This is a genomic window from Pedobacter sp. Leaf176 (assembly GCF_001424305.1).
In the GTDB taxonomy this organism is placed as follows: domain Bacteria; phylum Bacteroidota; class Bacteroidia; order Sphingobacteriales; family Sphingobacteriaceae; genus Pedobacter.
Window position 1 is genome coordinate 173,015 of record NZ_LMPD01000007.1, and the last position, 42,815, is coordinate 215,829.

General features: G+C 42.5%; 42 protein-coding genes and 1 pseudogene (1 of these 43 cut by a window edge). 26 read left to right on the forward strand and 17 right to left on the reverse strand.

Going from position 1 to position 42,815, the window contains the following annotated elements; translation table 11 throughout:
• On the forward strand, nucleotides 1-212 hold the 3' portion of the coding sequence (locus tag ASF92_RS19590; protein ID WP_056097476.1) for a glycerophosphodiester phosphodiesterase family protein. The gene continues 769 nt to the left of window position 1, outside the view; only the last 212 of its 981 coding nucleotides appear in the window; the start codon falls outside the window, past its left edge; the stop codon is at nucleotides 210-212.
• Nucleotides 213-347: 135 nt separating this feature from the next.
• Here ASF92_RS19590 and ASF92_RS19595 read toward each other — a convergent pair whose 3' ends face one another.
• The 10 genes from ASF92_RS19595 to ASF92_RS21470 all read right to left on the reverse strand — a co-directional run bounded on the left by ASF92_RS19595 (nucleotide 348) and on the right by ASF92_RS21470 (nucleotide 13,267).
• A complete protein-coding gene (locus tag ASF92_RS19595) occupies nucleotides 348-1,472 on the reverse strand; it encodes a TlpA disulfide reductase family protein (RefSeq protein ID WP_056097414.1) in 1,125 nt (374 codons plus the stop codon).
• Nucleotides 1,473-1,524: 52 nt separating this feature from the next.
• Nucleotides 1,525-2,655 (reverse strand): TlpA disulfide reductase family protein, encoded by a 1,131-nt coding sequence (locus tag ASF92_RS19600; RefSeq protein ID WP_056097416.1) that lies wholly within the window; start codon nucleotides 2,653-2,655, stop codon nucleotides 1,525-1,527.
• A gap of 32 nt (nucleotides 2,656-2,687) precedes the next feature.
• Entirely contained in the window at nucleotides 2,688-3,659 is a 972-nt protein-coding gene (locus tag ASF92_RS19605; RefSeq protein WP_056097420.1) for a discoidin domain-containing protein, read from the reverse strand.
• An 11-nt stretch (nucleotides 3,660-3,670) separates the two neighbouring features.
• Nucleotides 3,671-5,044 carry a RagB/SusD family nutrient uptake outer membrane protein gene (locus ASF92_RS19610; protein ID WP_056097422.1) on the reverse strand — a complete coding sequence of 458 codons (1,374 nt, stop codon included), beginning with the start codon at nucleotides 5,042-5,044 and terminating at the stop codon, nucleotides 3,671-3,673.
• A gap of 78 nt (nucleotides 5,045-5,122) precedes the next feature.
• Complete coding sequence (locus tag ASF92_RS19615; protein ID WP_056097426.1) at nucleotides 5,123-8,695, reverse strand: SusC/RagA family TonB-linked outer membrane protein; 3,573 nt, start codon at nucleotides 8,693-8,695, stop codon at nucleotides 5,123-5,125.
• Between the two features lie 325 nt (nucleotides 8,696-9,020).
• Nucleotides 9,021-9,614: a FecR family protein gene (locus tag ASF92_RS19625; protein ID WP_056097430.1), complete on the reverse strand. Its 594-nt coding sequence runs from the start codon at nucleotides 9,612-9,614 to the stop codon at nucleotides 9,021-9,023.
• Between the two features lie 176 nt (nucleotides 9,615-9,790).
• On the reverse strand, nucleotides 9,791-10,204 hold the full coding sequence (locus tag ASF92_RS19630) for a hypothetical protein (RefSeq protein ID WP_056097433.1): 414 nt from the start codon (nucleotides 10,202-10,204) through the stop codon (nucleotides 9,791-9,793).
• Between the two features lie 82 nt (nucleotides 10,205-10,286).
• Nucleotides 10,287-10,895, reverse strand: a complete 609-nt coding sequence (locus ASF92_RS19635) for an RNA polymerase sigma factor (protein WP_056097435.1) — start codon at nucleotides 10,893-10,895, stop codon at nucleotides 10,287-10,289.
• A 454-nt stretch (nucleotides 10,896-11,349) separates the two neighbouring features.
• Complete coding sequence (locus tag ASF92_RS19640) at nucleotides 11,350-12,087, reverse strand: LytTR family DNA-binding domain-containing protein (protein WP_231729872.1); 738 nt, start codon at nucleotides 12,085-12,087, stop codon at nucleotides 11,350-11,352.
• On the reverse strand, nucleotides 12,047-13,267 hold the full coding sequence (locus ASF92_RS21470) for a sensor histidine kinase (protein ID WP_231729873.1): 1,221 nt from the start codon (nucleotides 13,265-13,267) through the stop codon (nucleotides 12,047-12,049). The genes ASF92_RS19640 and ASF92_RS21470 overlap by 41 nt, the downstream gene beginning before the upstream one ends.
• 181 nt (nucleotides 13,268-13,448) lie before the next feature.
• Between ASF92_RS21470 and ASF92_RS19650 the strand changes: the two genes are divergently transcribed.
• The 5 genes from ASF92_RS19650 to ASF92_RS19670 all read left to right on the forward strand — a co-directional run bounded on the left by ASF92_RS19650 (nucleotide 13,449) and on the right by ASF92_RS19670 (nucleotide 17,290).
• A complete protein-coding gene (locus tag ASF92_RS19650; protein WP_056097439.1) occupies nucleotides 13,449-13,916 on the forward strand; it encodes a nuclear transport factor 2 family protein in 468 nt (155 codons plus the stop codon).
• Nucleotides 13,917-14,364: 448 nt separating this feature from the next.
• The gene (locus tag ASF92_RS19655) at nucleotides 14,365-15,252 is read left to right on the forward strand and encodes a hypothetical protein (RefSeq protein ID WP_157263996.1); all 888 of its coding nucleotides are present in this window, start codon (nucleotides 14,365-14,367) and stop codon (nucleotides 15,250-15,252) included.
• A 25-nt stretch (nucleotides 15,253-15,277) separates the two neighbouring features.
• Entirely contained in the window at nucleotides 15,278-15,694 is a 417-nt protein-coding gene (locus ASF92_RS19660) for a hypothetical protein (protein ID WP_056097444.1), read from the forward strand.
• Nucleotides 15,695-15,720: 26 nt separating this feature from the next.
• Nucleotides 15,721-17,013, forward strand: a complete 1,293-nt coding sequence (locus ASF92_RS19665) for a S8 family serine peptidase (protein ID WP_056097446.1) — start codon at nucleotides 15,721-15,723, stop codon at nucleotides 17,011-17,013.
• Nucleotides 17,014-17,059: 46 nt separating this feature from the next.
• Nucleotides 17,060-17,290 (forward strand): hypothetical protein, encoded by a 231-nt coding sequence (locus tag ASF92_RS19670; RefSeq protein ID WP_056097448.1) that lies wholly within the window; start codon nucleotides 17,060-17,062, stop codon nucleotides 17,288-17,290.
• Between the two features lie 895 nt (nucleotides 17,291-18,185).
• On the opposite strand, the gene ASF92_RS19675 is transcribed toward ASF92_RS19670, so the two are convergent.
• On the reverse strand, nucleotides 18,186-19,124 hold the full coding sequence (locus tag ASF92_RS19675) for a helix-turn-helix domain-containing protein (protein ID WP_369817124.1): 939 nt from the start codon (nucleotides 19,122-19,124) through the stop codon (nucleotides 18,186-18,188).
• Between the two features lie 90 nt (nucleotides 19,125-19,214).
• Between ASF92_RS19675 and ASF92_RS19680 the strand changes: the two genes are divergently transcribed.
• From ASF92_RS19680 to ASF92_RS19695, 4 genes are all read left to right on the forward strand, one after another.
• Complete coding sequence (locus ASF92_RS19680; protein ID WP_197413341.1) at nucleotides 19,215-20,105, forward strand: MBL fold metallo-hydrolase; 891 nt, start codon at nucleotides 19,215-19,217, stop codon at nucleotides 20,103-20,105.
• A gap of 131 nt (nucleotides 20,106-20,236) precedes the next feature.
• Nucleotides 20,237-20,965, forward strand: a complete 729-nt coding sequence (locus ASF92_RS19685; protein WP_056097451.1) for a carboxymuconolactone decarboxylase family protein — start codon at nucleotides 20,237-20,239, stop codon at nucleotides 20,963-20,965.
• A gap of 22 nt (nucleotides 20,966-20,987) precedes the next feature.
• On the forward strand, nucleotides 20,988-21,467 hold the full coding sequence (locus ASF92_RS19690; RefSeq protein WP_082489643.1) for a cupin domain-containing protein: 480 nt from the start codon (nucleotides 20,988-20,990) through the stop codon (nucleotides 21,465-21,467).
• A gap of 5 nt (nucleotides 21,468-21,472) precedes the next feature.
• Complete coding sequence (locus tag ASF92_RS19695; protein WP_197413342.1) at nucleotides 21,473-21,877, forward strand: putative quinol monooxygenase; 405 nt, start codon at nucleotides 21,473-21,475, stop codon at nucleotides 21,875-21,877.
• 100 nt (nucleotides 21,878-21,977) lie between these two features.
• Here ASF92_RS19695 and ASF92_RS19700 read toward each other — a convergent pair whose 3' ends face one another.
• On the reverse strand, nucleotides 21,978-22,796 hold the full coding sequence (locus tag ASF92_RS19700) for an AraC family transcriptional regulator (protein WP_056097457.1): 819 nt from the start codon (nucleotides 22,794-22,796) through the stop codon (nucleotides 21,978-21,980).
• Nucleotides 22,797-22,916: 120 nt separating this feature from the next.
• On the opposite strand from ASF92_RS19700, the gene ASF92_RS19705 reads away from it, so the two are divergent.
• The 9 genes from ASF92_RS19705 to ASF92_RS19745 all read left to right on the forward strand — a co-directional run bounded on the left by ASF92_RS19705 (nucleotide 22,917) and on the right by ASF92_RS19745 (nucleotide 32,580).
• A complete protein-coding gene (locus ASF92_RS19705; RefSeq protein ID WP_056097458.1) occupies nucleotides 22,917-23,477 on the forward strand; it encodes a DapH/DapD/GlmU-related protein in 561 nt (186 codons plus the stop codon).
• Nucleotide 23,478: 1 nt separating this feature from the next.
• Nucleotides 23,479-24,540: an alpha/beta hydrolase gene (locus ASF92_RS19710; RefSeq protein WP_056097459.1), complete on the forward strand. Its 1,062-nt coding sequence runs from the start codon at nucleotides 23,479-23,481 to the stop codon at nucleotides 24,538-24,540.
• 7 nt (nucleotides 24,541-24,547) lie between these two features.
• Entirely contained in the window at nucleotides 24,548-25,030 is a 483-nt protein-coding gene (locus ASF92_RS19715; RefSeq protein WP_056097460.1) for a cyclophilin-like fold protein, read from the forward strand.
• 13 nt (nucleotides 25,031-25,043) lie between these two features.
• A complete protein-coding gene (locus ASF92_RS19720) occupies nucleotides 25,044-25,541 on the forward strand; it encodes a cupin domain-containing protein (protein WP_056097461.1) in 498 nt (165 codons plus the stop codon).
• A gap of 23 nt (nucleotides 25,542-25,564) precedes the next feature.
• Nucleotides 25,565-26,278, forward strand: a complete 714-nt coding sequence (locus ASF92_RS19725; RefSeq protein WP_056097462.1) for an SDR family oxidoreductase — start codon at nucleotides 25,565-25,567, stop codon at nucleotides 26,276-26,278.
• Nucleotides 26,279-26,723: 445 nt separating this feature from the next.
• Complete coding sequence (paoA, locus tag ASF92_RS19730) at nucleotides 26,724-27,371, forward strand: aldehyde dehydrogenase iron-sulfur subunit PaoA (RefSeq protein ID WP_056097463.1); 648 nt, start codon at nucleotides 26,724-26,726, stop codon at nucleotides 27,369-27,371.
• 22 nt (nucleotides 27,372-27,393) lie between these two features.
• Nucleotides 27,394-28,344, forward strand: coding sequence for a xanthine dehydrogenase family protein subunit M (locus tag ASF92_RS19735; RefSeq protein ID WP_056097464.1), 951 nt, complete (start codon nucleotides 27,394-27,396; stop codon nucleotides 28,342-28,344).
• Nucleotide 28,345: 1 nt separating this feature from the next.
• Complete coding sequence (paoC, locus tag ASF92_RS19740) at nucleotides 28,346-30,565, forward strand: aldehyde oxidoreductase molybdenum-binding subunit PaoC (protein ID WP_056097465.1); 2,220 nt, start codon at nucleotides 28,346-28,348, stop codon at nucleotides 30,563-30,565.
• Nucleotides 30,566-31,632: 1,067 nt separating this feature from the next.
• Entirely contained in the window at nucleotides 31,633-32,580 is a 948-nt protein-coding gene (locus ASF92_RS19745) for an IS110 family transposase (RefSeq protein WP_056097466.1), read from the forward strand.
• Between the two features lie 505 nt (nucleotides 32,581-33,085).
• On the opposite strand, the gene ASF92_RS19750 is transcribed toward ASF92_RS19745, so the two are convergent.
• The 5 genes from ASF92_RS19750 to ASF92_RS19770 all read right to left on the reverse strand — a co-directional run bounded on the left by ASF92_RS19750 (nucleotide 33,086) and on the right by ASF92_RS19770 (nucleotide 37,627).
• Nucleotides 33,086-33,982 (reverse strand): AraC family transcriptional regulator, encoded by an 897-nt coding sequence (locus ASF92_RS19750; protein WP_055909734.1) that lies wholly within the window; start codon nucleotides 33,980-33,982, stop codon nucleotides 33,086-33,088.
• Nucleotides 33,983-34,041: 59 nt separating this feature from the next.
• Complete coding sequence (locus ASF92_RS19755) at nucleotides 34,042-34,860, reverse strand: SDR family NAD(P)-dependent oxidoreductase (RefSeq protein ID WP_055909737.1); 819 nt, start codon at nucleotides 34,858-34,860, stop codon at nucleotides 34,042-34,044.
• 185 nt (nucleotides 34,861-35,045) lie between these two features.
• Nucleotides 35,046-36,365 (reverse strand): NtaA/DmoA family FMN-dependent monooxygenase, encoded by a 1,320-nt coding sequence (locus ASF92_RS19760; protein WP_056097467.1) that lies wholly within the window; start codon nucleotides 36,363-36,365, stop codon nucleotides 35,046-35,048.
• Nucleotides 36,366-36,417: 52 nt separating this feature from the next.
• Complete coding sequence (locus ASF92_RS19765) at nucleotides 36,418-37,167, reverse strand: NADPH-dependent F420 reductase (RefSeq protein WP_056097468.1); 750 nt, start codon at nucleotides 37,165-37,167, stop codon at nucleotides 36,418-36,420.
• A 97-nt stretch (nucleotides 37,168-37,264) separates the two neighbouring features.
• Nucleotides 37,265-37,627 carry a helix-turn-helix domain-containing protein gene (locus tag ASF92_RS19770; protein WP_055909743.1) on the reverse strand — a complete coding sequence of 121 codons (363 nt, stop codon included), beginning with the start codon at nucleotides 37,625-37,627 and terminating at the stop codon, nucleotides 37,265-37,267.
• A 141-nt stretch (nucleotides 37,628-37,768) separates the two neighbouring features.
• Here ASF92_RS19770 and ASF92_RS19775 point away from each other — a divergent pair, with 141 nt between their 5' ends.
• From ASF92_RS19775 to ASF92_RS21650, 7 genes and pseudogenes are all read left to right on the forward strand, one after another.
• Nucleotides 37,769-38,515 (forward strand): glucose 1-dehydrogenase, encoded by a 747-nt coding sequence (locus tag ASF92_RS19775; protein WP_055909744.1) that lies wholly within the window; start codon nucleotides 37,769-37,771, stop codon nucleotides 38,513-38,515.
• A gap of 31 nt (nucleotides 38,516-38,546) precedes the next feature.
• Nucleotides 38,547-39,392: an NADPH-dependent F420 reductase gene (locus ASF92_RS19780; protein WP_056097469.1), complete on the forward strand. Its 846-nt coding sequence runs from the start codon at nucleotides 38,547-38,549 to the stop codon at nucleotides 39,390-39,392.
• Nucleotides 39,389-40,144, forward strand: a complete 756-nt coding sequence (locus ASF92_RS19785; RefSeq protein ID WP_055909757.1) for an NADPH-dependent F420 reductase — start codon at nucleotides 39,389-39,391, stop codon at nucleotides 40,142-40,144. Before ASF92_RS19780 ends, ASF92_RS19785 begins: the two co-directional genes overlap by 4 nt.
• 498 nt (nucleotides 40,145-40,642) lie before the next feature.
• A complete protein-coding gene (locus ASF92_RS19790; RefSeq protein WP_055909760.1) occupies nucleotides 40,643-41,533 on the forward strand; it encodes an AraC family transcriptional regulator in 891 nt (296 codons plus the stop codon).
• Nucleotides 41,534-41,826: 293 nt separating this feature from the next.
• Nucleotides 41,827-42,014 (forward strand): NAD(P)-binding domain-containing protein (locus ASF92_RS21640; protein WP_369817125.1); only part of this gene is annotated, 188 nt, incomplete at its 3' end.
• Between the two features lie 161 nt (nucleotides 42,015-42,175).
• Nucleotides 42,176-42,473: NAD(P)-binding domain-containing protein (locus tag ASF92_RS21645; RefSeq protein WP_369817126.1), on the forward strand; the 298-nt coding region annotated here is incomplete at its 3' end.
• 1 nt (nucleotide 42,474) lies between these two features.
• Nucleotides 42,475-42,815 (forward strand): annotated as a pseudogene (locus tag ASF92_RS21650) (NAD(P)-binding domain-containing protein); the annotation flags it as partial.

The window sequence follows — 42,815 nt, forward strand, 5'->3', positions numbered from 1 at the left end:
TAGGATTTGTACCCGATATTTATAGTCCGTATTACAGTGGCGTAGATTTAGAAATGGTTAAAAAAGTACATGAAAAAAAAATGTTGATTCTGCCCTGGACTGTAGATAAAGAAGAAGATATGATTGCTCTACAGAAAATCGGGGTAGATGGTATCATCACAAACAGCCCTGATATCTTAATCCGCTTAATGGGCAGCTATCAGAATAAATAAACCTTTGCTATTGTAGAAAAACAATCACTCTGGTCGTAGCGTCTCGCTACGACACACTTCAAAAGTTTTAAAAAAAAGAGGCATGCAATTTTCATTACAGGCCTCTTTTTAGTTAAGCGCATTTTATTTTATTACTTATTTAACGAAAGCAGCAATTTTCTTGTTTACATCTTCGCCTCTTAAATCTTTAGCAATGACCTTTCCCGAAGGATCAATTAACACATTTTGAGGAATGGCAGTGATTCCAAAACGAACTGCGACATCCGTTTTAAAACCCTTTACATCGCTTACCTGGATCCAGGGCAATTTGTCTGCCGCAACAGCTTGTAGCCAGGCAGTTCTTTTGTCATCCAGAGAAACGCCTACGATTTCAAAGTTCTTGTCTTTTAGTTCATTATAGGCTTTCAACATAAATGGATTTTCGGCCCTGCAGGGCACGCACCAGCTGGCCCAGAAATCTACCAGCACGTATTTTCCTTTAAGTGACGAAAGCTTAAATTCTTTACCGTCTTTATCGGGAAGGCTAAAATCGATATTTTTTCCGACAGCAAACTGTTTTGCCTTCATGTATTTATCGGTAATCTTTTTACCGCTAAAACTAGAGAGTAGCTTTGGACCTAAACTTTTGTAAATCGGGTCAAACTTAGCGACATCGATTACAGCCATCCTGTTCGTCAAGACTAGATCTGCAGTTACATAAGAATCCGGGTGGCTAGAAATAAACCCATCGAGTGTAGATTCCATTTTTTCCATTAAAGGTTTTGCGTCCGTTGCTATCTTTTTGAGTTCTAAGGAATCCTTTGCTGCCTTGGCTTTGAAATAGCGGTTTACAATTTCCTGATACTGTACCTGTAAGGTATCCATTTTCGAATGGTATTCAAGATTTTCGCTTTGTACTTTTGTGCCAGAAACTGAAGCCGTAGCCATTTTATCTTTTCCGGTAACGGTGGTGGTTCCTTTTTCTAAATAAAATTCTTTAAAATCGCCTGCCCGTCTTTTTTGAGTGGTGTCTTTAACCAGAGGTTTTAGCTCCAGGTAAGCCCGGTTTCCAAAAGCGGTGGTGCCGGTTAATGTAAATTTGCCGTCTGTAACCCTTGCACTGTCTTTTACAGTCTTGCCTTCAGCATTAACAAAATTGAGCAATACTAATTTTTCCTTTCCTGCCTGTGGAAGATTTCCTGTGATTGTGAATTTGTCTTGCGCAAAGCCTGAAGCTGTTAAACAGGCTAGCAGAGCAGCTGATATTATTTTAATTTTCATAATGAATTTTTAGTTTTGAAGGCCGGAGCATTTTTCTCCAGCCTAGTTGAATTTATTTAACGAAAGCCTCCAATTGGGCCAATAAGTTTTCACCCCTCAGATTTCTGGCTACAATTACGCCCTGAGGATTGATAAGGATATTCTGCGGAACGGAGTTGATGCCATACATCATTGCCACATCATTTTTCCAGTATTTAAGATCGCTCACATGGATCCAGGGCATGCCATCCTTTTTAATTGCATCTTCCCATTGTGCTTTTCCTGCATCTAATGAAACGCTCACAATTTCGAAGTTTTTGCTTTTCAAGGCGGTATAAGCCTTAACTACATTCGGGTTTTCTGCACGGCAGGGCGCGCACCAGCTTGCCCAGAAATCAACTAATACATATTTTCCTCGTAAGGTAGAAAGGGTAAATGGTTTTCCATTGATATCGTTCTGAGTAAAATCAGTTGCCTGGGAGCCTGCCTGACGTCTTTTGCCGATTTCAATTTTTTCCATTGTATGTTTACCGAGTGGTGAAGATTTTAAATTGGCGGAAAACTTATGAAACAATGGCTCAACTTGTGAGGCCTCGAACTTACTATCAAGCACATAGGTGCTGAAGGCATATAGACCTGCGAATGAGTTTAAATGGGTTTCAGCGAAATGCATATTAATTGCTTTATTTTGTGCTACTAATTTCTGAATGCTATCGCCAGCCATTTTACGTTCTTCGGCAGATTTAACGTAAACGCCTGTTGATGATTTTTTCCCGTATTCGTTCTGCAACGCTATAATCTTAGTGGTTACGGCTTTAATCATCGCTTCCCGGCCGCGGTTTTCACTATCTGACACCGAACCGTTAACCTTTGCATTTTCAAGAGCATCAGTAATATCGATGGTGATTTTTGAATTTTCGAGAAAAAAGGCATGGGTACCTCTCGCAGATGCACCCGATTTTAAGTTCCCTGATTTTACTGCAAGAATGGCTTGCTGCGGTTCAGGAACGCTTCCGGTAAATTCAAACTTTCCATTTTTAATATCAACCGAATCGGTTTCCTTCCATGCTCCGCCCTGAAAAGTAACTAAATAAGCTTTGGAAGGCGATTTTAGGCCAGGCATATTTCCTTTAATCAGGTAGCTTTTTTGCGCTGCGACCAGAAAGGGTAGCAACATCAGGATTGAAATCAGTAATTTTTTCATGATCTAAATATTTAAACTGTAGTCGCTTTCAATTAATTTCTCAGTACAATGCCGCCCACAAAACCGACACTATATGTGCTTCCGCCAGATACATATGGTGCGGCAGTTAGAATAGTAAAGCGCAGATATCTTGCAGAAGTTACTGAGGGTAGATTTATGGTCTGTTTTCGCTCCACATTTTTAATATCTACCGGATAGGTGCCTTTGTCCACCCATGTCGTGCCATTAGAGCTGGTTTCTATCTTTGCAGACGTGGTATTGCCGCCTACCGTAGCATACGCAACAGCTGTAGGAAAGAAATAATCTAAACCCGAAAAGCTCACTTCCCGCCCAAAATCTGCGGTTACCCATTGTGGTAAAGCTGCTGCAACATTGCTAAGCCAATAGGTTCCTAATGTATTGGCATCTACTGCTCTGCCCGCCACATTGGTTCCATTTGTAGAAGAAGCGGTAGCCGTGAGCGTGTATCCTGTATGGTCTACATACAATGCTTCCCCTGTGTTAAATACATAATAAATGATCTTGCGGGTTTTTGGATCCTGTACTTGTCCATCTATAGATGCAATAGCCAATGGAAGCACATAGGTACTGCGTGCTTTCAGCATGGTCTGATAACTCAGGTTTAATATGGCCGGCTCCGAAATTTTAGTTCCGGCGGGGACCGCTACGGTTGGTTTGTAAAACAGATAACTTGTAGTGGGAAGTAAAAGCGCTGAACTCCCGTATTTATTTCTGTAATCGGCGATTTTAGTGGTATCTGTTTCGAAGGTTATGTAATGAATATCAGAAGAGGCATTACCTTGTAAAGTTGCTTTCAGTTCCATGCTCACCAGAGCAATGTTCTTAATATCCAGCGATCTGGCTATCACATCTGTTGCTGCCGGCAAATCGAAATTAACCCGCCCTTCTGCCAGCACTTCCCTGTCTGACTCGTCTTTTTTACAAGCCATAAGCATCAGCAGGACTGTGCATACCGCCAGAAGATTTAATTTATATTTTTTCATCTCTTAAATTTTTATGGATTCTGTATCATGTCCGGGTTAAAAGATATGACCTGGATAGGGATTTGTAAGGTATATTTATTGCTGTGTGGTTCCAATGTGGCAACCACTACATTTTGTGCATTTGTTCTGGTTACCGTTGGCATCCTGTCTTCTGAATCAAATCTCCGCATGTCAAACCAGCGTAAACCGTGGAAAGGTAATTCACGTCTTCTTTCAGCCAGTACTTCGGTTAAAACAGCGTTCTGGTCGGTTGAGGTAAAATCTCTGGTTGTAATGGGCGTACCTGTATAACGGTTCCGGCGCACTTCATTGAGGTGGCTAAGTGCTGAAGATAGATTGTTGGCACGTGCTGCGCCTTCAGCGGCAATTAAACGCATTTCCTGTATACTCGTTCCGGAGTTGGTTAGCTGAAAAGCCGGCGTAACTGCGGCAGCGTAAAATGCTGTAGCTCCTCTTACTGTACTGTTCCAGTTCGTATAATAAACCGTTCTTCTGGCGTCGTTGGCGGCAAAAGTACTTTTAAATTCAGCAGTAATCGGAAGCCCGAATGCTGCAGAAGATCGCCCGTATATCACATCAGGATGCGATACAACGTTCAGTGTTGTCGGGAAAGTAGCAGGACTGGTATAGTCTATCATCACCGCGCGGGTGCCGGCTATCGCAAGTTCGGCATAGCGCTGCGCTTCAGCATATTCTCTCCTGTACAGATAAACCCGAGCCAGCACACTATATGCCCCCGCTTTAGATCCACGGAACCTAGCATTAGAATTATCTGTCGGAAGATTTGGTATCGCCTCATTGATATCATCAATGATGTGTTTGTATATTTCAGCAGTTGTACTTCTTGCCGGGGTTTTCTGACTTACATCATCTGATGTAATGTAAGGTACCGCGAGATCCGTTGCTGCAGTTGCCGCATTGTAAGGTTTAGCATATTCGTTTAAGAGGTAAAAATAGGAGTGTGCACGACCTAATAATGCCTCGGCCTTCAAACTCGCTTTCTGCGAAGCAGTGCCACCCTCAGCTGCATCAATGCCAATTAGTACCGTGTTGAACAGGCTGATACGTTGGTAATGTTCACCCCATAAATAGGTCGGGGAACTTAGATCGGTAGTAAACTGTGGTGCCCAGGTGTAAATTAGCTCTGCAAGCGTGCTCGGTGGGGTATTTACATTCTGCAAATCAATGTTATCATTCATGTAATTCATGATGTTATCGGAGTTCGTTTCGGTTGTGAGCACGGCGTTATTCAACCACAGATCAAAATCATTGGTGGTTTTCAGCAACTGCTTTCCTTTTGGTTCAACATCCAGATATTTATCACAACTGCTGAAAACTACACAACAGAAAAGCAGTTGGGCAGCTATATATTTAAATTTTTTCATCTTTTATATTTTGTTGATGTGATCAGATAATTTTAACTTCTAAGTGATTTGAAAGGATAATGTCTCATCATTTTATTTTTAAAAATTAGTGAACAAGCCCAGTGTGTAAGTAGGGGTTACATAAGACTTGGCATAACTTCCCGTAGCCGGACTAAAATTGTATCGGTTAAATCCAACTGTATACAGATTAGATGCCTGTGCCTTGATTTCAAAATTCTTAAAGCCCGCTTTTTTTATGAAAGAAACGTTGTTTAAGCGGTAAGAAACCGTTACATCACCTAATGTTAGGTAGTCGCCGTGAACGACGTAGTTCTGGTTGTAGCGATAGGCCCAAGATGGGTTTGCGCTGGTTAGATCGATTAAGTTTGGTATATCAGTGTTCAATTCATTGCCGGCGACTCTCCAGTAATTGTTCGCTCCTGACAATGGTCTGTTATCTTCAGGTGTAGGTCGTGGTACCCTGACTTTGAAACCGCCATAATAATTTATCATTGCAAAAAAGTAGAAATTGCCAACATCTACGCGGTTACTTAATCCGGCATTAATGGTTGGGACAGAAGTTCCGGAATAGTTTACCAAGCCGGATTCTTGTTTCGACATTAACTGGGCTATCGGATCAAGTGTGAGGCTGTTGCTAACCACATACTGTTTTCCATTATTATCTAAAATAATCGGATGGCCCTCGTTGTTAAGTCCGATTGTATTGTAAGAAAACATGGCACCTACAGGATAACCATTAACATAGCCCAGTAAATCGAGCACTGAAGGATTGTATTGGCCCGTCCTGGAAACATCGAGCACTTTGCTGTTGTTTTTCGCAATGACAAAACCAGTATTCCAGTTAAAGTTTTCGCTTGTTAGCCAATCTGCTTTCAGGCTCAGTTCCAAACCATTGTTTCTGATGGTGGCAAAATTAATGAGTGCTGAGCTTGCACCAAGCGTCGGATCGATGGTTGAATTACCCATCACATCGGTGGTATTTTTTGTATAATAGTCAATGCTGCCACTGATGTTTTTGAAAATGTTAAAATCCAGTCCCATGTTCAGGTTCTCAGTTTGTTCCCAACGCAAACCGCTGTTCGCGTTTGATACCAGAACAAGAGAAGTTAAAGTTGGGGTGTTCGAAGTATTGTTCCGGGCCTGTGCAATTACCTGTGGAAGCGAAAGTTTGGCGACATTTCCATTAAACCCGAATGCACCACGAAGTTTTAACTGGTGCAGCCAGTTGATATTCTGCAAGAAACTTTCTCTATGAATATTCCATGCAGCACCTAAAGACCATAACGGTTTGTATTTATATCTTGGATCAGTGCCAAAAAGGTTTGATTGATCTATGCGGGCACTTCCGGATAGGGAATAAGTGTCTTTATAGGAGTAAACAACATTAGTAAAAGCCGACAAATACCGGTCGTCATTGTAGCTTTGATTAAAGAAGCTGGTTAGTGCACCGAGCGTATTATTTGTAACTAATGTGCCCCTTACTGCAGCTAAACCGTTAAATATAGATGCATAATCTACGGGTTGTTGCAATAAACTCTGGTCGTTATAACCAAAATACGATGCCAGGTTTCCTTTACTTAGTATACTTCGCTTTTCGCCACCAGCGATGGCATTAATCGAGTGGTTGCCAAATCTCTTGTTGTAATTTAATTGTGTACGCGCGGTATAACCGGTTGAACTGGTATTTTGCTGACGAAGGAAATCGCCATCAGGAATATTTCGTTTAAAGGTTCCGCCGGCTGTTACGGTATAATTGTTTACCCATGTATTCACTTCCGATGAACCCTGTCCTGCCAGATGCCTGATCTCAGAACGGGATGTTTCATAAACACCGCCAAATAGAAGGTTAAAGCCTTTTCCCAGATCGTATGTAAAGTTGGCTATTGTTTTGCTATTTAAGGTGTGCGTTTTATCGCTTATGCGATAAGCATCAATCAATGGATAATAGTTCTGGTTTAATAGCCCCTGCGATAAGATTAGATTATTATAAACCGGTGCATAGCTCTGTGAAATAATTGCGTTAGGGTTTCCGTTTACATCTTCATAGCGTTCATAGGCGGCAAACTGTGATGCTACAGGAATCGGTACGCCGTTAACGCGTCGCTCCTGATATTCGGTCGTGAGCTCCAGGCTAAGTCGTTTTGCGAGTTTCAATGTTGTTCGCCCGGTAAGCAAAAACCGGTTATTGCCATTCAGGATGGCATTGCTCTGGTTATTTGTATAATTAGCCGTGATGTAATAAAGCGCAGCCGGCGTTCCTCCTGAAACATTCAGGGTATTGGTTTGTGTTACTGCTGTTCGTTGAAATAGACGGCTGTAATCATCCAGGTTATCATAGTTGGCAAGTTCTGCAAAAGCACTTTCGGCCTGTGCAGATGAAATAATGCCAGCAGCAAGCTGAGATTGAATATAAAAGGGAATTGAGCGACGTATGTTGCCAACGCCCGGATTAAATAAGGTTGCCCAGGTGGCAGGTGTAATGTTAAGCGTTTGTCTTTCGCGGATGTAATTTGCATTGATGGCCGACGCATTTGGATCCCAGCGATAGCGGCTGTAATTCTCTTCCGGCTTTAGTCCGAGTGTCGTTCTGAAATTGAATTGCGCCGCCCCGGGAGTTGCCTGTTTTCTTTCAATAACAATAACACCATTGGATGCTCTAACACCGTAAACGGTAGCAGAAGCGGCATCTTTAAGAATGGTAACCGATTTGATTTCGTTGGGATCGATCATATCCAGCGTTAACTCTGTTGGATAACCATCAACCACAATTAACGGGCTTTGGTTAGCCGACATGGTAGAGATTCCGCGAATGTTAAATAAGGGTCTGGAGTTCGATCCATTGCTACCAGGTGTTGTGCTGGTGAAGGTTACATCATTGTTAATCATTAATCCGGGAAGCCTGTTGACCAGCCCGTCAAGAAAATCGCTGCTCACGCGCGATTCATATTCTCTGGTGCCGATTTGCGCCACAGCACCTGTACTTTGTTCCGGTTTAATCCGCTGATAGCCAGTGTTTACGGTTACAGCGACCTCTTTGAGTTCGCCAACAGACACGCCCATACGGATAGTGCCAACATTTACAGCGGCTTTGATCTCTTTTGTAGTATACCCAATATAACTGATTACGAGAACAGCACCCTCATCCACATTATGGAATGTGAAATTACCATCAGCTCCAGCTCTAATCAGTTGCTTTTGCCCTTTAATCACAATATTTGCGCCTGCAAGTGGGTTGCCACTTGCAGAATCCACCACTTTACCGGAAACCGTGATCGTGGAAAAACGGGCAATAACGGTTTCAATAAGGCTTTTTGGTTTTGCTTTAAGGGTTACCGTATTGTTGTTGATTTCGTAGGAAATGGGTTGATTTTCGAAAATCTCATCGAGCACTTTCTTGAAATCTGCATCCTTTACTTTTATGTTTACAGCCCTTGCCTTATCAAGTAGTTCTCCGGGAACTACAAAATTAAATCCACTTTGCTTTCTCAGCGTTCTGATAATCTCTTCTAATGAGGTATTGGATTTATTAAGGCTGATCTTTTGAGCATAGCCGGCAGCACTCAGCTGCATAATACCGGCTACTAATATAACGGTAGTTAATCGCATCATCAGCCCTATTTTATGGATATACCGATGTACACCCGGTTTCATTTTTAGTTTGTTTAGCACTTCATTTAGGTTATGACAAAAACTTAGCGGTCCAAATGAAAAACCACAATATTGCTTAATTGAGCCTTATTGCCTAAGTTTGTTTGTCTGGTTAATGCAGGATGCCGCTGTCGTCAAAACTATTGACATCTGCTGTTTGGTTGATAATTTTTTTCCGAAGGCCGGTACATACCATATCCTGAGGCCAATCAGGGTATGGTTATTAACGCCCTCTGTTTTCTGGTTTAGTTTTCCTGTCGTATATTTTTTTTCATGTCTGGGGTTTAAAAGATTAGTTGATTTATTTGATTAATGATTGGTACCACTGCTAGCGGTACACGTATATGGTTCTTTCTTCAATATTAAAATGTACGTTTCCTGTTGCTTCCAATGGGATCAGTGCTTTCGAGATTTTATCAAACCTCGATACCGAACCCCAGAAAGTACCTTCCGGTATTTCACCCTTGTACACCACATCAACATCATACCAGCGGGCAATCATCCTCATGATTTCTTTAATGTTAAGCCGCTCGAAAGTAAAGTTGTTGTTTTTCCAGGCGACTGCAAATTCCGTATCTACGGGACTTAGTTGTATCCCTTTAGGGGAGCTCGAAGCCTGCATGCCAGGTGATAGGATTTTGACTTGATTCTGGTTAGCGATTTGAATGCTGCCCTCCAGTAAAGTCGTTTTGAAAACCTGTTCATCCTCATAAGCGTTTACATTGAAATGGGTTCCCAGTACTTCTACCTGTTGTGTTCCACTTTCGACAATAAAGGGGTGGGCTTTGTCTTTGGCAACTTCAAAATAGGCTTCGCCGGTAAGTTTTACCTTACGTTGGCCATTTACTGTTGCCGAAGCATGGTAAGTTAGACTGGATGCCGCATTAAGCCATACTTTAGTTTGATCGGGCAGGGTGATCATATAAGTTTGACCGATAGCCGTGGTAAGTGTATTAAATAGATTATCAGCACCATTTTTTGATTGAATTTGATATACAACCTGTCCATCTGCCGTTTTTGAAATCGAAATGCCGGATGCCTTGAAAATTTCTCCACTTTCTGCATCATTTAAATTGATTTTCCTGCCGTTGGCCAGAGTTAAGGTTGCACCACTTTACCCGGCTGGATATCATGTGCAGTTAAATGACGATAATCATTAACAATTTCATGTTTAGCTGTAAGAAAGTAGCCTCCGATTATGAGGATCGCTACAGCAGCACCGATGGCAGCCAGTCGTGGCCATAGTTTTATGGATGGTTTCTGAGTGGATAGTGCTGGTTTTTGAAAATACTGATTTTTAATCTTTTTCAGTGGAAGCTCCCATGAGGGATCGTATTCTGGTTCAGCATCTGTAGCATCAAGTTCAGCGGCTAAAAGATTGTTCATTTCAGCATCATTCTGGTTTTCGCCAATATGCCTGAAAAGATCAGCCGTTTCTGAGGCAGACGCTTCACCTTTAGTATACTTTGCAAATAAGAATTCTATTGACGAGGGATCGGTCTGCTTTTTCATATCAATTTGCCCGGATTTTATCCGTGTTTGATAGATAAGTACAATAACTCGACGGACAGGACTACCTGAAAAAATTAATTATTTATAAAGGCCTGTTAATCAGTAAAATAATTATTAGTATAGAAAGGTTGTTATCCTTTTTAGCTAAGAAAGCGCGGATATGCCTTATCGCATGAACCATTTGATTTTTAACGGTATGCTTTGATATATTCAACTGTGCTGCGATCTGTTCGTGGCTTAATCCGTCATTTCTGCTTAAATCCCAGATTAAGCGTCGCTGTGCTGGCAATTGTGCAACAGCCTGGTCAATTGCCTCCCGGCTTTCACGTAAAAGGATAAGTTCCTCTGTTTCATTTCTTGAGGTTTCGGCAAAATCTGTAATGCTTTTCAAAATCCGCTGATCATTAGCCACTTTTTTCAGGTACTTTAAAGCCTGCCGGTTGGCTATGCTGAAAAGGTAAGCTGTAGGGTGTTGGACATCTGCAAAGTTCCGCCTGTTAATCCAGACCTGTACAAAAATTTCCTGAATCAATTCTTCTGCAAGTTCAGGAACTTTTAATAACTTTTCTACATAGGGGAACAGGCGTTTAACGTAATGCCGATAAATAATTTCAAAAGATTTCTCATTTCCTTCGGCTAGTTCTAAGAAAAGTGCCCTTTCATTGATTAATTTTCGAATTATTTTAGCCATTTAAGAGATTGGCGATAAATTTAGCGATGCAAAATTTTATAGCGAGTGTAAAAAGCGTAAAAAATTTGTGTAAGATAGAAATAAATGAGCAAGGGTGACGGATTTTGTTCTGAATAATGAGTTGCTGCTATAAAGTCCAGAGAAAATCCCTGTCAACAAAAAGAACATTTTTCGATGGGTAACAATCCGAAACGCTATTGCTGAAAAAAAATCTCTGAAAGATTTGTTTCTGACAGGAGAAACAATTTATAGAGAAACAAAAAAAAGTTTCTCGTAATTTTGTTTCTCGGTGTACTCGAATTAATTTCTGAGTATGAAAAATAATTTAGGTTAAGGGGCTATATAATTCAACGCTCCCCGAATAGTAATTGCTTATTGGTGAATAACTACCGCTTTACTCAAACTTCGTAGGCCTAACTTCGGTGAAGATTGTAGGGTTCGGATAAAGCTGAAATCAATCCATTTGCTTAGTCAATGCTTCTAAAAACTGCAACCTATAAAGCTTCCCGATGGGTATTGTATTAATTTCTATATTTATCTCATCCTGTGTATACGAATCAATCCTCTTTAACGATACAAGATAAGATCGATGCACTCTGATAAATGATGATGCCGGTAACATGGCCTCAAGAGAACTGATCGCATACTTGGTAATGACCTGGCCTTTCGTTGTGTATATCTTTACATAATCTTTCAGGCTCTCGATATATAGAATATCGTTCAGCATAACCTTTACCATTTTTCGATCGGCGCGAAAATAAAGAAAAGCAGGGTCAGCGGTTTCTGATATATTGACTGCAGCCTGATTTTCAAAGCGGGCATCCTGCCCTGGCAAAGCTTTTATAACTGCTTTGAGGAAACGATCGAAACCTATAGGTTTTACCAGGTAGTCTACAACAGCCAATTCGAAGGCCTGAACCGCATATTGTTCAAATGCCGTTGTGAGCACAAATTTCGGGGGATTATTAAGTGTACCAATAAGCTCCAGGCCGGTGATCTGTGGCATCTGGATGTCCAGGAATATCAGATCGACTTGCTGTTGTTTCAGTGCAGTAACCGCCTGCACGGCATTGCCGCATTCCCCAACAAGATTGAGTATGGGAATCTGAGCGATGTAACGCCGCAATACCTCTCTTGCAGGCGGCTCATCGTCAACGATGAGACAGTTGTATTTCCTGATCGATTGCATCATAAGCAGTGTTTGTCCTGTCTGCCGGCGCCGTTGCCAGCTTAATCCTTAAATTAACGATATACATTTCTTCTAAATTATTTATCACCAGTTCATGTTGTCCGGGGTACAAAAGTTCCAGACGTTTGCGAACATTAGCGATGCCAATTCCCGGGGACAAATTTTTAAGGGTAGACGGCCGCCCATTAATCAGCTTCATCGACAATTCATCATTGTCCACTAAAACAGTTAAACTGATCCAGGGATTTTCCGTAACCTGGCTTGCACCGTGTTTGAATGCATTTTCGATGAATGGCAAGAGCAGTAAGGGAGCGATTAAATGGTTGGTAACAACCTTCGGCATCTGAACCGATATATCTAAACCCTCGTCATAACGCGTCGATTCCAGCGTAAAATAATCCCTTATCATTTTAAGCTCTTTTTCGAGTAGCACAAGCGGCTTGCTGCAGTCGTACAGAATATATCGAAGTAATTGCGACAGGCCCATGATCATTCCCGATGCATTTTCGGATACTTCCTGTGTGAAAGCGTAAATGTTGTTGAGCGTATTGAATAAAAAATGTGGGTGCAACTGCGCTTTTAACATTTGTAGTTCGGCATTCGCTTTTTCTTTTTCCAGCATCAGCGCAGTCTGTTGCCATTCATAGAAGCATTTCATGAGTTTTATAGCCGCCGCTACGCCGCCTACCGTGATACCTCCCCGCAGACCAGCCAGCATAGCTGTTCCAAACTGAATATAAAAAGCAGGATGAGGCTCATTAGCGATAGTCCGCGATAACTTGCCGGCATTACGGTGGCGTAAATAATCTATAATGGTCATCGATAGTCCGGCTGATAATACCGCTGTTAAAAATATTATAATTACTGCGCATCCGGCAGCCAGGACATACCTGCCTGGTAACACCAGCCCTGGGATAACCACATACATTAAAGTATAGGCAAGGAAAAGACTGGGTATCATATAGATCATCGTTTCTGGTAGCGTGATGATCAGCCGGTTCAGAAAAGCCTGGCTCTGGAGAACCGGGGAAGGCGAAAACGAATACAAAAGCAACTGAAATAAGAACCAGAGCAGCCAAAAGGTCAAATGTCTGGAAATGCGCCATCTGGTGTCATTCGAAAAGATAAATGGTAATTGCTGCATAGAACCCGGTCTCATGCTAAGATACAGATTCCACCTCATGGCAAACAAATAAAGCTTACTTATTCGACAAAAGTAATACCGGCAAAGATGAGATCATTTCATCGTCGACGAAAGGATTTCAGCGACAGCAACCGGTCTTATGTTTTCGGTAGGTTAACGTTGGGCTAATTTCCGATTACTGAATGGCCAAAGCGGGTATTTTTGAATAAAAACGAACATCATGAAACCTTTACTCTCCTCTATTTTCCTGATCTTTCTTTCGGCCTGCACGTTTGCACAGATCGATACCACCAGCTACCCGAGAGAGCGACAGGAGATTCGGCAACTACTGCAAAGCCAGGGGCCCGGCACACGTATTGATTGCACAGATATGATCGCAGTAGGTCCAAAAGGCGATATTTCGTTCAGCCACCAGCAATGGATCGAAGCCCAGAGAAAGGAGAAATTAATATTTAAGTCTGTTAAACCCTTGCCGGGTAATGAGTTCATCCGTATTTATGGTGGCACGATCGCAGTGGTTAACATCCTGATCAATGTGAACATCGTTGTAGATGGCCGCGATCTGAATATTAAGGTTCGTCGCCTGGAAGTATACCACAAAATTTCCGGTAACTGGTGCCGCGTGGCGGGCCAGGGCACACAGGTAGACGAAACTTTATTCCCGATCGACACAAAGAGTAAGCTTTAATTATATCGCCTTAAGTCACCCTTACATCTTTTGAGCACGCTGCTGATCAGCATTTGCTGTAAAAAAGATAAGACGTAATAAGATCCTGACAAAACCTGATCGCCTGCGGATTTTAGGATGAGTAAGTACGGCAATGCAGGTCATGTCCCAAGGTGGCCCCTTCCATCTTAGTAGTTCAAACATCACAGCAAGACTCGAGAAGCAAATAAAATACTAAAATCAATCCCGATTTTAGACCAATATTCCAGACTTTTCTTCTTTATATTTTACTGGATTTAACTGTTGAATTTGGACATGATGCCACGACCTTGTTACGTTGCTGTATGAGTTTTAAGTCGTTGTATATTAATGGTTTGTATTAAGATAAATACCAAAATTTAGGTATTGTAGTTCTAGTTTTTTACCCAGAAATTTAATTACCAAACAAGTCACCATTAATCTCTCAAATATGTATCTAAAACACGCTTTCGGTCTTTGGGCTCATCTTAGCCATTCGTCGGTACGCATGACATTTTTCATTTTAGGAATATTGTTAATGTCTAATAGACCGGTTGCCGGCCAATCGGTCGGAAAAACCTATGTATTTAGCGCTGGCGACATCATAAAACGTTTCGACCCCTTCACCAAACAGGTTGTCATGGATGTTGAATCCGGTATGCAGGTTGTATACAGGGCCTCGCGTGGACAATATTTTACCATCACCTCGAGCGAAGCTGATGGCTATACCATTCAATTCTGGAGGTTTTCCGAAGATGGAAAGACACAGAAGAACACTCCAGGAGTTACCGCTTCAGGGATTTCCCCACAAGTAAAAGGGGTCTACATCGGCAAAGCGCAGAATGGACAAACCTTCTTTATTAGCAAAGTACAGTTTGACGAGGTCGTAACCGACAATTTTAGAAAACCGTCGGGTTGGGCAAAACTGGAAGGCATTGTGTTGCCCGTGAAACTACGCTTCAAGAACCATCAGCCAGGGTCAGCATTTGATTTTGGTCAAAGCATCGGCATTGGCCCTGCGGTCTCTTTTACCAGAAACCACGGCGGCCCCTTCGGCGAAAATTCGTTCACAGCGAGTTTTGGCGCCAATGTCACCAATGTTGACGTGGATGAGAATACCATGGCCGGTGGACACATTACCTCAAAAACCACCGTGCTGGGTTTTAGCCCCTTCATTGGCCTTACCCTTGAACATGCCGGGATCAATTTCTCGGTAATGGGCGGAATGGATATTCTTACTGGTAAGACCGGAGAAAATTGGGCCTATCGCAAGAGTCCATGGTTTGGAATAGGGATTGGTCTGTCCCTTTTGTCCGCAACATCAAAAACGAATAAGTAATCCAATTCACTTAAATTTTAAAATCATGTCAAGAAACATCATTAAAATTTTGCCTGGGTCCGTTACGGCCTCAAGCAATGGAAACACGGATGATCCCTATATGGCAAAACTTGTCAAATTGGTTCCCGCTGAAATCATCAGTATTTATCTGGCGGTGTTCACCGTTCTCAAAGGATTGAACGGAAATCCCGAAGGGAATAACACCTTGCAGTGGATCGTCTTTGTACTGATGTTGATTATTACACCATTCTATTTAAGAAAAGTCGCAAAGATAGAATCCTGGCGCCAGATCAGTGTCTCTACATTTTCGTTTATATTCTGGGTGTTCTCCATGGGCGGTCCCTTGGAGGGACAGCTTATCCTTGGTTATACTGCGCAGACCCTTGGGGCAGTTTTTCTGCCAATTTATACGCTGGTCGCCCCATGGATTTATGACGCCTAACTTAATAACTCTAAAGGCTTAACAATATGATTCAAACAGGAGAAATACGAGCAGCGGACGAAAGACCGCTGTATACTGGAAGACAATTGGTAATGGTCGAGCCAGGTTCTAAAAGAATATCCATTGCCGCCACGGCAAAAAAGGCTTCCATAAACTTAGCATCCTTCAACGATTACGGCGCGGAGGATGCCGATTTCACAATGGCATTCGAGGATGCTGACGGCATCGTCTTTGAACAACTGGGCATTATGGTCGTCAACGAGGAGAAGCAGGAGAACGTTTCCTCCATGCTTGGGACGGCCACTTTTAGCGAGTCTAACTACGCCGAACCCGAGCGTTATGTATATGCCTTAAATTCAACAAGTTCAGAATTTATGCGCGGTTATAAGGCCGCAGTAGACAACCTCTATGGTCAAACCGGATTCTCCGATATCATGACCAATAACGCCCTTTTCGCCGATGACGCGACCTCTTCTTGGGGCATACAGGCAACCGATGCCCTTCATTCTAAATATACCGGAAAGGGCATCAAGCTGGCAATACTCGACACCGGATTTAATTCCAGGCATGCGGATTTCGCGGGAAGAACGATCGTGTCAAATTCTTTCATCAGCGGTGAAGACGTCATGGACGGAAATGGTCACGGCACCCATTGTGCTGGCATCAGTGCAGGGCACATCAATAGCTTGAATGGATTTCGCTATGGCGTCGCCAGTGAAGCAAACCTATTCATCGCAAAAGTATTGTCTAATAGCGGCGCAGGAACAGACAGCGCAATCTTGGCGGGGATCGAATGGGCCATGATGAACAAATGTAAAGTGATATCGATGTCGCTCGGTGCCCCGGTTGTTCCAGGACAACCTTATTCAAAGGTTTACAATGACATTGCAGTCAGAGCGAATGCGGCAGGCACCTTGATCATAGCCGCTGCGGGTAACGAATGCAGGAGAGACCTCAACCGCATCAACCCCGTGACTCATCCCGCGAACTGTCTGGCAATCATGGCCGTCGGAGCACTTGACAGCAAGCTCAACAGCGCGAACTTCTCTTGCGGTGGACTCAATCCAGATGGTGGCAAAGTGGATATCGCCGGACCTGGTGTGGACATCTACAGCAGTTGGAAGGCTACCGAACACCACAAAGTTATCAGCGGAACCAGCATGGCAGCTCCATTTGTCGCTGGCTTTGCCGCCCTTTATTTTGAGGCTTTCCCGAATGCGAGTGCGGCTGAAATATGGATGTACCTGGTGCAGCGGTCCAAGCCTCTGAATCTGAACAGCTCGGACGTGGGCGCCGGATTAGTCCAGGGACCGGCATAGGATTTGTCAATATAAATAATTAAATTTGATCTTACAGTTGACAAATATGAAAAGCGGACAAATAAATTTTATTGCATCCGTGAAGGATAGCAATATCGATAAGATAGACCTTATCGCTAGGAAACTAAGTGACATGGGCTGCAGGGTTGAGCGCGTGATGTCTTTTTCAGGCGTGATCACCGGAAGTACCGTCAGCAATTCCAAGCTTTCCCTCGACGACCTCAAGATTGAGGGCATCAAAAACATCGAGATGGATAGGGATGTGCGAGCGTTTTAAATCAGAATAATCCGCGTAAATCCCATGTTTTTAATAGATCATGGTAATTTACGTTTTGGACACAAAGGGAGCACAAGTGACAACAATCACCCTGTGCCGTTAATGTGGCCTAGTCAAAGCCTAGACATTCCCTGGCACCCAAACTAATCATTTCGCTACCCGTGCTTCCTAAAAAGCGGCAACAAACTGATAAATTAGATAAGCCTTAAATATCTTCGATATACTGTCAATTACAATCGCTTGTACGGGAATATCAGTTTCATTTGTCCCTGCCAAAGCTTTCGGCAGGAATCGCTTTTGCGGATCGGATTGATAAATTCGAACAGATATCCAGCAGTGCCATGAAACTTGAGTCGTTAATTAAAGAAACCTTCTTTTATCTAAACCTATGCTGCAGTTTAAACCTAGGTACGACTGGACAATACAATTAGATTGATATTACTAGGGTATAGTAACCAACGTACGATTTGTTGCACCTGAGCAAAGAGAATGAACGCTGTGATAGCAAAAAATTATCCCCAAATACCACCGTTAAAGTGGTGGTAAACGATGTATTCCATTTTTATGTAAACGCTGGACGCAAATAATCTAGCTTTGACTAGAGCAGAATACAGAAATATAAGTGATACATGAACAGCAGTAGTTTCTTTTAATTATCGTTTTGGTAAGGTGCTAAAGGGTCAAAATACCACGGTGCAAATGTAGAAAGTGAACAAAAAAGAGTCAAAAATTGATAAGTCTAAAAAGTCAGGTTTATCATTATTTCCTCATTATTTTATAATAAGCAAGGTTTAAGTATTGGGGTATGTCCTGTTTATAGCCTTTCAAAGAGTTTTACCTTTAAGTTTACGTCATTAATTGAGCTAAACTAGCTCATTTGTCGAAGCTATAAGCCTTACCCTCGGATCCGGTATTGCTGGGGGGTTCGCCCGACTTTTTTTTTAAATAGCCTGGTCAGGTGTTGCGGGTATTTAAAGCCAAGTTCATATGCAATTTCGCTTATAGAACGACTATCCTGAAAAAAGCGTTCCTTTGCTAAGTCAATCAATTTATCTTGAATATATCCCTGGGCTGAAATACCGGTTTCTCTTTTAATCAGGTCACCGAAATATCCCGGCGAAAGGTGAAGTTCATTTGCAAAATGAGCCACCGTTGGTAAACCTAAAGTAGCCGCCTTAGAATCAAAATAATCATTGATAGCTTCTTCAAACCGTGTTAAAATATCTTTGTTCACCTCATTTCTAGTCGTGAACTGCCTGTCATAAAAGCGCTCGCAATAGTTTAGCAGCATTTCAAGGTTACTGATAACCAGTTTTTTACTGTGCTTATCAATGGGATGTCCCAATTCATAAATAATTTTTTTAAAACAGTCGAGAAGAATCCTTTTTTCCCTTTCTGAAACATGCAAGGCCTCCTTGGACCCATACGAGAAAAAGTGATATTCCCTTATTGCCCTGGCCATAGCGGTACCCCTAATAAAATCGGGGTGGAATGCAAGCGCCCACCCATTTGGACGGATTATCGCATCAGGTTCATCGAAACCCGCCATCTGATTTGGGGCTATGAAGATCAGAGATTCGTTCTGGTAGTCATAGTGGCTACGACCATACATCATGTCAGCACATTTCTCCTCTTTAAAAAAAACAATATATAAATCAGAAAGAAATCTAAAAGGCGTAATCTCGCAGGATTTGGACTGGTCTAATACGGTGATTAGCGGATGGAGGGTTTCCTGTCCACGTTGCTGATTAAACTGGGTAACGCTTTGAAGTCTTTTGATCTTTTCCACTTTCGATGCTTTATTTATCAAATCTACAATATCGCCGCCAATCATTATACATACCTGTAATCTTGGTAGGTAAAACAGCTATCTGTATAAGTACTAACGCAATTAGATTTAGGATATTTGAATTAAATATACAACATGAATATAAAATCAATTACCCTTTTTCTTGTAACTCTAACCTGTCTTTCGATATCCGCGATGGCACAGGCAGCAAGAGATACCAGTAGATATCAGGCAAAGGCAGCTGCAACGCAGTCCTTTGGCGCAAACGCTTTTGAAAAATCATCCGCAACAACTCTTCGCTGGCTTGGAATGGCAGGATGGATGGTCAATAGCCGGGGAACAACTTTAATGGTTGATCCCGTATTGGAAGGTTTTGATATGAAGGTAATGATCGATTATCCGATCCTGTCCAGACAGGTTCCCAGACTTGATGCGATATTAATTACCCATTCAGATAACGATCATTTTAGTATTCCAACAACAACCAGTTTAGCTAAAGTGACTAATGCATACTATTCTACGCTTTATGTGGATTCATTGATGAAAAATCTCAGCTTTCCCTCAAGGGGATTTGATATTGGAGAAAAGTTCAATATAGGGAATATAGCAATACACCTGACTCCCGCTGATCATGCATATCAAAATGCATATCCTAGAGCGGGGCAGCGACATTTCAAGAATGAGGATGCATGTGGATTTTGGATTGAAACACCCGATGGAAGTATATGGGCCACGGGGGATTCAAGGCTAATGAAAGAACATTTGACTATGAAAACTCCTGATGCCATTATTTTTGATTTCTCAGACAGCGAATGGCATTTCACATTAGAGGGGGCGGTTAAGTTGGCAAATGCATACCCCAATACGCCATTGCTTTTGTCGCACTGGGGCTCGGTGGATGCGCCCGGCTTTTCCCCGTTCAACGGAGATCCAGAGAAGCTTAAAAAATTGGTCATCAATCCGGAACGCATCCAGGTGCTTGCTCCGGGACAGCCCTATGTACTTAAATCTTTGAAGAAAGAATAGATCCTTAATACCAAAGGAAATCATCGTTGTCTGGATAAAAAAGAAATGTCTTTTTTGGTAAAAGTACATGAATGGCTTTTCCTTTTAAACTTACGACTTATGGAAAAACGTGAGAAATTTAATTCTGGAATATGAAAAAATCAACCTTATTAATTGGTATTTTACTTTTAACACTCTTAACAACTTCGAAGAACTTGAAAGCTCAACAAATCACCTATAAAGTATTAAATCCGCACCAGGTAAGCTTGGCCAGTATTTCAGCACTTACCGCCGTTGGGGATATAGATAATTTAACCACCGAAATCAACATTGGGCTTGATGTAGGTTTGACGATCAATGAGGTCAAAGAATCTATGGTACAGCTATATGCCTACTGCGGCTTTCCAAGAAGCCTCAATGCTATCGCAAGCTTGAGAGAAGTGTTGGAGCAACGTCGAAAAAAAGGCATTGTGGACGTCATGGGTAAAGACGATAACCCTGTGACCGACACTTCCGGAAGATATGAAATTGGCAGGAAGGTTCTTGAACAGCTAACCCAAACACCACAAGCCAAGCCGGCACCTGGATTTGGTGAGTTTGCGCCCAGAATAGATGCATTTTTAAATGAGCATCTTTTTGCAGATATTTTTGCAAGTCAGGTACTCAGCTTCCGCCAACGCGAGTTTGTTACCATCTCGGCTTTAGCGGCCATGAAAGGTACCGGGGGGCAGTTGCTATCCCATCTTTCAATGGGTATAAATGTGGGAGTTACAGAAGCACAGCTGAATGAGCTATTTTCGCTAATTGGTGAAAAAATAAGTCGACAGCAGGCGCAGCATGCTAAAGATGTTTTTGCAAAATTGAAAGCTATGAAAAAATAGTCTATGTTCTAAAAATAATGAAATGAAGAAGATAAATTTATTCATCACCAGTGCCCGGTTATCAGTCACGTTGGTCCTGTTAATGGTCTTAGCTGAGCAGGGGAATGCCCAGAATGCCACAGAATCAACGGGTCTAGCAGGATACAGAACGCTGGACACTATTAATTATGTCGGCAAGGGATACATGAAGCCATTGGCCGCCAGGAAAAATTACGCTGTAGTCAGCTTTGTTTTTGAGGCAGGAGCCAGGAACAACTGGCATCTTCATCCCGGCGCTGAACAGCTTTTATATGTATTGGAAGGCGAAGGATATTACCAGCAGGAAGGAAAGCCGAAGCAGATTATAAAAAAGGGTGACCTTATTATTGTACCACCGGATACCAAACACTGGAACGGTGCTAGTCCAAAAGGCAGGTTTTTGCACCTGTCACTTTCCGATCATTCCAATCAGGGCCATGTGAAGTGGTTTGCAAAAGCAAGTGAGCAGGAATATCAAAACTAAAAATTATGATGAAAACATTTAACTATTTCTTAGCCCTTTTGGGCTTCTTACTGTTAGTCATTTCGCTCAGCGCCATGATTAATAAAACTAAAATTATTACGCCTCAAAAGGTACGTCTTTCCAAATTAGTAATTGACTCTGCTCAGTTATCTTCTTACAAGGTCTTGCTGAAAGAGGAAATTGAGGCTTCCATGGGTAAAGAGCCTGGTGTTCTAACACTGTATGCGGTATTCGAAAAGGGTCAGCCCACACACCTGACGATTTTGGAAATTTATGCAAGCGAAGATGCATACGCATTACATGTAAAAACTCCGCATTTCCTGAAATACAAAAACGGCACTTTAAAAATGGTGAAAAAGCTGGAGCTGATTGATACGGAGCCCTTAATCCCAGGACTTAAAATTAAATAGCGTGAGTGCATAAATACGCATTAGCTATTGCCCTAATAAGCGATTCAGCATTGTATTTAAATCCGTAATGAAAGGTTCGCTTCTACTTAAAATTTGTGTTTTATCGAATCCGCTCCCGATATTCTTTAGGCGTTACACCAAGTAATTTTTTCACATAGCGGGTAAAGAAAGAACGGCTCGAAAAGTACATTTCATCAGCTATTTCAGAAATGTTAAGGTGCTTGTTTTGCAATAATATAATTATCCGCTCCTTGGCGTTACGCTGTATCCATTCTGAGGCGGTAATTCGGGTATTGGCCTTGCAAATATAATTGAGGTATTTGGGCGTGATATTGAGCTTATCACTATAAAACCTTACCTCACGCTCTCTCATGCAATGTTCCTGTACCAACTGTACGAACTGCTCGTACAAGGTGCCACTTTGTAAACTTCTTTTTTTTCTGTCGAGCTCGTCTTCAAAAATGTGCCACATCTCCAAAAGAAAGAGTTGCATTTGGAGTTTAAGTGCTTCCTCAAAAAATCGATGGTTTGTTTCCTGCGACATATCGTGAAGCAACTGAAAATTTTTCAGGATCTTCTTCTTGTCTTTTTCATCCGGATGCAAAATCGGATATTCCTTGGAATGTATTATGCTGTCTATGCTCGCCGTGGCACTTGGCAAACTCGCGGTAAGCAGATCGCTATCGACAAACAAAATCGTGGCCTTGAAATTTTTTGAGAATGACAGGTCAGAAACATTGAGGCCGGCCAGCCAGAAGATAAACTCGCCCTTTTTACCTTGATATTGCCGGCCATTAAAGACAAATTTTACGCTCCCAAGCTGACAATAAATATGTGTATGGAACCGGATATTAAAATCCTCTGGGAATTCGCTTCCCGATACTGCTTTGCAAAGCATAACTTTTTGATTTGTTGCCATATTAGGTAAAAATATAACAATTAGTTAATAATAGGTAATATTTGACATTACTTGCGAAATAAATGTAACAGAACACCTCTCAGATCCATTTATCTTTGTTTAAGTAAAAAATTTAGGGCAATGAGCATTAAGAACATTTTCAAGAGGTTACGCAATGGGGAAACCATTTTACCGAACGATGCCGAAGCATACAGAATGCGGGAAGAATCGTTTGCAACCAAGAAACTTTTGGTGCAGATGAACAGCACCCCAGATCCCGATGAAATAAGAAAATATTTAAGCCAAATAACAGGTTCGGAAATTGATGAAAGTGTTGTTGTTTTTACGCCCTTGCATATCAATTACGGGAAGCATACCAAGATAGGCAAAAATGTATTTATCAATTTCGATTGTGTTTTTCTGGATCTTGGCGGAATTACCATTGAGGACAATGTGTTCATCGCTCCGAAAGTAAGTCTGCTATCAGAAGGACATCCAATATCAGTTGAAGAACGGCATTCATTGGTTCCAAAAGCCATTCACATCAAAAAGAATGTATGGATTGGTGCTGGAGCAACAGTACTCCCGGGTGTAACCATCGGAGAAAACGCCGTTGTTGCCGCGGGAGCAGTTGTTTCCAAAGATGTTGCTCCAGATACAATTGTCGGGGGAGTTCCGGCAAAATTCATCAAAAACATTTAACATGAAAAAATTACTTTTTATTGCGCTGACGGCGATCTTTTCTTCTGGTGCTGCAGCCGCACAATCTACATCAAACTCACTACAGATGAGAGAAATATCAGGACAGAACTATACCACGTTCAAGGTGAGTGACAAGGTAACTATGTATGCGGTTACGTTCAGGAACCAATATAAGATGGGAGTTGCGGGGCATCTTTTTATCCCCAATAATATGGACAGAAAAACAAAAAACCCTGCAATTATTGTCGGTCACCCGATGGGGGCGGTGAAGGAACAAAGCGCCGATGTTTATGCTTCGAATATGGCAGACAGAGGTTTTATCACCCTGGCAATCGACCTTTCTTTCTGGGGGGAAAGTGAGGGCGGACCTCGTAACGCAGTCTTGCCTGATGTATACGCTGAAGATTTCAGTGCGGCCGTCGACTTTTTGGGAACACGACTATTTGTTGACAGGAATAATATCGGGGTTATCGGCGTTTGTGGAAGTGGAAGCTTTGTGATCAGTGCTGCGAAGATAGATCCGAGGATGAAAGCTGTTGCAACGGTGAGTATGTATGATATGGGATCGGCCAACCGTGATGCGCTGAACCATTCACAAACCTTAGAGCAGAGAAAGCAGGTCATTGCTGAAGCAGCGGAACAGCGATATGCAGAATTTACAGGTGGGGAAACTAAATACACTGGCGGAACGGTACTAAAACTCGAGGCGAACCCCCACCCAATCCAGCGTGAGTTTTTTGATTTTTACAGAACCCCCCGTGGGGAATATACTCCAAAAGGAGCATCTAAAGAAACCACAACAAAACCAACCTTAAGCAGTAATACGAAATTCATGAATTTTTATCCTTTCAATGATATCGAAACCATTTCTCCACGTCCACTGCTTTTCATTACCGGAGACCAGGCGCATTCAAAAGAATTTAGCGAAGATGCCTATAAAATAGCAGCAATGCCCAAAGAGTTGGTTTATGTGAAAGGGGCAGGCCATGTAGACCTTTATGATAAAACCGACCTGATCCCATTTGATAAACTGGAAACATTCTTTAAAACCCACTTAAAATAGAACCAGGATGAAAAACGTACTAACAAGCCTGATCCTGTCTGCCTCCCTGTCGTTAGGAATGGCAAGCTGCGACAAAGGTAACGAGCCTATCTCAATCCAGGAGAATGGCGATTCTAATGTAACTACTACCAACCCATCTACCAGCAAAATGAAAATTACAATAGGAAGCGATTTATTTACGGTAACGCTTTATGACAATCCAAGTGCGACGGCTTTTAGGGCAAGGTTGCCGCTCACCATCAATATGACGGAACTGAACGGCAACGAAAAATATTACGATCTGCCAAACAGTTTGCCTGCCAATGCATCGGTTGGTGGAAATATCAAAGTGGGCGACTTAACGCTTTACGGGAGCAATACCCTCGTTTTATTTTATAAAGGCTTCAACACGTCATACAGCTATACAAAACTAGGCTATGTTGACAATCCCAGCGGACTTGCCACGGCGTTGGGCAACGGAAATGTTGTCGTAAAATTTGAGAACAACTAGAACATCATACGATATGAAAATCAAGATAAAGATAGCTTCGATACTAATCATAGGCGCTTTTGCAACATCTTGCAGTAGCCCAAAAAACGACAATGAAATGAAAGCAGAGAGAAATGAATTAATTGAAATTTTCCCGAAAGGACAAAAAGGACCAAGCGAAAATTTCACGGGAAATGCTTATCATGTAGGTCTGGTAGATCCGGATAGCACTTTTACCACATCGGTAGGGAATGTATATTTCGAGCCAGGTGCGAGAAGCAATTGGCACAGTCATCCAGCCGGTCAGATTTTAATCATCACTGACGGTGTTGGCTATCATCAAATCGAAGGACAGCCTATTGAAATCCTTAAAAAAGGAAGTGTGGTAAAATGTCCGCCAAATGTTCGTCACTGGCATGGAGCAAGTGAAAATGTAGGTTTACAGCAATTGTACATCGTTCCCAATACGGAGAAAGGCATTGTCAATTGGCAGGAAGCGGTGGGGGATGAAGTGTATAAAAATTCCAGATAGATCTCAAAATAAATAAAATTTTTATGGAAAATAATATCAAGGACAAAATAGTAATCATTACAGGGGCCAGCAGTGGATTGGGGGAAGCAGCAGCGAAGCATTTGGCCTCACTTGGCGCAGTTGTTGTACTTGGCGCAAGAAGAGCCGACAAAATTGCAAAGCTGGCAAAAGATATTCAGGATGTGGGTGGACAAGCACTTGCCGTTACTGCGGATGTAACCAATCTTGAGCAGGTAAAAAACCTGGTTGATAGTGCTGTTGATCAATTTGGACGTATAGATGTGATACTCAACAATGCTGGAATAATGCCTCTTTCGCCAATGGACAGGGTTAATGTTGAGGAGTGGAACACGATGATAGATGTGAACATCAAAGGCGTACTCAATGGCATTGCCGCAGTTCTACCTTATATGAAAGCGCAAAAGTCCGGGCAGATTATCAATACTTCTTCTGTGGCTGGACATAAGGTATTCCACGGTTCTGCAGTTTATTCTGCTACAAAATATGCTGTTCGTGCATTAACGGAAGGTTTACGAATGGAGATAAAACCATATAACATCCGTACTACGATTGTGTGTCCGGGCGCCGCTAAGACAGAATTGCTGGAACACATCTCTGAGGTAGATATTCAGCAGGCCAACAAGGATTATGTGGGAGGTGTGGGAATCAGTCCGGACAGCTTTGCCCGAGTGGTTGCCTTTGCAATCGGCCAGCCGGAGGATGTAGATGTTAATTAAATCATCTTCCGTCCAACAGTGCAGGAACTTTAACCGGCATTCTAAATATATGTGGCATATGGATATTAACCGGAACCATATTGGAATAAAAATTATAACAATGGCAAACATGGAAAAGTGAAGAATTGAATTATTTTCCCTGTAGGCGAAAAAATGATATAAGGTTTATAATATGTAAGCTTATATTCTTTAACGGCGGTTTCAGTGTCGTTTAGTCAAATATTTATAAATGCTTAAAGTTATATTTAGTCACTTATAGCTTTGGTTTTATTGCAGCTAATTCGTATGGCTCATTAACTCTATATCTACTACAGATGAGTGGCATCCTAGAAAAGGCTTGGCCGACTTTATAAAGAAATTATGATCTATTGATCGTATTTAAATTGACAAAAAGCTAACTTTAAGAACATGCAATAATCAGTGCTAACTTATCTGATAAAAATTTATGGAAAACGATAATCGTTTAAAGCTGTCCCGTAGGGAAATGATAATTGGCACAACGGCAGCGATTTCGGCCATAGCTGCTACCAAATTAACAAGCATAGAGGCTGGCGAATCAAATAAAATTGCTTTAGCAGATGTTTCGTTTGTTGTAAATGGAAAAAAGCAGCACTTAGCACTTGATACCAGAACAACGTTACTTGATGCCCTCAGGGAACATCTTAAATTAAACGGTACAAAAAAGGGATGTGACCACGGACAATGCGGAGCCTGTACTGTAATGGTAAATGGCCGCAGAATCAATTCATGTCTTTCTCTTGCACTTCAGCATGAAGACGATAATATTGTGACTATTGAGGGCCTTGGCTCGCCGGATAAACTGCACGCGATGCAAGCGGCATTTATAAAGCATGATGCTTATCAATGCGGGTATTGTACTCCAGGGCAAATCTGTTCCGCAGTGGCTGTCATAAATGAGATAAATTCCGGGATACCGAGCCATGTCAGTACAAATTTGAACCAATCTCCTATATTAAACAACGATGAAATCGGGGAAAGAATGAGCGGTAATATTTGCCGTTGTGGCGCTTACTCAAATATTGTAGAGGCCATTACAGAAGTCGCGTCAAAAGCAGTTAAAAAAGCCAGATAAATAGTCCATATCAGAAGAAAATATGAAGTCATTTACCTATCAGCGTGTCACTACCGCATTGGATGCTGCAAAGGCCGCCGACAAAACTCCAGGTTCAAAATTTATTGCCGGAGGAACCAATCTTCTGGACTTGATGAAATTGCAGATTGAAAAACCTGCCCACCTCATCGATATCAGCAAAACTGGCTTAAATAAGATTGAACTTAACACAGATGGAGGGCTTCGCATAGGAGCAATGGTAAATAATACCGATCTTGCTTCACACAATGTGGTTCGTCGAGACTATGGCTTACTGGCAAGAGCACTGCTTTCAGGTGCATCTGGTCAGCTTCGTAACAAAGCTACAACAAGCGGCAATTTGCTGCAGCGTACCAGATGCCCATATTTCTATGATACCAATCAGCTTTGCAACAAAAGGGTGCCTGGTAGTGGTTGTGCTGCCATCGCGGGGTTCAGCAGGCAACTGGCTATAATCGGTAGTAGCGACCATTGCATCGCCACCCACCCCAGTGATATGGCGGTAGCTATGAGGGCCCTCGATGCTACGGTCGAAACTGTAAATGTAAGAGGTGAACATAGAAAAATCCCGATAGCCGATTTGTACCTTCTTCCGGGATCCACGCCTCATCTGGAAAACACACTCCAACCAGGCGAAATCATTACTTCAGTCCTTCTTCCACCACCCATCGGTGGTAAACAGATATACCAGAAAATAAGAGACAGAGCATCTTACGCATTTGCAACCATTTCAGTTGGCGCAATTATCTATCCCGACGGATCGGGGAAACTGGCACTTGGCGGGGTGGCTGCCAAACCCTGGCGTATTGAGCAAGCAGAGGCGCTTTTGCCCAAAGGTTCTAAACTAGTTACAGAACGTTTATTGGCGGGAGCAAGACCAACCGGAGAGAACCAATATAAAATTATGCTGGTCGAGCGCACCATAGAATCCGTTATTCAGCAAGCTAAAAGGTAATATGAAATTTGATAAACCAGCAGGAAAAAATGCAATCGATCAGCTTAAAGTGGTTGGTAAACCGATTGATAGAATAGATGGGCCACTAAAAACAACAGGCCGTGCAACTTACGCCTATGAACATCAAATAGCTGAGACAAAACCGGCATATGGATATATTGTTGGCGCAGGTATTGCAAAGGGACGAATTGAGGCTATTCATCAAACGGCAGCAAAATCACTTCCTGGTGTCATCGGAGTTATCACCGCTTCGAATGCCGGGCCGCTTAAAACCGGACGATTTTATGCAGATAGACTCTTAGCAGGTCCGGATGTTGATCATTACCATCAGGCAATTGCAATAGTGGTAGCCGAATCCTTTGAGCAGGCCCGTGCAGGTGCTGCTTTACTTAGGGTCGATTATGTCAAGTCCAAAGGTTCCTTTGATTTAAAGAAAGCAGGAGCTTCGGCAACAATACTGAACCCGGGCCGACCTTCAACAGCAGCTACAGCAGAAGTTAGTAGTTTTGAAGACGGTTTTAAATCTGCGCCTTTCAAGCTTGATGAAATCTATACTACTCCTGATCAATCTCACGCGATGATGGAACCTCATGCAACCATTGCCAAATGGGATGGGGAAAAACTTACCTGTTGGTGCTCCATCCAGCAAATTAACTGGGGCGTTCGCGATCTGGCTAATATTTTGGGCATTGACCCAAAAAACATCCGTTTGATTTCTGCTTTTATTGGTGGAGGATTTGGCGGAAAGGGTACCGTGCTTTCAGATATCGTGGCAGCATCACTTGCTGCAAGGCTTACCGGACGAACAGTCAAAATCACCTTGCAAAGGACATTGATGTTCAATAATACCATTCACCGACCTGCCACCATTCAAAGATTGAGGATCGGAGCAGATGCTGATGGTACCATAACATCCATTGGACATGAAAGCCTTTCGGGCAATATTCCCCGAGGGTTTGCGGAATATACAACTACATCCACAAGAACACTATACGCCGGCAAGAACAGGATGACACAACTTAAACTGGCATTGCTCAACCTGCCTGAGGGAGCTGCTATGCGTGCCCCAGGCGAGGCATCGGGTATGATGGCTCTTGAAATCGCTATGGATGAAATGGCTGCAAAGCTCAAGATGGATCCGGTAGAGTTCAGGATTAAAAATGATACACAAGTTCATCCAGAAAATCCAAAGCGCACGTTTTCAACCCGGTTACTGGTTGAGTGCCTGCAAACAGGGGCAAAAAAGTTTAAATGGGAAAGCCGCAGCAAGCAGCCACGCGGTAAAGAGGAAGGAGACTGGCTGCTGGGAATGGGTGTGGCTTCCGCTGTGCGGGGTGCACCGATTATGAAATGCGCTGCCAGAGTTCGTCTTAGTAATAAAGGAATCGTTACAGTAGAAACCGATATGACTGATATTGGTACCGGTAGTTATACCATCATTGCACAAACGGCAGCAGAAATGATGGGCATTGAAATTAATAAGGTGGTTGTTAAATTAGGCGATTCCAGTTTGCCGGAGTCGCCAGGCTCAGCGGGCCAGTGGGGCGCTGCTTCCTCCACTTCGGGAGTTTATGCTGCCTGCGTTAAACTTCGGGAAAAGGTCGAGCAGATGTTCGGATTCGAACCGGGAACGGCAGAGTTCTCCGATGGAAAAGTCAGCGTGAAGAATAAGAAGTATTCTTTATCGAAAGCTGCTGATTCCGGGGAGCTCATATCTGAGGATGAAATGACTTACGGCGAACTCTCCAGAGAGTTTGCTCAGGATACTTTTGGTGCCCACTTTGTAGAAGTTGCCGTTAATAAATACAGCTGCGAGATCAGGGTAAGGCGGATGTTGGCAGTTTGCCACGCAGGAAGAATTTTAAACCCTAAAACCGCCCGAAGTCAGGTGATAGGTGCGATGACCATGGGTGTGGGTGCCGCATTGATGGAAGAGCTTGTAGTTGATACTAATGTTGGCTTTTTTGTGAACCATGACTTAGCCGGATATGAGGTTCCCGTACATGCTGACATTCCTCATCAGGATGTTATTCTACTTGAAGACCTTGATCCGACGATGTCGCCTATGAAAGCCAAGGGCATCGGTGAACTGGGCTTGGTAGGCGTTGCTGCTGCAATTGCAAATGCGGTTTATAATGCTACAGGAGTGAGAATCAGAGAATACCCTATATCTTTACATAAAATTCTCGAATCAAGTTATAACTTGGAAGAAAACAATTAGTTGCAGACTTTAAAAAAAAACATGGTTTTTTGAGCATGATTCTCATAAATTCATTCCAATTCCAATCAGAATTTTAGTTTTTGATAATTCGAATTGTATTAAATAAAGGCTAAATGGAAGTTGAGTATTATTTGAAATAATGTGGAACTTTCAATTCCCGCTTCCTAAAATTATCTTAAAAAAAAATACAAATTTCATGTCAATGGCGTTGTTATATAAATGGTGGGTGTAACTTCCAATTAAATAGCAATCTACACAGTATTCGTGGATAGTCGCGAAAAAATGTAAAGCGTAAACGGATTTTCCGGTTTTACCTGATAATGGAATAATATTCTAGCTGATCAATGTTCGCAAATGAACCTAACCCATATGTTTATTTGGTATCTTAAATAGCGATTTATGGAGTTGAACGCTGATGCCCGGAAATTTAATATTTAGATAGTTACAGTATACCTTAACAATAGGGGTTGATACTAAAAAGTTCGAACCAATAAATTCAATCAAACTTATTTGTAAGTAACTAATATCTGATGTTTTAAGTTTAAAAATTAAGAGGCATACTTCTTAGATGCCTCTTAATTGCCATTATGGTAGAGTCAATCCGCGGAAGTTCGACCCTCTTCGAACATTGTGAAGCAGTTGTTAATTTTGAAAAAACTTTAAAAAATAAGATTGAAGGGCAGTATCGAAGAAAGAAAAGTTATGAAAAAACTTACAAGTAAACTAAGGGAAAAATGGTCAGCTAAGGGATTCTGTTCTTCTGTCAAGTCCAAAACGATTATCGTATAGAATACCTAAACAATTTTCCTTGCTCGCATTGTCATCGTAAGTTTGTATAAATAGGTTTTGAGAATTGCTGTCAGAATATAATTTTGTTCAGCATAAAAGATCCAGCAAAGAGAAGGAATAAGACTTTTACTTGTCATTGGCCAATAAGGTCCTTCAGGATGTTAGTCCCCTTCTCTTTCTTTATCCTAAACTTGAACAGTTCATTAGGCCTGGGAGCCTGTTTATACAATTGATAAGTTATGATAAAAAGCTGCTGTGATCCTCATCTATTTACAAATATGGTAACAGGCATCGATTGTTCAAAGGATTATTTTGACATTGCAGTTTTAAAAGACCAAAAAGTGGTTTTTGAGAAAAGATTTACTAACGACATTATTGGCTTTGGACAGGCTCTTGGGCATGTTCTTGGTAGTCATATTGCTATGGAAGCCACAGGCCCTTATTATTTTCAATTGGCGAGATTTTTCCATGAACAGGGGCAAAAAGTTTCAGTTGTCAATCCCCTGGTCGTACGCAGGTTTTCTCAAATGCAGCTTTCCAGAGCAAAAACAGATAAAAAAGATGCTGTTCTAATTGCGAAATTTACTGCTCTGACCCATCCGAAAGAATGGGTAATGCCCTCGAAAGATATATTGCACATCAGAAACCTGGAAAGCTATCTTGAGGGATTAAAGGCTCGTAGAGGAATGCTATACAATCAACTTCATGCTTTTGAAGCTGCAGCAACCATAGATGCCAGGCTTAATGAGGAGATAAAAACGGAACTTGGGCATTACGATAAAAAGATACTGAACAAGGAAAAGGAAATTGAAAACCTAATAGCAGAAAGCTACGCCGGATTATCACAAAATTTAAGGAGTATACCAGGTATAGGCCCCCGAAGTGCATCATTACTGATTATTTTGACCGATGGCTTCAAAATGTTTGAAAACCATAAAAGGCTAATATCTTACTTTGGTCTTGCGCCAAGGATATATGAGTCCGGAACCAGCGTAAAGGGCAAGAACCATATCTGTAAAATGGGAATGGGACAGGTACGCAAAGTACTGTATATGGCTGCAACAGCTGCAATAAGATGCAACAAAGCATGTAAAGAACTCTATGAGCGATTGAGGGTAAAGGGCAAGCCGCATAAAGTTGCTTTGATAGCGGCTGTAAATAAATTAATTAAGCAGAGCTTTGCAATTGCGAAAACAGGAAGGCAATATCAGTTACAACCTTCCTGAAGCGAAATATTATTTGGAAAAAATTTAATTATTATTTGGATTTAAACACAGTTCATCCTGAGCGCAGTCGACTTAAGTAGATTGACACTGCGGGTAATCAATATAACGAGTAAAGACGCAAAATTTAAACCATACTCAAGATCCCAGTTATTAATACTTATATTCTAGTAACTGGGATCTGTTTCCCCTAATTAAGGTTGATAGGGAAAAATGTTTTTTTAGAATAAAATATTTTGCGCTAGCTCTACTGATGGAAAAATATCTGTGGTAATCATCTCCTAACCAAAACAATCGTTACTAAAAGCAAGGGTTCTCAGAATAAAAATAATGGCACTATGTTTACCACGAATTTCATGTTGCAAACATTAACGAATTTTATTGATCTATAACGTTTTATGTTAAAAATTAGCTTTTTTTCAAAAGGAGATTAATTACAGCCGAAGGCTTATTTAAAGTCTATCAAATGTTTGACATTTTAAACTGTTTTAAATAATGTTGACGGCTTTTAATTCAAAAATTGGTCTTTGAATTGATTCGGTGAAGTACCCACTTCTTTTTTGAACAGGCGAGAAAAATAAGTGGTGTTCTCAAAACCAAGTAGATGCGAGATCTCCGAGACATTCAGATCGCCTTCAGCCAATAGGTTTTTCGCTTCTCCTATCAGAAAAAGATGGATCAGTTCCAGTGCCGTTTTACCTGTTTCTCCCTTCAACAGATCGGTTAGGTAACGGGGAGATATATGCAGTTTTTCTGCCATTAGCGCAACAGTGGGAAGGCCAGTTTCCTTGGTTTCCCGCTCCTGGAAATTAGCCGTAAGCAGCTCCTGGAACTTTGTAAGTGTTGACCCTGATAGTTGCGAACGATTTATAAATTGCCTTTTATAAAAACGCTGTGCATATTTGAGCATGGCGTCAAGATGGCTGATAATGATGGCCTTGCTCAGCTCGTCGGTATTGTTGTTATATTCTTTTTCTATGCTGAAGTAGAGGTTCCAGATGATGTCTTCCTCTGCGGGTGAAAGGTGCAAGGCCTCATTCACCTCATAATCGAAATAGCCGTATTTTTTAATTTCATGGTAAAGGCTGGTTCCGGGCAGGAAGTCTTCGTGGATCATGATCAGAAAGCCTTTCTCTTCCAATTCGACATTTTTAAAGGAAACTTTCTGGCGGGGCCTTACAAAAGACATCGAGCCACGGTCGTGGTCATATTTTGTTTTTCCATACTGCATACTGCCAGCTCTTAGCTTTTTAAACCCTATAACGTAAAATTCCGGGGAAAATTCGATTATACTGTTGCCATCACAAGCTTCCCGCTCACCGTAGGCCACGCTAAAAAGTGGATGTTCCGGAGGTTTTACGCCAAGCGCTTCGTGCAGCTCGCTAATTTTTTTGAAATGATCCATATCTAGCTTTCATAAAAGCAGGATTCGGTAAATCCAAACCCTGCAAAGTTAAACTTCTGTTAGCCATGGGCTGCGACAGAAACATCCTGCCATGATTCCCATGTCTTTAAGCGCTCTTCGTAAGTATATTTTACCCAAGGTAATGTTGTTTTGCCCAATAACAGCCTTAACGGGGGATTATCCGTATCCACCAGTTTTAGGATCGCTCCAACGGTTGCCGTAGGTTTGCCCGAATCCTGTTCTGTGGCATGCTTATAAAAGTCCATCCTGATGTCATCGTAAGCAGCTGTTGGCTCGCTTGATGCAAGGGAATTGGTGCCGAAGAAATCCGTTGAGAAACCACCCGGTTCCAGTATGGTTACCTTAATGCCAAAACCGCCCACTTCGCCAGCCAGCGTTTCTGTAAGGCCTTCGATTGCGAACTTTGATGCACTGTACAAGCCCATCAAGGATACCGTATTAAGGCCAAGCGCACTCGAAAGCTGAATGATGTGCCCCGATTTCTGCTCCCGCATGATCGGCAAGACCGCCTGCATGGTCCATAACGAACCCAGTACATTTGTTTCAAATTGTTTCCTGACATCCTGCTCGCTCAACTCTTCTACAGCTCCTACATGTCCGAAGCCAGCGTTATTTATCAGTACGTCTATGCGGCCAAAGTGTGCCTTTGCAGTTTGCATCGATTCAAAGCTCATCTCTTTATCGGTTACATCAAGTTCCAGGACCAATAGATTTGATGGAAATTCCTTTATAAGGTCTTCCAGTGCATAGGGATTACGGACAGCTGCAACTACGTTGTCTCCGCGTTTTAGGAACGCTTCTGTCCAGATACTGCCAAATCCGCGGGATGCGCCTGTTATAAAAATTGTCTTTGCCATTATGTTATATTTTAGTAATTGATAATGACAAAGTTCGGTCAATCATTCAGTGCTATAGTGATACAAAAGTAGGCAATAATGGAACGTTTTTACGTTGCCTTTACGTTATGAAAGGCTTTTTATTCTCAAATTCTACGGAATATTTCCTTTTAGGAACCATTCATTGGGAGTATACTCTGCAAGCTTTAAACACGCGGACCGGTTCCATATTGGTCAGGTGCACCAAGATGTTCTCGGAGGGTTTTGCCTTCATATTCCTGATGAAATAATCCCCGTTTTTGCAGGATCGGGACCACTTCATTTACAAAAGCGTCTATTCCATCTGAATCAACATCGGGTGAGATCCAGAATCCATCAGCTGCCCCGGCCTCAAACCATGACTGCATGTGGTCTGCTGCCTCAACGCCTGGGCCTACGATCACAGGATGATAGTCTATCACGCCATGGGCAAGGATATCACGTAAACTCCAGCCTTCTTTCGCAATTTTTAGCGCATGTGATGATCGCGGGTCGTATCGTGAAGGGCGTGCAAGGTCTAATTTCGCCTTTGGGATTGGTTCATTTATATGATTAATAGCCAGAGGTATTCCCAGCATTTGTTGCAGGTAGGCAATCCTTTGTGGAAACAGATGTTCGGTCATCTGAATACGACGATCGAGTGCTGTGCGCCTATCCTTGGCAATCGTGGTCATCAAGCCTGGAATGTATTTGATCTCGTCGGCATCGCGTCCATAACGTTCTGCCGCAACCCTGAACGCATTGCGTTGTGCCTTCGCGTCTTCAATTGTAAAAGCGGAGCCAATCACGGCGCTAGCAAACCGCCCGGCCAGTTCATGCGCATTTGGACTGCCGCCGGCGTGGAATATAATCGGCTGTCCCTGCTCTGAGGGTGGGATATAAAGAGGGCCCCTTGAGCCTGCAAACTTTCCCTGTAGATTAATTGGCGCAATCTGGTCTTTGTGTGCAAATATTCCTGTTTCCTGGTTGTGCACCCAAGCTTCTTTTCCCCAACTGCCCCAAAGTGCCTGGATGATCTGAATGACCTCATGGGCACGGCCGTATCGTTCCTCGCTCGATGGGATACTTTTTCCGTAATTAGCCGCAACATCATCGCCACTTGAAGTGATTGCGTTCCAACCCGCCCTGCCGTGGCTCATGATATCCAGCGCCTTAAACTGCCTTGCTAAGTTGAAAGGTTCATTAAAGGTGGTCGAGCCAGTGGCAACCAGCCCAATATATTCCGTTTCCCTCGCAACTGCGGCCAGGGTCATCATTACATCGAGGTTGAAGTTGGGCGATTCGGTACCAATATCGGCCATGATCGCTCCCGGACCATCCGGCAGGAATATAAACTGGAACTTTCCACGCTCTGCCGCCTGGGCTTGTTTTACCCTTGCATCAAAACTCGTATAACTTTTGGGGTCAACTCCAGGCATACGCCATGCGCCGGGCTGGGAACCATATCCGTTTCCCAGGTGCAGGCCAATCAGCATCTGTCTTTCCATATTAAAATTTTATCTGTTTTTTATTTTTGGGGACCTAAGTTGCGTTTGACCCTTACATGTACAACGTACGGTTAAGACGAAGGATGAAATCCCAGTCGGCATTTTTATTGGAGATGCCATTCATCCGTTCTGTGATGATCTGAACCGAAAAATCCCTGCGTTTGGGCAAACGCTCTTTTTCTGCGGTATCAATCACTTTTGATAATTCCTCTATGGTAAGATCGGTACAGTATGCAGGTGCTCCTGGTTGCTGCCTCCAGGAATTTTCTAGGCAGCCTGTGTAAAAGGCATCGAATCCGGTATCCTCTACCAACCGCTTGGTAATCTCCCGATCAATTTCGCGGTCGGCGGCTATGGGAATGGCAATACGGCCTGGTTCTCCGGCAGGTCTGCCATTTGCGGCAAGAGAATATGCCAGGACTGCATTCCATGCTTTGGCAATGGGACGTCCGAGCTGTTCTTGAACCCATAGACTTTCAACTTGACCTGCTTCTAGACGCTCAATTCTGCTGTCGCGTGCAGGTATGTAGTTAGAGGTATCGATTACTGTTACACTTTGCTGCACCTCTGCAAATAGCGGTGCAACCTTAGTGATCTGGTCTAAGGGAGTAGACAAAATGATTACATCCTTATCCTGTGCTGCCTGTTGCGCCGTTACTGCCACAGCTCCGGTGGCAAGGACTTCTTTATCCATATTCTCCGGCGACCTGGAATTTGCTACCGTCACCTCATGTCCGGCTTTTGCCAGCTTTAGCGCCAATGTCTTCCCGATGTATCCTGTACCTATTATTCCAATTTTCATACACTTAAATTTAAATAAAGTCGTGATGCAAAGTTAGTCGCGAATGGCTATACTTTATATAGTGCTTTCCCAAAGGAAAGTAAGATAATTGATGCCTCTAGGAATTAAGCCCACATTTATCGGTAACAAATGTTCTGTGGTTTACTCCCCAATCTTTCAGTGAATATATGATTGGGGTTAAGGTATCGGCATAACTTTCCAGAGTATATAGAATCTTAACAGGGTAGTCGCCCACAACAGAGCGTTTTAAAAGTCTATGTTGTTCGAGTTCCCTGAGTTCCTTGGCCAACACCTTTGGAGTTATTCCGGGGATGCTTTGCTGTATGTCCGTAAATCGGTCGTTGCCCACACCAACCGAGATAATGATCGGAAGTTTCCATTTACCGCTGATCACATCGAGTGCATCCCTAACTGGTTTAATTGTATTCAAACAATCACAGTGTTCCTTTTTTTTAGCCATTGTCTTTGTATTATTTCACTTTCCTTTGGGAAAGTAGTATACAAAGGAAAGCAATATCTGATAACTTTGCAATAGTTATTTAATTGGCTGATTGCTATTGTTAGTGAAGCGATCTATTTATTGACTACCAAAAAATATCATATGAAAAGACTCGAAGGAAAGGTGGCCATCATTACAGGTGCCGCAAGGGGAATGGGCGAGGCCCATGCACGATTGTTCGCCCAGGAAGGGGCCAAGCTGATACTGAGCGACGTACTGGAACAAGAAGGAAAACTGCTCGCTGATGAGCTTGGAGAGAACGTCATATTCCTAAAGCATGATGTGACCAACCAGGAACAGTGGGAAGAAGTACTTAAGGTTGCAGAGGAAAAATTTGGACCGGTAACCGTTCTTGTGAACAATGCCGGCATTACGGGAGCCTTTGCCAATGTTGCCGAACTGGACTATCAGGAATATAAAAAAGTTATGGCCATCAATGCAGATGGGACATTCCTGGGCATGAAAACCGTAATCCCTTCCATGCTGAAAGCTGGGAAAGGCTCGATCGTAAATATCTCTTCGGTCTCAGGACTGCAGGTGGCGCCCGGCTCACCCAATGCAGCTTATGTGGGTAGCAAGTTTGCCGTAACAGGCCTTACAAAAATGGCTGCACTGGAATATGCAACCAGAAACATTCGTGTTAACTCGGTGCATCCTGGCGGGGTAAGGACAAATATTGTTCCTGATATAAGTGTTTTTGATGATCCGAAGCTGCTTGAGCCCACACCGATGGGGCGGTTTGCCGAGCCAGTAGAAATTTCCCATCTGGTATTGTTTCTGGCATCGGATGAGGCATCTTACCTGACAGCTGCCGAATATAAGGTAGATGGTGGCATGACGGCCAAGTAATGTGATTATATGAGAAGTTAAAAGATAAGAAATGAAGATAGGAATAATCGGTGCTGGCCTAATTGGCCAGATACTGGCCAAAAAGTTTAGTGCCTGTGGGCACCAGCTCAAGCTAGCCGACCGTAAAGGAAAAGTAGCAATTCAGGCTGTGGCCGATCCAGCAGGAGCAGAGGCCGTAGAGGTAGGCGAAGTTGTTCAGGATATTGATGTCCTGATCGTATCAATCCCCTTGGTCAATATACCAGACCTTGTTGAAACCCTTAAAGGGAAAATAGCTTCCTCAACAATCATAGTGGAGACCACTAATTACTGGCCACACCGGGATGGGAATATTGAGGCTATTGATAAAGGCATGGTTAACAGTGTCTGGGTGCAGCAACAGTTTGGAAGACCTGTTATCAAGGCATTCGGTAATATCGCTGCCTATAGCATGGCTACAGAAGGCAAGGCCTCGGGAACTGCCGGCAGGATCGCCCTGGCTGTTTCGGGCGACGTTCAACAGGCTGTTGATGTGGTGAGGGGATTGGTGGATGAAGCCGGGTTTGATGCGCTGGATGCCGGACAACTCGAAGATTCCTGGCGTCAGCAAGCTTGTGGCCCTGCGTACTGTACAGACCTGACCTTAACGGAACTTATAGATGCACGCAAAAAGGCAAAGAAAGAGGAGCTGAGAGAAAATCAGGAACGGGCCTTTGGAAAGATGAAGGAACTTGACGACAGCTATTTCAATAACGTAGTGCTGGGCAATTATCCTGATGGCTTTGTAGACCACGCAGTTGATATTAACCGGGCAATCAACCAGCTTCCGCCAAGAAAAAACAACAATAAGATCTATAGTATAATTGAAGAAAAATCACATTTAAATATCAAAAAATGAAAATAGGAATTATAGGAACAGGTGCCATTGGAGGCACAATAGCAAAAAAGATGGTGGCAGCAGGGCATCAGGTTTCGGTAAGCAATTCGGGCGAATTCGATGAACTGGAAAAGAAGGCAAGTGAACTCGGAGCATCGGCTGCAACAGTAGGTGATCTAGTTAAGGATGTGGATGTAGTCATATTATCGGTACCCACCATAGCCATTCCGAGACTGCCAAAAAACTTGTTTGACCAGGTGCCAAAAGATACCATTGTAGTGGATACTTCCAACTACTATCCCTTCCGGGATGCTGACATTGATGAAATCAAGAAAGGTAAGGTAGAGAGCGTATGGGTTGCCGAACAAATCGGCCGTCCAGTAGTTAAGGCGTTCAATAATCTGCTGGCAGAAACCCTGGTGGCGAAAGGAAGACCGGAAGGCGCACCAGATCGTATTGCGATGGCGATTTCAGGCGATGAGGTAAAGGACAAAGCAATTATATCCAGGCTCGTAAATGAAGCAGGCTTTGATGTTGTTGATGCCGGTGATCTGGAAAACTCATGGAGGCATCAGCCAGGAACTCCGGCCTATTGCACAGAATTAAATGCAGGGGAGCTTGAACGGGCACTCCAGGACGGCATAAGGGCAGTAGCGCCTCAGATCAGGGACTCGGTGATTAAATTATTTTCGGAACGCACCAGTCAGCCCTCGCATGAGGAGATAGTTGAATATAATCGTTCGCTATTCCCTAAAAATCCAAAAACAAGTTAACAACCGCTGTCCTTCCATTGTCTAGAGACAGAACTTTCAAAAGATATAAATACGAATTAATCTCAATAGCCGTCACCTTGCACTATTGAGATTTTTCTTTTCTAGCTGTGACCACGTTCGTATAGGCCTCTCCCATGATAAGGTGGATTTTTGCGCAAAATAGCAAGCATTCATACTATACTGCTTAATTTAGTTTAATTCGAGTTGATTTTGTTCCGGAAAGGAACTTAGATGTAAGGTAAAATGCCAACAGGTGATTGATGACGGTGCTGAAACTAATTTGTCTCGTTACTACAAACAACGGTTTCCTATAATAATGGTCAGACGTTAAAATGTTTCAAAATTGTCTACTTCTGTATCATAAAAGCTGTCGGTTATTAACGGAAATTTGTCTTATACTATTCAGCCTGGCAGGATGTTGCTGTGGCGGAACATGGTTAAAAAAAACAACAGCAGCGGAACCTCGATTTACCAAATCCAGATTTAAATTGTAACAATATGAAGCATTTCAAAAAAATAAGCGAACTGTATGAAGTTCTTGGGTTCAAGCCGCCTGAAGACCCTCTTTTCAGTGTGGCTTACGGTGATAGTTGCACCGGCATCAGCGACCTCGAATTTACTTCGGCATTTTATATTATTGGATTCAAAAAGCTAAAATCAGGGATAATCCGCTACGGAAAAACCAAGTATGACCATGACCTTGGCGCTATGTCGTTCATCAAGCCGCAACAGAGAGTACTGTTCAAAAATACCGAACTAAAGGAAAAGGGGTTTATGATCATTATCCACGAGGACTACTTACCTGGAACTTCGCTCTATAGTGAGATTAAAAAGTACGGCTATTTCGACTACGAGGTCAATGAGGCACTGCATCTTTCACCAACCGAAGAAAGTATCATCTGGAACCTGTATTTCGCGATAGAAAAGGAGTATAACAATAATACGGACGAACATAGCAAAATGATCATCATCAGTCATATTGATTCGATACTGAAATATGCGCAGCGTTTTTATAAACGACAGTTTATTAACCGGACAGCATTAAGTGGGGCAACAGTTACCAGGTTCAACGCTTTGCTCGCAGCAGATCTCGAAGAAAGAAAATTGAAGCATACCGGGCTGCCTAGTGTGGCTTCACTGGCGGAAAAGATGCATATTTCGCCCCGTTATTTAACCGACCTGCTCAAAGAGGAAACGGGTAAAACCACTTTGGAACTTATCCACCTTTTTTTAATTGCTGAGGCAAAGAATATGCTTACGGCGGGTGATATGAACATATCAGAGATTTCCTTGGCGCTTGGTTTTGAGAATCTTACCTACTTCTCGCGTCTGTTTAAAAAAGAGGTAGGCAGTACTCCCAACAAATTCAGGGATAACTTATTGAATTAGGACATCCTGGTCTAGGTTCAGCTCAACCGTATCAACAGGTCGAACACCTTTTCAAAGATGATCAACTCCCAAAATAAAGGCCTCCATCTTTAGGTAACAGATGGAGAGGCCTAGGCCTCTGGCTTGCTAAATTTTGTGACAACTCCCAAAATAAAGGCCTCCATCTTTAGGTAACAGATGGAGAGGCCTAGGCCTCTGGCTTGCTAAATTTTGTGACTGGACCAAGGAAATTCTAACAGTACAGAACAAAAAACTTAAAATTAAAAAAAATAAAAATGTTAAATACTTAAATTATGAAAATAGGAATTATTGGAACAGGTGTTATGGGTAGCACACTGGTAGAAAAATTGTCGCAAGCAGGGAATCAGGTTAAGGTAACCAACACCCAGGATTTCGCTGAGCTCAGCAAAATTGCAGAAAGTTTGGGAGCAAAGGCTGCAACACTTGAAGACGTGGTTAAAGATGTGGAGGCCATTATTTTNAACTCCCAAAATAAAGGCCTCCATCTTTAGGTAACAGATGGAGAGGCCTAGGCCTCTGGCTTGCTAAATTTTGTGACTGGACCAAGGAAATTCTAACAGTACCGAACAAAAAATAAAAAACTTAAAATTAAAAAAAATGAAAACGTTAAATACTTAAATTATGAAAATAGGAATTATTGGAACAGGTGTTATGGGTAGCACACTGGTAGAAAAATTGTCGCAAGCGGGGAACCAGGTCAAAGTAACCAATACCCAGGATTTCGCTGAGCTCAGCAAAATTGCAGAAAGTTTGGGAGCAAAGGCTGCAACACTTGAAGACGTGGTTAAAGATGTGGAGGCCATTATTTTATCCATTCCCTTCAGCGGCTATAAAGACCTGCCGAAAAGTTTGTTTCAGGATGTGCCCGAAGAGGTTGTCATTATGGATACCTCTAATAATTCTCCTTTACGTGATGGCGNACCCAGGATTTCGCTGAGCTCAGCAAAATTGCAGAAAGTTTGGGAGCAAAGGCTGCAACACTTGAAGACGTGGTTAAAGATGTGGAGGCCATTATTTTATCCATTCCCTTCAGCGGATATAAAGACCTGCCGAAAAGTTTGTTTCAGGATGTGCCCGAAGAGGTTGTCATTATGGATACCTCTAATAATTCTCCTTTACGTGATGGCGMGCTTGAGGGCTTGGCAGGAAAAACGGAAAGTGAATATATTTCCGAGTTATTGGGAAGGCCGGTTGTGAAAGTTTTTAATATGTTACTGGGATACACGCTCAAGCATAACGGTAAAGCTGCCGGGGAAAAAGG

Coding starts and splice junctions, on each gene's coding strand:
- ASF92_RS19640 (WP_231729872.1), bottom strand. CDS start 12,087: ATGATGCAATCGATCAGGAAATACAACTGTCTCATCGTTGACGATGAG.
- ASF92_RS19745 (WP_056097466.1), top strand. CDS start 31,633: ATGGTAACAGGCATCGATTGTTCAAAGGATTATTTTGACATTGCAGTT.
- ASF92_RS19605 (WP_056097420.1), bottom strand. CDS start 3,659: ATGAAAAAATATAAATTAAATCTTCTGGCGGTATGCACAGTCCTGCTG.
- ASF92_RS19725 (WP_056097462.1), top strand. CDS start 25,565: ATGGAAAATAATATCAAGGACAAAATAGTAATCATTACAGGGGCCAGC.
- ASF92_RS21470 (WP_231729873.1), bottom strand. CDS start 13,267: ATGAGGTGGAATCTGTATCTTAGCATGAGACCGGGTTCTATGCAGCAA.
- paoC (WP_056097465.1), top strand. CDS start 28,346: ATGAAATTTGATAAACCAGCAGGAAAAAATGCAATCGATCAGCTTAAA.
- ASF92_RS19595 (WP_056097414.1), bottom strand. CDS start 1,472: ATGAAAATTAAAATAATATCAGCTGCTCTGCTAGCCTGTTTAACAGCT.
- ASF92_RS19600 (WP_056097416.1), bottom strand. CDS start 2,655: ATGAAAAAATTACTGATTTCAATCCTGATGTTGCTACCCTTTCTGGTC.
- ASF92_RS19755 (WP_055909737.1), bottom strand. CDS start 34,860: ATGGCAAAGACAATTTTTATAACAGGCGCATCCCGCGGATTTGGCAGT.
- ASF92_RS19700 (WP_056097457.1), bottom strand. CDS start 22,796: ATGGCAACAAATCAAAAAGTTATGCTTTGCAAAGCAGTATCGGGAAGC.
- ASF92_RS19710 (WP_056097459.1), top strand. CDS start 23,479: ATGAAAAAATTACTTTTTATTGCGCTGACGGCGATCTTTTCTTCTGGT.
- ASF92_RS19765 (WP_056097468.1), bottom strand. CDS start 37,167: ATGAAAATTGGAATAATAGGTACAGGATACATCGGGAAGACATTGGCG.
- ASF92_RS19665 (WP_056097446.1), top strand. CDS start 15,721: ATGATTCAAACAGGAGAAATACGAGCAGCGGACGAAAGACCGCTGTAT.
- ASF92_RS19680 (WP_197413341.1), top strand. CDS start 19,215: ATGAATATAAAATCAATTACCCTTTTTCTTGTAACTCTAACCTGTCTT.
- ASF92_RS19685 (WP_056097451.1), top strand. CDS start 20,237: ATGAAAAAATCAACCTTATTAATTGGTATTTTACTTTTAACACTCTTA.
- ASF92_RS19670 (WP_056097448.1), top strand. CDS start 17,060: ATGAAAAGCGGACAAATAAATTTTATTGCATCCGTGAAGGATAGCAAT.
- ASF92_RS19775 (WP_055909744.1), top strand. CDS start 37,769: ATGAAAAGACTCGAAGGAAAGGTGGCCATCATTACAGGTGCCGCAAGG.
- ASF92_RS19705 (WP_056097458.1), top strand. CDS start 22,917: ATGAGCATTAAGAACATTTTCAAGAGGTTACGCAATGGGGAAACCATT.
- ASF92_RS19675 (WP_369817124.1), bottom strand. CDS start 19,124: ATGATTGGCGGCGATATTGTAGATTTGATAAATAAAGCATCGAAAGTG.
- ASF92_RS19780 (WP_056097469.1), top strand. CDS start 38,547: ATGAAGATAGGAATAATCGGTGCTGGCCTAATTGGCCAGATACTGGCC.
- ASF92_RS19750 (WP_055909734.1), bottom strand. CDS start 33,982: ATGGATCATTTCAAAAAAATTAGCGAGCTGCACGAAGCGCTTGGCGTA.
- ASF92_RS19720 (WP_056097461.1), top strand. CDS start 25,044: ATGAAAATCAAGATAAAGATAGCTTCGATACTAATCATAGGCGCTTTT.
- ASF92_RS19660 (WP_056097444.1), top strand. CDS start 15,278: ATGTCAAGAAACATCATTAAAATTTTGCCTGGGTCCGTTACGGCCTCA.
- ASF92_RS19770 (WP_055909743.1), bottom strand. CDS start 37,627: ATGGCTAAAAAAAAGGAACACTGTGATTGTTTGAATACAATTAAACCA.
- ASF92_RS19630 (WP_056097433.1), bottom strand. CDS start 10,204: ATGAAAAAGCAGACCGATCCCTCGTCAATAGAATTCTTATTTGCAAAG.
- ASF92_RS19790 (WP_055909760.1), top strand. CDS start 40,643: ATGAAGCATTTCAAAAAAATAAGCGAACTGTATGAAGTTCTTGGGTTC.
- ASF92_RS19715 (WP_056097460.1), top strand. CDS start 24,548: ATGAAAAACGTACTAACAAGCCTGATCCTGTCTGCCTCCCTGTCGTTA.
- ASF92_RS19690 (WP_082489643.1), top strand. CDS start 20,988: ATGAAGAAGATAAATTTATTCATCACCAGTGCCCGGTTATCAGTCACG.
- ASF92_RS19655 (WP_157263996.1), top strand. CDS start 14,365: ATGTATCTAAAACACGCTTTCGGTCTTTGGGCTCATCTTAGCCATTCG.
- ASF92_RS19625 (WP_056097430.1), bottom strand. CDS start 9,614: ATGATCACCCTGCCCGATCAAACTAAAGTATGGCTTAATGCGGCATCC.
- ASF92_RS19785 (WP_055909757.1), top strand. CDS start 39,389: ATGAAAATAGGAATTATAGGAACAGGTGCCATTGGAGGCACAATAGCA.
- ASF92_RS19610 (WP_056097422.1), bottom strand. CDS start 5,044: ATGAAAAAATTTAAATATATAGCTGCCCAACTGCTTTTCTGTTGTGTA.
- ASF92_RS19760 (WP_056097467.1), bottom strand. CDS start 36,365: ATGGAAAGACAGATGCTGATTGGCCTGCACCTGGGAAACGGATATGGT.
- ASF92_RS19650 (WP_056097439.1), top strand. CDS start 13,449: ATGAAACCTTTACTCTCCTCTATTTTCCTGATCTTTCTTTCGGCCTGC.
- ASF92_RS19735 (WP_056097464.1), top strand. CDS start 27,394: ATGAAGTCATTTACCTATCAGCGTGTCACTACCGCATTGGATGCTGCA.
- ASF92_RS19635 (WP_056097435.1), bottom strand. CDS start 10,895: ATGGCTAAAATAATTCGAAAATTAATCAATGAAAGGGCACTTTTCTTA.
- paoA (WP_056097463.1), top strand. CDS start 26,724: ATGGAAAACGATAATCGTTTAAAGCTGTCCCGTAGGGAAATGATAATT.
- ASF92_RS19695 (WP_197413342.1), top strand. CDS start 21,473: ATGATGAAAACATTTAACTATTTCTTAGCCCTTTTGGGCTTCTTACTG.
- ASF92_RS19615 (WP_056097426.1), bottom strand. CDS start 8,695: ATGAAACCGGGTGTACATCGGTATATCCATAAAATAGGGCTGATGATG.